Here is a 55,872-nt window from a genome sequence, read left to right as displayed (position 1 = left end):
CGAAGCCCTTGAACATCGCGCCGCCGACGATCAGTGCAACAACCACCTGACCGGCAAGCACTGCCCATTCACGGATCGAGTTACGCTCGCCTGCCTCTTCCGCTGCCGGTTCGGCTTCGACATCGGACTCCGCGACGGCACTGGACTTTTTTGCACCGTCATCGACTGCCGGCGCCTTGACCAGATCGACCACGGCGGTCGATTCGGCCTCGCCGGCATCCGCGTCTGCGATCTTGTCGATCAGTTCGGTGCTCTCTTCCGGCGCGGCCGGAGCAGGAGCAGTCGGTGCAGGTGCCTTCACGACGGGAGTGGGGACACGCGGCGGCAGGATCGGCGGACGCAACGACGGCGACTGGGTTGCGGCGCGCTCCTGACGCATCAAGTCGCCCGCCAGGGTCTGACCCGACAGCAGTGCTGGTTCCTGCGTTACCTGCGTCGGTGACGAGGAGTTGAGCGGTGCCCGGCTCACCCACTGTCCGGGCGAGGACTTCGAGGTCTGTCCCGGCGATGGCGTGGAAGTCGGCTTCGGAGTGGTGACCGGCGGTGTGGCAACCGGCTTCGATTCGGCCTTGGGTGCCTGCGGCTCGTCATCGTCATCGTCATCGTCATCGTCGTCGTCGAACGAGACGGCGAAGGCGGCGGTGCGGTCGGCGGGAACCTTCGGTGCCGGTTCGGCTGACTTGGCGGTTTCTGCGACAGCCTCGGCCGGCGCAGAAGGTGCAGCGTTTTCTGGCGCAGGGGCTTCAGGCTGAGAAGCTGCTGGTTCGGCCGACTCGGGCTCGGCGGCCGCGCGCGATCCCGACTGGCGAACGATCGGGATCTCACCCGTCAGTTCGGCGACGGAGATGCCACCGGCTACGCCGCGCCGACGTCGTCCACCTCGGGATTCGACGCTCTGACCGTTCCGCTTGAGCAGTTCCGCTACGGAAATCTGCTGACTGTCCTCGGTCATCAAGCACTCACCACCAATTCACCGCCCATTTCTGTGTCGAGCTTTCGCAGAATCAGACCCTCACGCAGTGCCCAGGGACAAATTTCCAGTTCGTCCACTCCGAGCGCCCGCATGGTTGCCTCTGCGATGAGCGCGCCGGCCACAATCTGCTGTGACCGATCCGAGCTCACTCCTTCCAATTCTGCACGGTCCGCTGCCGTCATCCTGGATATGAAGGCTATGAGTTGCCTGAGTCCGCTGGAAGTCAGGGTCCGTTTTGCCCGGGGGCCTGCGGCAGAAGGGGCCGCGCCGGTGAGCCGAGCCAACGATCGGAAGGTCTTCGAGGTCCCGACCGTGCGGTCCCAGTCGCCGGCGGCGCGCAGTTCCTTGGCTGGTCCGACCAACTCCGCGTCCAGCCAGTCGCGCAATACAGCGACCCGGCGCTTGCCCGGCGGATCGGCCTGTAGCCAGTCGCGCGTCAACCGTCCCGCACCGAGTTGCAGTGAGAAGGCGACGTCCGGATCCTCGTCACCGCCTGCGGTGAGTTCGAGCGAGCCGCCGCCGATGTCCAGGTTCAGGATGCGTCCGGCGCTCCAGCCGTACCAGCGGCGCACGGCAAGAAAGGTCAGGCGGGCTTCGTCGACCCCGGAGAGAACCTCGAGATTTACTCCGGTCTCGGCGCGGACGCGGGCGAGCACAGCTTCGGAATTATTGGCGTCACGGACGGCGGAAGTGGCAAAAGCCATCATTTCCTCGCATCCGGACGTCTTGGCGATACCGGCGAATTCGGAGACCGTCGACACCAACCGATCGGCCCCTGACGTGGTGATATCGCCGCGGTCGTCAGTGTTTTCTGCCAGCCTCAACGTGGACTTGGTCGAGCTCATGGGTGTTGGGTGGCCGCCCCGATGGGCGTCCACAACCAATAGATGGACGGTATTGCTTCCGACGTCGAGTACCCCTAGTCGCACATCGCCACGTTACTGGGTCTACCGTCGGCCCTTGTGACAGCAGGTAACCCAGACCGGTCCCACAAGATGACTCCGAGCCCCGAGGTCGATCTCGATTTCCCGCGCGAATGGGTCGAATTTGTCGATCCGGACAACTCCGAGCACCTCATTTCCGCTGATATGACGTGGTTGCTCTCGCATTGGACCTGCGTGTTCGGCACGCCGGCGTGTCAGGGCATCATCGGCGACCGCCCGGACGACGGCTGCTGCTCGCACGGCGCTTTCCTCTCCGATCAGGAGGATCAGGACAAGCTCGATGCGTCAGTGAAAATGCTCACAGCCGAAGACTGGCAGTTCATGGAAAAGGGTCTCGGCAAGAAGGGCTACGTCGAAGAAGACGACCTCGAGGACGAGCCCGCGCTGCGCACCCGCCGCTACAAAGGAGCGTGCATCTTCCTCAACCGGCCGGGTTTTGCCGGCGGCGAGGGCTGCGCCCTGCATTCCATGGCGCTCAAGAAGGGCATCGAGCCGCTCGAGGTGAAGCCGGACGTGTGCTGGCAGCTACCCATCCGCCGCACCCAGGACTGGGTCGACCGGCCGGACGGCGTTCAGATCCTCAAGACCACGATCACCGAGTACGACCGCCGAGGCTGGGGTGAGGGCGGCGACGACCTCGCCTGGTACTGCTCCGGCTCCCCCGACGCTCATGTCGGGGAGCGGCAGGTCTGGCAGTCCTACGGGCCGGAACTGACAGAGCTTCTCGGAAAGCGTGCGTACGACGAGCTGGCTCGCCTCTGCAGGCGTCGCGCCGGCCTCGGCCTCATAGCAGTCCATCCGGCGACCACGATCGCTCAGAACAAAGCTCAGGGCTGACTCCACGTAGACAAAAAGAATTCAGCCGCTCACACGATCGTGTGAGCGGCTGAATTCTTCTCGGCATTCGTCTCGATATTTCTTCTCGACGAGGTTCGATCACGCTTCGAGCTTGTAGCCCAATCCTCGGACCGTGACCAGGTGTTCGGGCTTGGCCGGATCCGATTCGATCTTCGAACGCAACCGCTTCACGTGTACGTCAAGGGTTTTGGTGTCGCCGACGTAGTCGGCGCCCCAGACGCGGTCGATCAACTGTCCGCGGGTCAGCACCCGGCCGGAGTTGCGGAGCAGGTACTCGAGGAGGTCGAACTCCTTGAGCGGCAATGTCACCGGGTTACCGGCGACCTGCACGACGTGACGCTCGACGTCCATCCGTACCGGTCCGGCCTCGAGCACCCCGTTGTCGGAGGCGAGATCCGCCTCGTTCTCCACCCCGCGACGCAGCACCGCACGGATGCGGGCAATCAGCTCGCGCGCCGAATACGGTTTGGTCACATAGTCGTCCGCGCCGAGTTCCAGGCCGACGACCTTGTCGATCTCACTGTCACGCGCCGTCACCATGATGACGGGAACGCCGGAGCGCGACCGCAGCGCCTTGCAGACGTCTGTGCCACTCATGCCGGGCAGCATGAGGTCGAGCAGGACGATGTCCGCTCCGGAGCGATCGAATTCCGCCAACGCCGACGGTCCGTCGTTGACGATGGTGGTCTCGAAGCCTTCCTTGCGGAGCAGGAACGCCAGCGGGTCCGCCAAGGACTCCTCGTCCTCCACGATCAGCACACTCGTCATCGTTTGGCCTCCATGCCGTTTTCTCTACTGCCTTGTTCTCGTCTGCCGATCCGCGTGGAACCGGCGGTTCCCGCGTCGTCAGAGTCGATGTCGTCGTCCGACTCCACGTGTGCCGGTATCTGCAACGTGAAGGTAGACCCTGTTCCCGGTTTGCTCCACAGTTCGATGGAGCCGTTGTGATTGGCCGCGACGTGTTTGACGATCGCCAGCCCCAGACCGGTTCCGCCGGTCTGCCGTGACCGCGCCTTGTCCACGCGGAAGAATCTCTCGAACACTCGCTCCTGGTCCGCTTTCGCGATGCCTTCTCCTCGGTCGGTGACTGCGATCGCGACATTGTCACCGCGTACCGACCGACTGACGGACACCGGAGAACCCTTGGGCGAGTATGCAATAGCGTTCTCGATGAGGTTGGACAATGCTGTGACGAGGAGAGTCTGATCCCCGAGCACTTCCAGCCCACTCGGATGGTCTGTGGTGACGGTGATCCCGGCGGCCTCGGCCGACAGATTCGACCTCGACAGCGCCTCGGACACCACGGTGTCGACGTCGACCACGTCGAGATCCGGCAGCTTCTCGGCACCTTGCAGACGCGAGAGTGCGATCAACTCGGTGACCATCTTGCCCAGACGAATCGACTCGCCCAGCACCCGTTCGCCGAAGTGCCGCACCGATTCCGGGTCGTCAGCAGATTCGAGCAGTGCCTCCGCGAGCAAACTCATCGCACCGACCGGCGTCTTCAGTTCGTGGCTGACGTTCGCGACGAAATCGCGTCGCGTCGCCTCCATGCGGACCTGCTCGGAATCGTCGTCGGCGAACAGGACCACGAAATTGCGATCGTCCTTGCTGAGCAACCGGGCCGTGCCACGTACCGCGATCTTGTCGCGGCCGCGCTGAGCGGTCTGCGCCGTCAGATCGACCTCGACGGCTTGGCCCGTCCGCAGAACCTCCTGAGCAGCCCGCCAAGCTCGCTCGTCGACCAGACGATTCTTGACGAGGCCGAGTTCCTCGGCGCGAGGGTTGAAGAGCACGACGTCGTGGAAACCGTCGACGACGGCGATACCGCTTTCCGAAGCCAACACGATGAGGTCGAGAACCTGAGACATCGTGAGCCCGGTCTGTTCGTCCGAGCGCTGACTCTGGCGCGACGACAGCCTGGGTACCAGCACCCCGCCGACGAGGTAGCCGACCAAGCCGGCGACCACGACCAGCAGCACTGCAATCACGACACTCACGGCGCAATCGTACGTTCGCGCGAAGTGTCGGTTACGGCGGGTTCGGACGTTCCCGCCCGCGTAATCCGCCAGGTAGACGGCGTTGGTTCGTCGTTCATCTGTTGTTGGCCGAGGCCCCCCGAAAACACTGTTCGGGGGGCCTCGACGCACATCATCGGGTTGCTACTTTCCGCCCTGATTCGCCACCGCGGCGGCGCCGGCAGCTGCGGCCTCCGGATCCAGGTAGGTGCCGCCGGGATTGAGCGGCTTCAGGTTCTCGTCGAGGTCGTAACGCAGCGGGATTCCGGTCGGGATGTTCAGGCCCGCGATGTCCTCGTCCGAGATGCCGTCGAGGTGCTTGACCAATGCACGCAGCGAGTTGCCGTGCGCGGTGACCAGCACGTTCCGGCCGGCGAGCAGCTCCTGGGAGATGGTGTCCTCCCAGTACGGGATCAGACGCTTGACGACGTCGAGCAGGCACTCGGTCAAGGGAACCTCGTCGAGGTTCGCGTACCGAGGATCGGTGTCCTGGCTGTACTCGCTGCCGGCTTCGATGGCGGGCGGCGGGGTGTCGTAGCTACGACGCCAGAGCATGAACTGCTCGTTTCCGTACTCTTCCTTGGTCTGCGCCTTGTTCTTGCCCTGCAGAGCGCCGTAGTGGCGCTCGTTGAGACGCCAGTCGCGCACTACCGGGATCCAGTGGCGATCGGCGGCGTCGAGTGCGAGGTTGGCCGTGCTGATCGCGCGGCGCAGCAGAGACGTGTAGAGAACGTCGGGCAACAGGTTGTGCTCGGCGAGCAGTTCGCCGGCGCGCTTGCCCTCGGCCATGCCCTTGTCTGTCAGGTGTACGTCCACCCAGCCGGTGAACAGATTGAGTGCATTCCATTCGCTCTCGCCGTGGCGGAGCAGGACCAGGGTTCCGATACTCATGGCGTTCATCCTGGCACGAGTACCGGAACCCTTCTTGATCAACCCTGTCCGGAAATCAGCTCGGGGCTACTTCCGCAGTTCGCAGATCCTTGCGGAGGATCTTTCCGGCCGCGGATTTCGGCACGGTACTGATGAACGAAACCTGGCGAACCTTCTTGTGCGGCGAGACGCGCTCGGCGACGAACGAGATCACGTCGGCTTCGGTCAACTCGGCGCCGCCCTGGAGCACGACGAATGCCTTCGGGACCTCTTCGCCCTCGGCGTCGAGCACGCCGATCACGGCGGCGTCGGCGATCTGCGGGTGGGTCAGCAGCAAGGCCTCGAGTTCCGCCGGGGGAACCTGGTAGCCCTTGTACTTGATCAGTTCCTTGAGGCGGTCGACGATCTTGACGACGCCGTCGCCGTCGACGGTCGCAATGTCACCGGTGTGCAGGTAACCGTCGTCGTCGAGGGTGTCCTTGGTGGCCTGGTCGTTGCCGAGGTAGCCGAGCATGATGTTCGGGCCCTTGCACCACAGTTCGCCGGGCTCGCTGACGCCGTCCGAGCCGAGAGCCGGGTACGCGACCTCTTCGCCCGTTCCGGGGTCGACGAGCTTGCATTCCATGTTGGCGATGGTCGGACCGCACGTGTCGAGGGCGATGTCGTCACGATCGAAGGGGATCGCGTGCGAGACCGGGCTCATCTCGGACATGCCGTAGCCCTGGCGGACGTGGCAGTTCAACCGGTCGGCGACGGCCTTGCCGAGCGCCGCGTCGAGCGGGGCCGCACCGGAGAAGATGGTGTGCACGCTCGAGAGGTCGTACTGATCGACAAGCGGGTGCTTTGCCAGCGCGACGGCAACGGGCGGTGCGACGAAGATGTACGTCGACTTCTGCTCGGCGACGATCCGCAGGAACTCGACGAGATCGAACTTCGGCATCGTGATGAGGCTCGCGCGGCGGTAGAGCGCAGCGTTGAGCAGGACAGTCATGCCGTAGATGTGGAAGAACGGCAGGACCGCGAGAATCTTGTCGTCGGTCTCGATGCCCATCCGCGGAATGATCTGGCAGACGTTGGCCACGAGGTTGCGATGAGTGAGCATGACCCCCTTGGGTCGGCCGGTGGTGCCAGACGAGTACGGCAGCACCGCGAGCTGGGTGGCCGGATCGAAGGAGACCTCGGGCGCCGCTGCGCCCTCGCCGAGCAGATCTCGCAGCGACAGATGGCCTTCGGCACCGTCGAGCACGAAGACGTTCTCAGCCGGGATACCGACCAGGTCAGCAGCTGCCTTTGCCTGAGGCAGGAGCGGCGAGACGGTGAAGAGGAACTTGGCCTTGGAATCGGTGAGCTGCTTGGCGATGTCCTCGGCGGTGTAGAGCGCGTTGATCGTGGTCGCGACGCCACCGGCACGAAGGATGCCGTGGAAGACGGAACCGAAGGCCGGGACGTTGGGCGAATGCAGCCCGACCACGTCGCCGACGGCGAGTCCGCGCGCTGCGAGAGCGCCTGCAACGCCGTTGATCTGTGCGATCAGCGAAGCGTATGTGGTGACTGCGCCCGAACTGCCCTCGACGAATGCCGTCTTGTCGAGGTCTGCGGGGTCGGTATTTCCGAACAGGAAGTCGTAGACGCTGAGGTTGGGGATTTCAACGTCGGGGAACGGACTCTTGAAGCTCACTGTGCTCCTCGAAAAGTTGCGCGGCGGGGTGGTGTGACCAACTTACTGTGACTCACGGGAACAGCATTATTCCGTGACGACAGTCACAAGTAAAGGCCACTTTACGTGACACATCCGCGATGTGTCTCACCCCGCTCGATCAGCTCTGCGCGGGCTCTTCCTCGATGAGGTGCTTGAACGGTTCGAGATTCGCCAGCGACTCGCCTCGCGACACCCGCCACGCCCACTCACGCTTGATGGACGAGGAGAAGCCGAGTTCGAGGATGACGTTGAAATCGCCGTCGGCGGCTTCGAGAACCTGACCGAGCACTCGGTCGAGTTCATCGCCGGTCACGGCATGCTCCGCGATCTTGCCGACCAGGTAGATGTCCCCGACCTTGTCGAGTGTGTACGCCACCCCGTACAGACGGCGGTTGCGCTTGAGCAGGAACTTGTAGACGCCTTCGAAGTTCTCGTCCACCTTGCGGCACACGAAGGCCTCGACCCGCACACCGTGATTGCCGACGGTGAGCAGAGTCGACGTCTTGAGTTTGTGTTCACCGGGAAGTTCGACGATGAAATGCGCGTCGTCTTTTCTGGTGAATTCGAGTTCGCGCTCGGTGAGAGCCTGCTCGATGGTGTCCGAAATGCTGCTCATGTACGCACTCCCCCGGCCCGGCGCAGACGCCACAGACCCCGCGCACGGCGGGGCGAGAAGTCGCTTGGACCGGTTCCGTTGTTGTAGTTGACTGCGGCTTTGCGATAGCTCTCGAGCAAACCGTCCGCGGTGTGTTCCCACGAGAAATTCTCGGCGTGACGCGGTGCCTGCGCGGCGAGTTCGGCCAAGCGCGTCGGCGCTGTCACCAAAGATTCGAGGGCGCCGGCCCAGTCTTCGGTGCGGTGTCCTTGAACCAGCAGGCCTGTCTCCCCGTTGCGTACGGCTACTCCCAGTCCGCCGACGTCGGCGGCGATCACGGGAGTTCCGCAGGCTTGAGCTTCGATGGCGACCAACCCGAAGGACTCCGAATAGCTCGGCACCGCAACCAGATCCGAGGCACGGTAGACATCGGCGAGACGCTCCGGTGCCTGCGGTGGCAAGAACGTCACCTGCGCGGTGATGCCGAGTAATCGTGCAAGTTCGATCAGCACGTCCGGCCGCGCGAGACCAGTTCCGGACGGGCCACCGACGACGAGGATGCGCAGCGGCAACCCGGGCCTGCGGCTGATCACTTCGGCTGCGGCGCGCAGCAGAACGTCCGGCGCTTTGAGCGGTTGGATGCGGCCGACGAAAGTCACGACGATCTCGCCCGGGTCCAACCCCAACGACGCGCGGGCTGAATCGCGATCGCCCGGTCGATAGCGGGTGAGATCGGCGCCGGGAGCCACGACGTCGATACGCGTGGGATCTGCGCCGTACAACTCGTGCAGCGCCTTGGCTTCGTCGGTGGTGTTGGCGACCAGGCGATCGGACTCGGCGACTACTTGCTGCTCACCGATCTGACGTGCTGCCGGCTCCGGGGTGTCTCCCTCGGCAAGCGAAAGATTCTTCACCGCCGCGAGGGTGTGGGCAGTGTGTACGAGGGGAACGCCCCAACGGTCGCGAGCCAGCCAGCCGACCTGCCCGGACAACCAGTAGTGCGAGTGGATCAGGCTGTAGTACCCGGGCTCGTGTCGCGCTTCCTCCCGTAGAACGCCCGCGACGAAGGCACACAGTTGAGTCGGCAGATCCGCCTTGTCCAGCCCTTCGAAGGGACCAGCTGCAATGTTCCGAACCCGCACTCCGGGAGCGGCGTCCACCACGGGTGCGTCGGCCGAGGACGTCGCGCGGGTGAATATCTCCACCTCGACGCCACGTTTGGCGAGCTGAATCGCGGATTGCAGAACGTAGACGTTCATCCCACCCGCGTCACCGGTGCCGGGTTGCGCCAATGGCGAGGTGTGGACCGAGAGAACGGCCACCCGGCGAGGGCGCGAAATGTGCATGGGCGTCACGACTCCATACTGCCCCCTCACCGGGCGCGAACTCTAACCGAGGCTCGAGATGAAGGTTCGCACTTCGGACACGAATCGTGTCGGATCCTCCACGAACGGGCCGTGATTGCAGCCTTCCCAGTACGACGCCTGGGACTTGGGAATCAGTTCCTCGGCGTGCTTACCTGCACTCACGTCGACGACGGAGTCCTCGGTTCCGTGCAGAACGAGAACGGGGATATCCAGGTTGCGAAGCAAGTCGTCGTGACCGACAGCACGGTTGAACAATGCTGCGCGCACCCGCGGACGAGTCGAGAGGCTGTACCCGAACAAGGCCTGCGACGCTGCACCCTTGCCCTCGGGTGGGCCGGTGAGAGCGTTACCGAAAGCGCCGAGTGCCCTGATCGCCTCGCGGGGATCTTCGGACATCGCGCCGGGAACCGCGCTACGCATCGCCGAGCCGACCTTGCCGCCCTTCTCACCGCGGCCGATGCTGGTGATCGCACCGACCAGAACCGCACCCGCGACCGCGCCGGTTCCGTGCGCTGCCAGATAATCGCAGATCACCAGACCGCCGTACGACCAGCCGAGCAGTATCGCGTTCTCGGTGACGCCTTCTGCCGCGAGAACAGCCGCGACGTCGCCGGCCCAGTTCGCGGAGTCGTCGTATCCGGTTTCGGGAGCATCGGAGTAACCGTGGCCGCGCAGATCGACAGCGATCAGGCGGTAGTCCGCAGCCAGGTCCTCGAGGACCTGCTCGCCCCAGCACTGCGACGACTGAGCCCAGCCGTGCAGCAGCACCAGCGGGGTCCCCGCCGAATTTCCGGTTACTCGATAGACGATGGACGTGCCGTCGACGCTGACGGCTTCACGAATAGACATGCCGTCACGATAGAGGCTGCGACTGCAGCGCCGACCGCGAGCATGTACGCCGACGGGACGCCGTACCGGTCGATCAGTTGCCCGGCCAGCGCAGACCCGAGCGCCACGCCGACGCCGAGGCCGGTGACCGTCAGGGTCATTCCCTCCGTGAGCTTTTCCGGGGGGACGATCTGTTCGACCAGGGCTGTCGCGATGATGAGCGTCGGTGCGACGGTCGCGCCTGCCAGCACGTACGCACCCGCGAGTGCGGCCACGTTTCCGACCAGGAGAAGTGGGACGCTGAGAACGGCGACGGCGGAGGACGCGATCATCAACTGCCCGCGCAGTGATCGCGCCGGGTGCATCGACCCGAAGATCAGTCCCGCGATTCCCGAACCGCCGGCGAACAGCGCGAGGACCAGCGTCGCCGATCCCGGCGAATTCTGTTCCTGGGTGAACGCGATGGCGCCGACGTCGATGACGCCGAAGATCGTTCCGAGCATCACCATGATCACGATGACGATCCACATCACGTGATTACCGAGAACCGACCGTCCGCGGCCGGGTCGACGCGGATGCACCTTCGGTTCGGTTCCGCGCTGTATGACCAGCAGCAGGGTTCCGGTGACCAGCAGAATCAGTCCCGCCAGCGGTCCGGCCTCGGGAAAGAGCCCGATACTCAGGCCGACCGAAATGACGGGGCCCGCCACGAAACAGAGTTCGTCCACCACGGATTCGAAGGCGAAGGCGGTGCGCAGCTGAGGTTTTCCGACATAGATCGCCACCCACCTGGCGCGGATCATCGCGCCGATCGTCGGGGTGGCGCCGCCGGGGACGACCAGAACGAAAAGCAGCCAATCGGGAGCTTCCATCCGCACTGCGAGCAGGAGCGCCCCGATCGCCGTGACGCTCACGGCTGCGGCAATCGGCAGGACCGCACGCTGGCCGAAGCGGTCGACCGCACGTGAGACCGCGGGCGCGATGATCGCCGACGAGAGCGCAAAAACCGCGGCGAGCGCGCCGGCGAGCGCGTAGTCACCACGAAGTTGCGAGATCATCGTCACGATTCCGATGCCGATCATGGCGATCGGCAACCTTGCGACAAATCCGGCGGCTGAGAAGGCGACCGATCCGGGGGCGGCAAAGATCTCGCGGTAGGCGCTCAGCAGGCCTTTGTTGGTGGATTCGCTCATGTCAGCTTCTCGTGCACTGAACAAGGTTCACAGAGCCGAGGCCGACTCGACAAATCGTTTTCACTGTGCGCTCGGGTTGACCTGTCGGTAACTTGCCTTACGATTGCGCGAATGAGTGTCCTGGTGTGTTTCCACGCCCATCCCGATGACGAAGTTTTCACTACGGGTGGCGTGATGAGAATGGCCGCCGACGCAGGTCACCGCGTCGTAGTCGTCACCGCTACCGACGGTGCTCTCGGTGAATTCCCCGACGGCCTGTTGGACGAATACGAGACGTTGGCTCAGCGCCGCAGCCGTGAACTCGAGGCGTCCACCGACGCGTTGGGCGCCAATCGCGTCGTGTCCCTGCATTACCCGGATTCGGGGATGGTGGGTACGCCCGAGAACGAGAATCCGGAAGCGTTCTGCAACGTCGACGTCGAGAAGGCCGCCGAGCGTCTTGCCGAGGTTCTTCGTGAAGAGAACGCCGATGTCCTGACCATCTACGACCCCAACGGCGGATACGGGCACCCGGATCACATCCAGGTCCACCACGTCGGCGTCCGGGCCGCAGAACTCGCAGGCACGCCGTTCGTCTACGAGGCGTCCACCAACCGCGATCACATGAAGATGCTGATGCAGGCAAACCCCGAGTGGACCGAAGAGGCGCAGCCGCCGGACATCGAATCGTTCGGGCTTCCCGCAGACCAACTCACCACCGCCGTCGATGTCAGTTCGGTGATCTCGTCCAAGCGCGCGGCCATGTACGCACACGCGACCCAGGTCGGCGATTTCGGCCCGTTCCTCGAAATGCCGACGGAGCAGCTCGCCGCGGCATTCGGCACCGAGTGGTTCCGTCGCCGCAACGCGCCGGAAGGTCTGTCCGAAACCGCCCTTCCCCTCTGAAGTCACCGCCCTCGATAAACCGAAGTCCCGACGGAGGTTTCGGCGGCTCGTTACCATCGGTAGGCATGGACCTCGAACAACTTGTCGCGAGCATGCCTTTTGCAGTTCACACCGGAATTCAGTTGGACAGCGCGGCACCCGAACAGGTTGTCGGCCATCTGGATTGGGACAGCCACCGCACCACCGCCGGCAACGGAATGCACGGCGGCGCCTTGATGACGCTGGCAGACAGCGTCGGCGCCGTCTGTGCATTCCTCAATCTTCCGCCCGGTGCAAGCACTTCCACCACCAGTTCGTCGACCGTGTTCACTCGCGGGGTGCGCAAGGGCACGGTCACCGCAACCGCCCGGCCACTGCATGCGGGGCGCAGCACCGTCGCGGTCGTGACCGAGATTCGCGACGACGAAGGCCGCCTCGTCGCTCAGGTCACCGCATCACAGGCAGTATTGGGACCGTGAAGCGTCCCGCGTACCGCGCCTCGGGTGCCACCCTGCCGTACGGCAATCTGCTTGCCTCCCATGACGTTGCGATGGAGGGTTACTTCTGGCGATTCACGATGCCAGGCAGCGGACGGGTGGTGATCGCGCTCGCCGGAATCAACAAGTCCGACGGCGGCAACTGGTCGACGCTCGGTCTCGCGGCACATCCAGGCGGATTCCTCCGTACCGCCGAACATCCGAGCGGATCGGCCGATCCACGTATCCTGGGGGCCTACGCCGACAACGCTTTCCGCGGCAATGCCGATCGACTGCAGGTCGATTTCGGCGACAGCCATCTCGACGTGCGGATCAGCAATCAGCGATTCTGGCCGCATCGCCGCTTCGGGGGATCGAGCTACTTCCAATCAGTTCCCGCACTCAATCAGTACTGGCATCCGTGGCTGCTCGGCGGCCGGGTCGAGGGAAGCGCCGTCATCGACGGGCAGAACTGGGATCTCACCGGTGCGCAGGTGTACGGCGAGAAGAACTGGGGAAAGGGAGGATTCCCGGAATCCTGGTGGTGGGGACAGGCACAGGGGTTCACCGATCCTCGAGCCTGCGTGGCGTTTGCCGGCGGCCAGGTCAGCGCCGGACCTCTGCGCACCGAAGTCACCGCCGTCGTTGCCGCGCTACCGGACGGAACGGTATTGCGGCTGGGTAATCCGCTGACGTCACAGGTGGAGACGACGGTGTCCGACGATCGCTGGACTCTTCGCGGCTACAGCCGGAAGTGGAGCGTCGACATCGACGGGACCGCGCCCATCGCCGACGCACATATTCTTCCTGTTCCGATACCTGCCGAGCGTCGAAACGTGCCAGGAGCGCTCGAGCATCTCGGTGGAACCATGTCGGTCATCGTCCGCCGGCGCGGCACCATAGTCTGGAAGGACAGGTCACGGTTGGCTGCTCTCGAGCACGGCGGATTGGATCGGGCGCAGGCCGAACTCACTCGGCGGGAACAGCTCTCGCAAGATCGATGAGAGCGGAGGCCGCCGGATTCTTGCCGCCCGACGAACGCCAGACCAATTCCAGCCGAGATCGTGCTTCCGGTTCGAGATCGATCCGATGCAACTCCCCCACTGTCGACTCCGGAAGCACGGCCATTCCCAGCCCCTGCGCTGCCAATGAAACGATGATGCCGAGGTTGCTTGCCTCGAGCGCAACCGTCGGCTTGGTGCCGGCGGCGGCGCACGCGAAGTCCAGACACGTTCTGATGCCGGTTCCCTCCGGCAGACAGATGACCGATTGCGTCGCGAGTTCGGCAAACGGCAGAGACGACACCTCGGCCAGCGGATGATCCGCCGCCACTCCGGCCACCAGTCGTTCGTCGGTGATCACCCTCGATTCGAGCCCTTCCGGCAGCTTGCCCGCCACCCCGATGACGGCTATGTCGAAGGTTCCGTCCAACACTCCGGCAAGCAAACTGCGCGAATCGTCCTCGGCCAGCGAAATGTCCAGTCCGGGGTGTTTGTTGTGCAACCGACTGAGCAGATCTGTGAGGTCGGCGGAAGCGCAGGCGGTAACCATCCCGACCGAAACGGAACCCCGAACCAGTCCGTTCAAGGCATCGACAGCGTCGCGGGTGCTCTGAACGGAAGCAAGTGCAGCGTAGGCGTGCGGGAGGACAGCTCGCCCGGCGTCGGTCAGACAAACGGTTCGACCACTACGATCGAGCAATTCCTGCCCCAACTCACGTTCCAGCCGTTTGACCTGCGCACTCACACCCGGTTGGGCTACGTGAAGCCGCTCGGCGGCGCGAGTGAAGTTGGCTTCCTCCACTACCTTGACAAAGTATTCGAGCTGCCGAAGTTCCATAACTGCTGATTATAGCTGCGAGACAAACTAGATCTTGGACTTATCGCCGGTGCGGTAGAACGATGGAAGCATGACAACAACAGATGACGTTCAGAAGGCCGGAACCCCGGAAGACATCGCAAAGCTTTTTGTGCAGTTCGCCAACGCTGGTGACGCAGACGCCGTCGCCGCACTCTACGAGGAGGATGCGGTGATGGCCTTCCCGCCCGGATCCCTCACCGTGGGTCGCCAAGCCATCCGCGAGGTGATCTCTCAGATGCTGGCAGCTGCACCGAGATTCACCGTCGAGGAATCTCTACCGACGGTGATCAGCGGCGACCTCGCCATGACCTCGACCAAACCTTCCGACGGAACCGGCGGGCGCACGCAGGTCGCGCGCCGCCAGTCCGACGGATCATGGTTGCGAGTCTTGGATCGACCGGAACTCTGACTACCCTCTTCGCAGTCAGACGGCCGACGCGCGACGCATGGCCGCAGCGGGATCAGCAAACAGTGAACTCAGTGACACGACCGTGGAAGCGTATTCCTGGACCCGATTACCGAAACCGGTAATTCGAATGTCCTTACGCTCCAACGAGGATGCCGTCGAGAAAGCCTCGGCGACGTGGGGCACTCCGGCGGGATAGTCGGTGAATGCCTGACCACCCAGAATCACACGATCCGGGTTGAACAGGTCACGCAGCATTGCCACCGTCCGGCCGAGGACGCGTGCTCGATCAACCAGAAGTTCGTGTGCCGGAATGGAACCCGACGACGCAGCCCGGTAGACGTCCGCGATCGTGACACGCTCACTGCCCTGGATCACGGCGCCCGAAGACAAAGCCTGCGCGACTACGGCGCGGTCACTGATCGTTGCTTCAAGGCAACCCACGGCGCCGCAGGTGCACCGTGCGGACGAACCCGTCGGAAGGTGCGCGATCGAACCGGGTCCGCTGGACGGCGTGTGTACTCGACCTTCGAAAGTGATTGCGATACCGGCAGTTTCACGGGCGTAGAAGTACAGCCCGGTAGTGCCCGGTGTCGGAGCCTCGGCACGGTCGGTGCTGAGCAGTAGTTCCGACGCAGCCATCGCCTCGACGTGGGCTGCGACTGATACAGGAAGGTCCAAGCCGGCTCCGATGATGGATCCGACTTTGGCGCCCTTCCACCCCAGGCGCGGGTGATCGACTACTCCGGTCGCCGAATCGACGCGACCGCCGATGGCCACGCCGACGGCGAGTGGACGACGCTTGTGCCACCGTGAGGCAAACGATTTGGCCGAGCGCGCAATGGTGGCAAGCGCGACAGCAGAATTGGTGGCGGGAGTCGGAATCTCGACGGCGCCGAGCACCTTGCCACGAATGTCGCTGGCGATGATGCTGGTGACGACGGCACCGATATGAATGCCCACGGTCAAGTACGGCTCGTGGTTGACCTCGAACGGAACCCGCGGACGCCCGATGGCGCCGGAGGCTGTCAAGTCTGCGCGTTCGCGCAGGATCCCGAGGTCCAGCAGGCTCGTGACCTGCCGGTTCACGGTGGCAATACTCAGTCCGGACGCTTTCGCCGCGGTATCGCGAGAGAGCGGCCCGCGGGATCGAGCAATGCGCAACACCGTCGCGGACGGTCCGTCGGCAATGCGCAGTTCGGGCACGACGATCTGGGTACGGGTCCGCGTTCCCGAGAGCGCGGTTCGCGATCGGATGTTCGGAATGGCGGAGATGGTGGGTGTCGACATGGCTGTCCCTTGCAGAAGGAGGAGAAGGCGCATATCTCTGTCGACCGCGAGATCAGCTTTTGCGCTGGTCAAGCGAAGAGAAAGACAGGAAAGGCGCAGAAATTAGCTGCAGAAAGAACGGCGGCGACAACACAGCTCTCGCGCCAAGGGCAGACGCGAACCAAGCGCAGCGGTCACGTAGGTGACCCGCAAAGCGGCAGGCTGGTCGGTCGACATGGCTCCAAAAGTAGCAGCTTCACCGAGATTCACAAATCAGGTGCGGTAACGATCACACTGACCACAACCCTGTCGAGGCGGATTCTCGCGTGTTTGGGTGGGTGCACTCCCCACGAAAGGTGCACCATGTCTACAGCTTTCGCCAAGCCGACCCTCACGGACGCGGCATCAACGAACGGGGCGGCTGCCGGCGCCGCTCGCGGCACTGTCACCCCCCTCGGCGCGCATATCGGCGCCCGAATCGACGGAATCACTCTCGGCGAGCACCTCGATCCGGCGACGATCTCACTCATCCGACAGGCGCTTCTCGAACACAAGGTGATCTTCTTCCGCGGACAGAACCACCTCGACAACGATTCGCAGTACGAGTTCGCCCAGCTGTTGGGCACCCCGACCACTGCCCACCCCACGGTGAAGTCGCACGGCGCAAAAGTTCTGCCCATCGATTCGGACCTGGGCAAGGCCAACAGTTGGCACACCGACGTCACCTTCGTCGATCGCATCCCCAAGGCTTCGATCCTGCGCGCGGTGCAGCTACCCGAATACGGCGGTTCCACGACGTGGGCGTCAGGGGTAGCCGCGTACAACGGACTGCCGGATCCACTCAAGGCGCTCGCGGAGAACCTCTGGGCTCGCCACACGAACGTCTACGATTACGCGGCCACCAGCGCCGAGCGTCTCACCGAAGATCGCACGGCCGCCTACCGCGAGGAGTTCCAGTCCACGTACTTCGAGACGGAGCACCCTGTGGTGCGTGTCCACCCCGAAACCGGAGAACGCACGCTCGTCCTCGGACATTTTGTCAAGAACTTCGTCGGGTTGAGCACCGAACAGTCGAACGGTGTGTTCAAGCTCTTGCAGGATCACGCCATCAAGCTCGAGTACACGACGCGCTGGAACTGGGAAGCGGGTGACGTCGCGATCTGGGACAACCGCGCCACCCAGCATTACGCGATCGCAGACTACGACGACCAGTACCGGCGTCTGGAGCGCATCACACTTGCCGGCGACATCCCGGTCAACATCCATGGGGAACGAAGCCGCAGTATCGCCGGCGACGCTTCCGAGTATTCGGTTATCGAAGGTGCAGTTGCGGCAGAAGGTGCCTCGAACAACTCATGACTCACGCAGATTCCGCCCTTCCGCCGCACGCGCGCGGTTACGAAGGCTTCGAGGGTCGAATCGGCCGCACCGCAGCCGATTCGACCCCGGCGTGGCCCACAGCCACGACCCCGCCTCTCGGATCACCCAACATCGTCGTGGTTCTGATCGACGACATGGGATACAGCGACATCGGACCGTTCGGCTCCGAGATCGAGACTCCCACCCTCGACCGCCTTGCCTCGCAGGGCATTCGAATGACCAACTATCACACGACGCCCCTCTGCTCGCCGTCGCGCGCCGCGCTTCTCACCGGCCTCAATCCGCACCGCGCCGGGTACGGATTTGTTGCCAACGCCGATCCGGGATACCCCGGACTGCGTCTGGAATTGGCCGACGACGTCCAGACACTCCCCGAAATCCTCCGCGGCGCAGGCTATGCGACCTATGCGGTGGGCAAGTGGCATCTCGTGCGCGACGCAAACCTCGCCCCAGGACGAAGTCGTGATTCCTGGCCGACACAGCGTGGATTCGATCGCTACTACGGCTCACTCGAAGGACTCAATTCCTTCTATTACCCCAATCAATTGATCTCCGACAATTCTGTGGTCGACGTCGACGAGTATCCCGAGGGCTACTACCTCACCGACGATCTGACCGACAAGGCCGTCGGGTACATCAAGGACCTTCGCGCCCACGATCAGGACAAGCCGTTCTTTCTCTACTTCGCACACGTCGCCATGCACGGACCCTTACAGGCCAAGCCCGCCGATCAGGCGAAATACCGCGGTCGCTACGACGAGGGCTGGGATCGAATCCGCGAGTCGCGGTTCGCCTCTCAGCTACTGCAGGGACTCTTTCCGGAGGGGACACGACAGGCACCGCGTAACTCCGAACCCGGATTCGACGTGCCCGAATGGGATTCGCTCACGCCGGAGGTGCAGTCTCGGTTCGCCCGCTACATGGAGGTGTACGCGGCGATGGTCGACTCGATCGATCAGAGCGTCGGACGCATCGTCGACACCCTGGACGAGCTGGGCGAACTCGACAACACGATCATCGTCTTCACCTCGGACAACGGCGGCACCGCCGAGGGCGGTTCGGACGGGACTCGAAGCTACTTCGCGCAGTTCGCGCACATTCAGGATCCGGACTGGGTGGGCGATGTCCCCCACGACGAATCCCTCATCGGCGGACCTGAGTTGGGCGTGCACTATCCACGTGGATGGGGGCAGACGTCCAACACCCCCTTCCGGTTCTACAAAGGGCAATCCTTTGCCGGTGGGATCCGTGTTCCCTTCCTCCTGTCCTGGCCCGCGGGATTGAAACCCGAAGCGGGCGACAACGGGATCCGCGACCAGTTCGCGTATGTCACCGACCTGACGCCGACGCTTCTCGAACTGGCCGGAATCGAAACCCCCACCGTGCGAAACGGGCTGCCTGTCAAGGAGTTCGACGGTGTGTCGAGCGCGCCGGTTCTGCGTTCACCGACCGCTCCGAGTACCCACACCGAGCAGTACACCGAGGTGACCGGAATCCGCGGCTACTACAAGGACGGATGGAAACTGCTGGCGCTCGCTCCAGCTGACATCGACAAACCGCACTGGCAATTGTTCGACGTCCGAGCCGACCCGACCGAGCTCGACGACCTCGCATCACGGTTTCCCGACAAGGTTCGCGAACTCGCCGAGGCCTGGGACCACTCGGCGTGGGCGAACACCGTGTTTCCTCTACTGGGCAATACCGTCGGCGCGGTTCGCCGTCCGGAGGAGGAGGCACTCTCACGCCCGGTGCGACTACTTGCGGGAACGCCCCCACTGGAGCGCTACCGCTCATCCAAACTGATCGGGTTCCGTGACTTCGACATCACGATCGAACTCGACGGTTACCGCGAAGGCGACGCCGGCGTCCTTGTCGCCCATGGGGATCCACAAGGTGGATATCTTCTCTACGTCGAGGACGGCAACCTGCATCTCGGATACAACGCCTTCGGTTCCTACTCCGTGGTCGATGCGGGGCCATTGCCGGTCGGCACCAAGCGAATCGACGTGTCCGTGGCGGTGTTACCGCGGTTGCGTTGGGATCTCCACGTCAGCGTCGACGGCATTCACGCGGGCCAACTGCTCGGGCAAGTACAACTGGTCGGGATGGCGCCGTGGACCGGCATCTCGGTCGGGGTCGACGCCAGAGGACCTGTGTCGTGGGAAGTACGACGACGCCACGGACCATTCCGGTACAGCGGCGCGCTGCGCGCCGTCACCTACACCCCTGGCCCGGTCAAGGTACCGCGTCGTCACATCGAATCCATCGAGCGGGAGGCAGAGTATGCCGCCGACTAGCCCTACGATTGCGTCATGACCATTTCTTCCGATGCCCGCATCGCCGTAGTCACCGGAGCCAGCTCCGGAATCGGTGAGGCCACCGCCCGCACCCTGGCAGCTCAGGGATTCCACGTCGTGATCGGTGCTCGCCGCGTCGATCGTCTCGAGAAGATCGCCGAGGAGATCGGTGGTACCGCTCTCGAACTCGACGTCACCGACGAGGATTCCGTCGACGCATTTGCCGCCGTTGTTCCCCGTGTCGACGTGTTGGTCAACAACGCGGGTGGCGCGAAGGGCCTGGCGACGGTCCTGGACGCCGATCTGGACGACTGGCGGTGGATGTGGGAGACCAATGTCCTGGGCACGTTGCGTGTGACGAAGGCACTGCTGCCCAAGCTGATCGATTCGGGTGACGGTCTGGTCGTGACCATCACCTCGGTAGCTGCGCTGGAGGCATACGACAACGGTTCGGGCTACACCACGGCCAAGCACGCTCAAGCCGTCCTTCATCGGACATTGCGCGGTGAACTGTTGGGTAAGCCCGTTCGACTGACCGAAATCGCGCCCGGAGCAGTCGAGACCGAGTTCTCACTCGTCCGGTTCGAGGGTGATCAGGACAAGGCCGACAAGGTGTACGAGGGAATCACACCGTTGGTGGCGCAGGACATCGCCGAGATCATCGGTTTTGTCGCGTCGCGGCCGTCACATGTGAACCTCGATCAGATCATCGTCAAGCCGCGGGATCAGGCAAGCCCCGGTCGGTTCCACCGCACCACCAGCTAGTTCGAATCGCACCGAGCAGCTAGAGCCTCGGACGAATCGACTGACGGAGGACGGAGTCGAGATTGCGTGCAATCTCGGCCTCAGTCATTTCCGCGGAAGCGCCGCGGGCACTCACGGTTTCACCCGCGGTGATGATGTACCGACCGTCGCCGGCATAGTCGTACCAGTGGAATGTTATTCCGTCGTCGGTCGGCCTGCTGTCGACGGCTCCTCCCGGGTATGCGGTGACTTCACCGATCGAGGTCCGCTCTCGGCCGAAGAATCTGCTCACTTCCTCGCTTCCGCGCGCACCGGCTGCGCTGCTCAGAAAGCTCTGCCTCCCGGCAGTTTTCGGCCTTTCGATGCTCACGCCCCGCTCCGATCCAGCGGGGCAGGTCGGCAGGTGATCGACGAGCATCCGCGGAATTGCCGATGGGCGTGCCACGGTGAAAACCACGTCGGAGCCACAGTCGACAGTCCTGCCGGGCAGTTGAGTCAGGAGCACACCCAGGTCGCCGGCAACAACACCGTGCAATCGCGTCACCGTACTCATCTTCTGCCCGTGGAAACCGGAAACCTCCACACGAGCATCAGGATTCGCAAGAGCACCGAGAACGTGATGCAGCCGATCGTCGAGCACGGCAGACAGGTGCGCTCCCGCTCGACGTCGCGCCGCTGTCAGCTCGTTCATGGTGTCGGCCGCCGGACGAAACCGCAGCGGGTACGGGAGTCGGTCACGTCCGACCGCTTCCCAGAGAATCTGGAATTCGAGGCCGGTGAACTGCCATTGCATGGTGGTCATTCGCCCAGTACCGCCGGGGAGACCATGGGTAGGTCGCCGATCAGGGCGTTACCGTTCTCGACGGTGACGAGGTAGCCGGGGGTGTCGTGAACGTTGTCTTCGTCTTGCCCTTGCCCTCGTCCCGGTGCCATGCCGCCGACGCCACCCATCGCGCCCCGACCGCTCTGCGCGCCCGTCGCCGAAGTACCGCCAGTTCCGTTGACTCCCCCACGTCCGCCACCGGCGAGGCCGCCGCCGCCGCCAGGGCCGCCAGGTCCGAGGGCTCCACCGGGCCCGAAGCCGCCGGTGCCGATTCCACCGGCAGAACCTCCACCCGAACCGCTACCCACCAGGCCTGACGGCACGCCGGAACCGAGCTGAGCACCATTCGGAGTTGCACGGGCAAGGCCATCCGGCGCTGCACCGGCGGACAGTGGACCGGCATGTGCCGCGGTGGTCCCGGCCGGGCCGGAATCGTTTGCGGACCGGGCGGCGTCGGCACCGGAATTCCCTTGGGTGTCAACACCACTACGGTTGTCACCATTTCCGGAATTGGGGCCTAAAGGGTTCTGACCGGAACCGTCTCCGGCCGGATTTGCACCGCCGGAGATTCCACCGTCCACTCCTCCACCCGACGCCGATGGCGCGCCGAGCCCGTTCCCCGTTCCCGAGGCCATACCTCCGCCGGAACCACCACCACCGAATGCGCCGCCACTTCCAGCCCCGCCACTTCCAGCCCCGCCACTGCCGGTGACCGGATTGAAAGCGGCCGGGAGGATCGGCACCTGGTCGTCCGCACGCTTCATGTACGGCAGATACACGTCCTTCATCACCTGGCGCGCTTGACGTTCGGCTTCTTCCGCTTCGTATTGGGCCTGCTTCCACGTAGCCCCGGGAACCAGGCTGAGAAACCTCTCGACCGTCGAGGCGCCGTCGGGTGCCGGAATCGAGCGTTTGGCCTCGTCGAGTGCGATCTTCGCCTCCTCGATCTTGTTCGAGATCAGATCGACCCGCACCTTCAGCTCACCCGCATCGGCCGAGTAGGCCAGCACTGCTTCCAACGCAGCCGAGCCTCCACGTCCCTGCCAGCCTTCGGTGATTGCACCGTTCACATCGCTCTGGAACTTCCCGATGCCAGATTCCACCCGGCCGGCAATGGCCTTCCAGGCCTCACCGATTGCACTCAGGGTTGCCGGATTCATCTCGCTGACGTGGTCGAAGATTTCGGAGTGCGACATCGCATCGAAAGGATCGTCGTCCACGATTGCATGTTCGCTGTACTCGAGCGATGACGTCTGGGCGGTGAGGGCATCGCGCTCACCCCACGCTCGTGCGCGCTCTGCATCGGCGTCGGCGGTCGCAACAGCCATCTCGTCGTCGAACGCGCCGCGGTCGTCGGTTACGGATTGCACCAGAGCAGATGTAGCGATTGCGCTCGCGATGGGAGCGCCGACAACTGGCAACGCCGCCACGCCGGACGGGACGGCCTGCGTCGCTTCGGAGATCCTGCCAAGCACATCTTCCAGAAATGGAATGCCCACCGCTGCCCCCTGACGTCGAAATCCCCGTCAGACTCCCCCGAGCCGACAGCGCTTACCTGTATTGACGCAAGCAACGCCCGGATGGTTCCGCTCGTCGACGGATTTCTCGGTTCACAGCAGTACAGACTTACCCCAGTGCAGACATCGACTTCCAGGTCGGCAAATCGATCGCCCAGTCGTAGATGTCGCCGTCCGCAGGCGACAGGTCGATCGACGTGCCGGTCACCTCGACGGGGTCACCGTAGAGGGCGGTTCCGAAGTATTCCTGCGCGTCGGATGTCGACAGGTTGATGCAACCGTTCGTGACGTTCGACGAGCCCTGCACCCCGGTGGTCTCAGGATTGGCGTGGATGAATTCGCCGTTGTTGGAGATGCGCACCGCCCAACGCTCACGCACGTTCTCGTAGAACGGCGGATTGGACATCATGAAGTCTTCGTACTTCTCCGTCACCATGTGAATGCCACTGCGCGTGACGTTTCGAGGTTCGTTTCCCTCGCCGTAGCTGACGGGAATGTCCATGATCGTCTGACCGTCTCGCACCACCTGCATGCGGTGGCTCGGCGCGTTCGCCTTCACGATCTGGCTACGACCGATCGTGAAGTCGAGCGTGAGATCCTGGTCGCCGTACGCGCCACCGCCGTAGTTCAAGCCGTAGAGCTTGGCGTCCAGATGGACAGTTGTGCCCGGCACCCAGTAATCGGCCGGACGCCAATGGGCCCGTGACCCGCCGTTGTCGTCGGCCAGCCATGCCCACGATCCGGCGGTGGGCGGCACGGTGGTCACGACAAGCGCCTTCTCGACGGCCGCCTTGTCGACGACGGAGTTGTCGAACTGCAACGTGATCGGTGCCGCGATACCAACTTCCTGGCCGTCGGCGATATTGAGGGTGGCGCCGGTGGTCGACTCCGGGGCGACCGTCGTAAAGCTCCCCTGCACTGGCACGGATTTGCCGTCGGTTCCGGTTGCCGAGCCCGACCACGAATACGTGGTGCCGTAGCCGAGTGCCTCACTGACGGTGAACGTCGTCTTGTCAGGCGAGAGTTGTCCGGCGACGGCCTTACCGGCCGCGTTGCTGAGATTGACGTCGGCCAGTGTTCCCTGGGTCACCGCAACCGAGACGGGCGCGACCGGGCTGACGTCTTTGGTACCGGGTGCCGGCGTCGACACCACGGTCGCAACAGGTGCTGGTTCGGCGGCCGCCGCACCGCCCTGTCCGTCCTTGCCACCGATCGTGCAGCCGACAGCGGCCACCATCACAGCGAGCATTACAGCTACCAACGCAACAAGACGCGAACGACTTCTCCGACCACCCAGCTCATGCACTTCAACAGGCTACCTGCGGGCTCCGTCAGGAATCAGATGGTGAAGCCCACAGTTACCGGTTCCGGTTCCAGGTGGACACCGAACGCGGCTTCGACGCCGTCGCGAACCGTCCGCGCGAGCGAGACCACATCCGCGCTCGTTGCCGACCCTCTGTTGGTCAACGCCAAGGTGTGTTTCGTCGACAGCCTGGCCGGTGCATCTTCACCGGGATACCCCTTGGAGAATCCGGCCCGTTCGATCAACCATCCGGCCGAGAGCTTGGTTCCACCACTGCCCGGGAACTGCGGCACGGTGACGTCTCCGAGCTGTTCGGTTATTGCTCCGAGCACAGCGGGCAGCTTGTCGTCCGGCACCACGGGGTTGGTGAAGAAGGAACCCGCGCTCCACGTGTCGTGGTCGTACGGATCGAGCACCATCGCCTTGCCGGTCCGCAATCCCAGAACCGCCTCGCGGACCTGCGACGCAGGCAACCGCTCGCCTTCCTCGGCCCCGAGTGCAGTGAACAGTTCGCGGTACGCGAGCGGGGCGCTCAATCCGTCGGTCGACGCATCGAATTCGACGGCGAGAACCACTGCTGCATCGGAATGCTTGAGAACGCTCGACCGGTAGCCCAACTCGAGTTTCGACGGTTCGACCCACGACACTTCGCCGCTGCGTCGGTCGAGCAATTGAACCTGCCGGAGCCGCGAGCCCACCTCGACGCCGTACGCGCCGACGTTCTGCACCGGCGTCGCACCGGTCGAGCCCGGAATCCCGGACAGGCATTCGAGGCCGCCCAGTTCCGCGGCGACGGATTGGCCGACTACTTCGTCCCACACTGCGCCCGCTTCGGCAATGACGCGGTCCGTGTCGAGGCTCACGGTGGTGTTGGCCACACGAACGACAACTCCGTCGAATCCCGCGTCCGAGATCACGAGATTCGATCCGCCGGCGAGAATCAGCGTCGGGATCTGCTCGCGATCGAGCAGCGTCACGACGTCGATCAACGACTGCGTCGTCGGGCATTCGGCGAGCAGCCGCGCCGGTCCCCCGATTCGGAGCGTCGTCAATCCCGACAAGTCAACGTTCTCGGACACGAAAGCGCCTGATTCCACGACGCGTCTGCCAATGGTTACGTCCCACACATCGATAAACGGTAGCCTCCACAATCGTGAGCCGTCGCATCGAGCATTCGTCGAAGTACACAGTCCCCGCCGAGAAGGTCCATGAGGCGGTGACCTCCGAGCAGTACTGGCGCGACCGAATCGTCGCTGTCGGTGGTCCCGGCGCGGCGATCGAAGAGCTGACCGTTCGCGACGAGACCGTCGCGGTCACGATGTCGCAGATCATCGCCGCCGAGCATCTCCCGAGCATGGTGTCGAAGGTCGTCAACGGCGACATCGTCATCAAGCGCAGTGAAACGATGGCTCCTTTCAAGGACGGCAAGGCCACTGGCACCTTCTCCGCCCACGTCGACGGTGTTCCCGCCCGTATCGAGGGCACGCAGGTCCTGACTGGCGACGAGAACTCCGCCACTCTCGAGATCGAGGGTGAGGTCGAGGTCAAGATCCCGTTCCTCGGCGGAAAGATCGAAAGCGCGATCGTCGACGAGGTTGTCCGGCTCATCCAGGCCGAACAGGACTTCACCCGGGAGTGGATCGCGAAGTAAAATCCTGCGGGCGGCGATAGTTGTGGATACGGCCAATTTGGCTTGTCACAGCGCGTAACAGGTATTCTTTCCGATCATGGCTCGCCGCATCGACTACTCCGCCCGCTATCAGCACTCCCCCGAGCAGGTCTACGCGGCACTGGCGGACCGCTCGTACTGGGAGGCCCGCGTCGAGGAGATGCGCAAGCATTCCGAGAACCATGTGGAACATTTCGAGGTCACCGATTCCGGAATCGATCTCGTACTGCACCACATTCTTCCGCGCACCGATTTGCCGGACATTGCTCAGACGGTGATGAAGAAGGATCTGGTGATCACGCGCAAGGAGTCGTACGGCGCCTTCGGTGACACCGTGACCGGAACGTACGAAGCGTCCATCCCGGCCGGGCCGGGGAATCTGTCCGGGACCATGGAATTGTTCGCGACCGATACCGGGTCCACGCTGCGAACCACGTCCGAGGCGAAGGTCTTCATACCGTTCATCGGCGCGAAGTTGGAACAGCTCATGCTCATCAACCTCGTCGATCTGTTCCGCACCGAAGCCCAGGTCACGGCGACCTGGCTCGCCGCACGCTGAAGCCGGCGTGAAGAAGGCTCCACCCCCGAAGATCGAGGGGGTCATCACCCGTGGCACGACGGGGATCAACAGACTGCGACGAAGTGACCGGTGGATCGTCCACAACCGCACTATCGCGCACGCCCTGAACAACGCGGCCGATCCGTTGATCGTCGACCTCGGGTACGGGGCGAGGCCGGACACCACCTTCGAGATGGCAAGCCGCCTCACCGCTGTCCGGCGGGATCGACGCGTCATCGGGCTCGAGATCGACCCCGCCCGCGTGGTCGAGAGTCGTGACGGTGTCAGCTTCGCCCGTGGCGGATTCGAACTGGCCGGTCTCACACCCGTTTTCGTACGCGCCTTCAACGTCCTCCGGCAGTATCCGGAGGACGCCGTGGACTCTGCGTGGGCGCACATTCAGTCCGGCCTCGCCCCCGGCGGACTGCTACTCGACGGAACCTGCGACGAGCTCGGAAGGCGTTGCGCCTGGGTGCTTCTCGACGCCGATCGTCCATTGACCCTGACACTGGCCTGGGACCCCTTCGACATCGAGCGTCCTTCCGACATCGCGGAACGTCTCCCGAAGGCTCTCATTCACCGCAACGTTCCAGGTGAGCCGATCCACGCGCTGCTCAGCGCGGCCGATCGAGCCTGGGCCACCGCTGCGCCACACGCCTCGTTCGGACCTCGGCATCGCTGGGCTGCCGCATTGGAAATTCTTCGGGCGCAAGGAATTCCCGTGCAACCCGCGCGACGACGTCTTCGCGACTGCATCCTGACGGTGCCATGGCATGTCGTAGCGCCGAACCCCTGAACTCGCAGACGGGAAACGCCTCGCCGCAGAGGTTGTCTCCGCGGCGAGGCGTCCGTGTGCAGGCGTCGGGCTAGGACCCGAAGATGTTTTCCAGGCTTCCCAGCGAACCTGTCGAACTGCCGCCGTTGCCGGGATCGCCGCCGTCGGGCTCTGCCGTGACCTTGACGGTAACTGCGGCCTGGGTCTCGGAACCGAGGTAGCCGTCAGTTCCGCTGAACACCGCGGTGATTCGGCGATCTCCGAGTTCGGTGAAGGTGTGCGAGAGCGTGGCCTTACCGTTCACTACCGCAACCGGTCCACCGATCGGGGTGGTTCCGTCCATGAACTGAACGGTTCCTGCGCTGAGCGTAGGTGCCACTGCCGCAACGAGATCAACCTTCGCGCCCTTGACCGCTGACGCCGCAGCGCTCACGGTGATGGACGTTTCCTGATCCTCCGCGGCCGGAGCCGTGACCGAAACCGACTGAGCGGCCGAGGTAGAAGTGAGGAATCCCGTTGCACCCGAGTAGACGGCCGTGATGTCGTGCGTACCGACGCTCGCGAACTCGTGCATGATCGACGCCTTGCCCTCGACGACCGGCACCGGCGAGCCGAGATTGCCCGAGCCGTCCTTGAACTGCACTGTGCCGCCAACCGGCGTCGGCGTGACGGTTACGGACAGACCAACTGCCGTACCGGTTTTCGCATCCGCCGGAACGGTCAAGACCGTCTGGGTCTGCTGGTCGGTGGGAGCCGGCGCCTTGACGTTCACAGTCTGGGTGTTGGACGTCGAACCCAGGTAGTTGCCCGAACCCGAGAATACTGCGGTGATGCTGTACTCGCCCGCCACGTTGAAGGTCGGCATGGTTGTCGCCTTACCCGTGGCGTCCACTGGAACCGAGGGGCCCAGATCCCTGCCACCTTCCTTGAACTGCACGGTGCCACCTGCAGCACCGGTCGAGACCGAGGCAGTGAACGACAATGCCTCACCGGTCGACGCCGTCGACGGGCCGACGAGTGTGGTCGTTGTGTTCTCCTCGACCACCACCGGAGCGACTGTCAACGCATGCGGCGCCGACGTCGAGGCCTGGTAGACACCGGAACCGGAGTACACCGCCACGATCGAATGCGCGCCTTCTGCATAGGAATTCGTCAGCGAGGCCTTGCCGTTGGCATCGACGGTAACAACGCCGCCGAGGTCGGTTGCACCGTCTTTGAACTGCACCGTGCCACCCGCCGGAGTAGGCGACACCGTAGCCTCGACGGTCACGGACTCACCTGCAACTGCACTTGCGGGACCGGTGATCGCGGTTGCAGTGCTCTTGTCCGCTTCGGACACGACGACGTCGACAGCTGACGACGTGGAGGTCGCCACCTTTGCATTTCCGAGGTACTTGGCCGTCACGCTGTGGGTTCGGACGTCAGCCGGTGTCCAGGCAAGTGTTGCAACACCATTGGCGAGCGCGCCCGCACCGATCTTGGTGGCACCGTCGAAGAACTCCACCGAATCACCGTCGGCACCACCGGTCACCGTCGCACTCAGCGGAACAGGTTGTCCCAACTTCACGCCACTGGCCGGTGACAACGTCGTCGCCGAAATGTTCTTCGACACCGTCACCGCCGGGCCCTTGTTCTGGAAATCGGAACTCGTCACTGACGCGTTGTAATGCACCGAAGTATCCAACGGCACCTCACGCGCACAATCCGCGCCCACCGTGTACTTGAACTCGAAAGTCTTCGAGTCGTTGTTGTACAGCGGCCACTCTGTCAGTGACCCCTTCACACGAACAAAATCAGCACCCTTGGACTCGACACTCCGCGTCGAACCATTCACCTTCGCCGAACCCTCGACGTACGTCAGACATGTCGGATGAACATCCTTGATCGCATACAGGTAATCCACGACGATGTTCTTCCGCTTGAACACAGTCTTCACGGTGATCGTCTCGCCCTCGGACGCAGTCACATTGCTGATCGTCCGCGTGTATTCGTAGTTGTTCGCATTCCACGTCAACGAACCCGGTGTCTCCGGCGCAGCTCCCGCAACCCCGAGACCCGTAACCGCCGCGAAACCCGCAGCAACAGCAAACACACTCAAACCTGCAACTGCACGACGTGCAGAACCTACAGACATAGATTTTCCTTCTCGAGAAGTGAGGGATATGGGTGATGCCCCACCACCTGAAGCGGGCTGGGCATCACCGGGTATTGATTGCTAGGAGCCGAAGATGTTGCCGAGGCTGCCGAGCGAACCGGTGCCGTTGCCTGGTTCTTCACCGTCGACCGGTGCGGCGATCTGGACGGAGACCTGATCGGAGGATGCCGTCACCGTGCCGGCGCCCGAGTACTCGGCCGAGACAATTCGCTGTCCCTGAGTTGCGGGCTTCCACGAAAGGCTGGCCTTTCCGGATGAATCGACTGTAGCCGTGCCGATGACGGTCTCGCCGTCCTTGAAGGTGACTGTGCCACCGGCATTTGTAGGACTGATCTGAGCGGAGATCGTCTGTGCAACGCCGACCTGGCCCGCTACTACGCTGAGATCTGTTGTGGAGCTGGTTGTTCCGGCGGGCTGTTCGGCGACTGTCACATTCGCGGTGGTACTCGACCCGGTGACGCCGGACCTGCCGGCGAACACAGCCTCGACGGTCTGCGCACCGGCAACCGTCGGAACCCAGGCGTAGGTCGCTTCACCGTTGCCTGCCACCTGCACCGAAGCGAGCACCGTTCCGCCGACCTTGAACGTGACCGTTCCACCGGTGCCCGACGCGGATACAGTCGCTTTGAGAGTGGTCGACTTGCCGACCTGCGCGCCCGAGATCGGCGCCAGCGTCGTACTGGACTGAGCATCGGCCTGCGAAACGTTCACGATCAGCGCTGCCGAAGCGGAACCGACGGCACGCGCCGTGTCGGCGAACTTCGCTGTGATCGAGTGATCTCCACGGGTGGTCGGTGTCCAGGCAAGTGTTGCAACACCATTGGCGAGCGCGCCCGCACCGATCTTGGAACCTGCGTCGAAGAACTCCACCGAATCACCGTCGGCACCACCGGTCACCGTCGCACTCAACGTCACCGGCTGCCCCACCTGAGCGCCACTGACCGGTGACACGGCCGTCGTCGAGACGTTCTTCTGAACCTTGACCGACGGACCACGACCATTTGTCGTGTCATTCACCCAAGCCGAACCGTCGAAATGCACGGTACTCACCAAATCAGTACCGCGCTCACACCCCGCACCGACCCGATATTGAAACTCGAACGACTTCGTATTGTTCTGATACAACGGCCAATCGGTGATGCTCGCGCTCACACGCACAGAATCAGCGCTCACCGGCGTCTCCGGCGAATAGGTGTTTCCGTTCACCTTCGCCGAACCCTCGACATACGTCATGCACGGCGAATGAAAATCCCGAACCGCGTATAGGTAATTGACCAGAAAATCGGTCCGCTTGAACACCGTCGTCGAGGTGATCACGTCACCTTCCGACGGCGTCGCGTTACTGATCGTTCGCGTGATCTTGTAACCACTCGAATTGAACTCAGCCGTCACCGGAGCCGCACCAGCAACCCCGACACCCGCAACCACCGCGAAACCCGCAGCAACAGCAAACGCACTCAAACCACCGACAACACGACGAACACCACTCACGGACATCCACATCCCTCTCGCACACGGGAGCAGACAGCCGTCCAGGACAAGCGTCCGTCTGCTTTTGATGCCGTGACGTTATCCCATTGACTGTAAAGTAACTACGCTTTTCACCGAATTAGTTCATCGCCGACATCACCAAGCTGCAGCGATCATGGGTCGAAAGTCCCGAAGTACTGGTCCAGATATCGCTCCACCTGCACTGAAGAGAGAATATTCGCCCCGAAGTAGCGCATTTCAAATCTCTGATATTGGTGTCATATTCGATTTCGAACGTGATGCCAGAAGGTCGCAGAAGCATAGAAATCAATCTCGATTACAGGCTTGCGGCGAGCGCCAACTCCACTCGGACGGCAACGTCGATGCTCGCGTTTTCACACGAGAGATACAACTCGTGCGCGTCGAGTCGACCTATCGCTACCGCATCGGCGACTACTTCGTTGAGCAGAACTTGAGAAATTCCACCGGATGCGAGGTCGTGCACGGTGCGCAAAGGCGTGGTGATGCGGATGGGTCCAATCTGTTCGCACTCGTCGTCCGCGAGCGGCAGTCGGTGCAGGGCGACTTGGCGGGTCGGCGCCGCGAGTGGGTGCGCTGTCGAGAGATGAATGAAGCGAGGTTGCAGGTGCCCGAGGCCATGTAGATCTGCGGCGCTGTAATGCGAGACGGTGGCGCTACCGGCGAACCACGTGCACCACTTCGCAAATTCGTCCAAGGCAGTATGTCTGACGCGTTCGAGGCGAAAGAGTCCCCGGCACTCACACGTCCATGTTCCGGATTCCGTCATCTCCTCCATCGACGCCAGACCGAAACCCAGTTCGGACGCTTGGAGAGCCGTGACAAATCCACACTGTCGCAGCGCAAGCATCTCGAGTGATTCGTAGTCCGAAGCCATGACCACCTCCGGTGACCGTCGAAAACGCCGTTTCGAACAGACTACGGGCGACTGTGTCGCGCATCACAGGAATGAGGAAGTGCGTATTCACAGAGTTCGTTCAGACTCGTCGGGAAGAATCTGGCGAATGACTGTCGCAGCGAACAACCCTCGTCCGCGCAACCGAGTGCTCGTCATCCTTCTCGTGGTGATCGCCGTGCTCGTGGCGGCACTCGTCGGTGGAGAACTGTACGTACGCAACCAGGTGAAGACCTGCATGGCCGATCAGTTCCAGAGCGAACTGGGATCCCAGGTCGACGTCGGGTTGAGCTGGAAGCCCGTACTCCTGCAGGCAGTCGACAAGAAGGTGCCGTACATCAGCATCGACAGTGACGACTCTTCGTTCGGCCCCGCAACGGGCATGCAGGTTCACGCGAAGGTGAACGACATCAACTTGCAGCCCTCGGCGGGTAACAGCGGCACCATCGGCAGCTCCAGCGCCGACGTCACCTGGTCTACCGCAGGCATTCTCGCCACCTTGCAGAAGCAGACCTTCGGTGGCCTCGTCTCCGGCGTCACCGCCGACTCGAGCGCCGGAACACTCGCGTTCGACGTCGGACCGGTCGGGCTCGCGAAGCTCACGGTCAAGCCCACCGTCACCAACGGCGTGGTCGACGTTCAGACCGTCGGCGCCGAGATTCTCGGATTGGGTCTGCCGACAGACCTGGTCGACGGCATCGTCCAGACACTCACCGACAGCCTGCAGACGTACCCGCTGGACATGAAGCCCACCAAGCTGACCGTCACCGACGACGCAATCCAGATCTCACTGGAGGGCGGCGCTTACGCCATGCCCGTCGCCGACGCGAACAACCAGAACGCCTCGGCGGTGCCGGACAGCTGCGGCCTGCTGACCTAGTCGGTCAGACCGTCCAATACTGCTCGGGTTCCGGACAATCCGAGACGGGTGGCGCCGGCCGCAATCATGTCGAGTGCGGCCTGCGTCGTACGTATTCCGCCACTGGCCTTGACTCCCACGCCTGGGCCGACCGTCCGTGCCATCAGTTCGACGGCCTCGACCGTCGCCCCACCCGCGGGGTGGAAGCCGGTGGAGGTCTTGACGAAGTTCGCCCCGGCACGCACGGCTGCGCGGCAGCATTCGACGATGGCCTCGTCGGACAGGGCAGCGGTTTCGAGAATCACTTTGAGGATCGCACTCTCCCCCATCGCCTCACGGACGGTGAGGATGTCTGCGAGCACAGCGCTGTAGTCGCCGGCGACCGCCGCTCCTACGTCGATGACCATGTCGATCTCGGTAGCGCCCTGATCGACGGCCAGTCGCGCTTCGGCACCCTTGACCAGTGAATGATGCTTCCCCGACGGGAATCCGACGACGGCCGCCGTCACCAGTCCGTCGGCGCGAATCGGCAACATCGACGGCGAGACGCAGACGGCCAGCACACCGAGGCTGCGTGCCTCGTCGATCAGGGCGGTCACATCGGCCGCGGTGGCTTCGGGTTTGAGGAGAGTGTGGTCCACCATCGCGGCAACCTGGGAACGAGTGAGTGCAGCTTCAGACATGATGGAAAGCTTGGCACACCACCACGCGACCGTCGCCGCAGCCGCACCTGAGAGACTAGGCCGCATGACCGCTGCACCTTCGATCGACGATCGTCGCTATGTTCTGTCCCTCGGCTGCCCCGACACCACGGGCATCGTCGCACGCATCTCGACCTTTCTCACCGACGTCGGTGGATGGATCGTGGAGGCCGCATACCACGCCGATGCCGACACCGGATGGTTCTTCACGCGTCAGGCGGTCCGTGCGTCGTCTGTGAACATGAGCATCGACGAGCTTCGTGAACGGTTCAAAGCTGTTGCGGCCGAGATCGGTCCGGAAACCGAGTGGACTCTTCACGACTCCGGCGCACCCAAGAAGATCGTGCTGCTCGTGAGCAAGGAAGGTCACTGCTTGCATGATCTCCTGGGCCGCGCCGCGGGCGGAGAACTTCCGGCAGAGATCAGCGCCGTCATCGGAAATCACGAGGACCTGCGCAGTGTCACCGAGCGCCACGGGATCGACTTCCACCACGTTCCGTTCGCCAAGGACCCGGCCGAACGGGGACCGTCCTTCGAGAAGGTCCGCGCCCTGGTCGACGCCCACAACCCCGACGCCGTGGTTCTTGCACGCTTCATGCAGGTGCTTCCCGAATCACTGTGCGAGCACTGGGCCGGCCGCGCGATCAACATCCACCACAGCTTCTTGCCGTCGTTCATCGGTGCCCGCCCCTATCACCAGGCGTTCGCCCGCGGCGTGAAGTTGATCGGCGCCACCTGCCACTACGTGACCGCCGAACTCGATGCCGGTCCGATCATCGAGCAGGACGTGATCCGCGTTGACCACGCCGACGATGTCGCCGACATGGTCCGCCAGGGTCGAGACATCGAAAAGCTCGTGCTCTCACGCGGACTGCGCTGGCACCTCGAGGATCGGGTGCTGGTCCACGGGCGCAAGACGGTCGTCTTCAGCTAGAGCTGCGTTGCGCTAGAGATTGCGCAGTCGCACGATTTCCTTGTCGAACTCGTCGATGTTCTCGATCGACGACATGTGACCGACGCCCGGCAACACGATCAACCGTTCGAGGTTGCCGGCGTCGTCGAGGACCTGCGCAAGCTTGCGCGCATGGACCGGCGGAGTGAGCCGATCGAGCGAACCGACGAGCACGGTGGTCGGCACTTCGAGATTGTCGAGTCCCTCGTGAATGTCGAGGGTGCTCAGCGCTGCTCCCCAACCGCCACGAATACGCGGCTTGCACTCACGAACGATGTTCTCGCAGAACTGAATCTCGGCCTTGGTCGCGTTCGGTGACATCGAGACGTACTGGATCGCCTTCGTCATGGCGCCCGAGGAGACAAACGGAACGGGCGAACTGAGGATGGCGCGGCCCACGGGGACCGGCACCCGAGGAAAGCGATTGGGCAGTGGGATGACCGTGGTCTCGGCGATCAACCTTTCACTCGCGGTGCTCGCGAGCATGACCGCCGACGCGTACTTCTTGACCTCGTCGGGGTGACGACCAGCCCAGGCGATGATGCTCATCCCGCCCATGCTGTGACCGACGATGACCGCCTTCTTGTCCTCGCGAACCGTGGCTGCCAGCACGGCAGAAAGGTCGTCGGCGAGGACGTCCGGGCCGAGCGGAAGATTACCGACGGTGCTGCGTCCGTGACCGCGCTGATCGTAGGTGATGACGCGATATTCACCGGCAAGCGCATTGACCTGCGGGTACCAGAATTCGGTTGAGCACGTCCAGCCGTGACTGAGAACGATCGGATCGCCGTCGACGGGACCGTAAGCCCGGACATTGATGATCGCACCGTCGTCGGTGGTCAGTTCGCTGATATCAGCTTTGAGCGTCGGAGTCTTCAGGAGTGCGTTGGGCTCGACGTCGCTCGAAAGAGTCAACCCGCGCGTGGATCGCCGATGACGGATCCCAGCGACTGCCGCGACGAGTGCTCCCACTCCGACGGCGCCTGCCAGTACTCGAAGCTCTGTGGTTCGCGAACGACTGGACATGCATTTACCCCTGACTGCTGCTGACGACAGACGGATGCAATCTATGTGTGACTGCCGTTAACCGACACTATCACTCGAACAACGCGCGTTGTCAGCGTTGGAGCGAAGAGTGGGGCAACACACGGTGACCTGGAACCGCGTCACCGGATGAGCAGAAACCGCGGCCCACTACCAGCGGGAACCGCCATGCTGGATGTCGTCCACGCGCGGTCGAACGTCGACGAGATATACACACACTGCAACAACCGCGATGATGCCCAGGAGACCGACAGGGGATGTCGCCAGCAGGATCAACGCCGCAACGATCAGAATTCCGAGCCAGATCGGCTTGGTCAATTTGTTCACCGCGGTAAAGGCGTCCGGACGCTGCCTGACGGCATGAACGATCGCGTAGACAGCACCCACCAACGCGAGCACTTTCAGTGCGAGAAAGATCAGACCGACTAGCCCATCGACTTGAGTCACAACTACATCCTAAGTTCTCATCCGGTTCCCGACGAACACGAAGGCTCCCACACTCGGCTGAGCGCGGGAGCCTTCGTCAGGTGGAGCTGGGCAAAATCAGGCCTTCTTGGCCGGAGCAGCCTTCTTGGCCGGAGCCGGCGCGGTGGCCTTGGCCGGAGCAGCCTTTGCCGGAGCAGCCTTGGCCGGAGCAGCCTTCTTGGCGGCGGTGGTCGCGCGCTCCTGGACGTCGGAAGCGGCAGCGGTCACGCGAGCGGCAGCTTCCTTGGAAGCCTCGTCTGCCTGGTCACCGAGGTCGAGGACCTTCAGTGCTGCCTCGTCGCCTGCGTCGGCGATCTTCTCGCCGGCGTCAGCGATCTTCTCGCCGACCTCTTCTGCGGTGTCGGAGATGCGTCCGGCAGCGCGGCCGGCCAGCTTGGCAGCCTGCTCGCCCACGGCGCGCGTCTGACGAGCAACGGTTCCGAGTGCATCTTCGGTCAGCTCGACGGCGTCGCCGAGTGCCGACTCTGCAGCAGCGATGCCCTCTTCGACTGCGGGCTGCTTGCGGATGCGCTCGACTGCGTCTTCGCCACGCTCTGCGAGGGAGTTGTACAGATCGCCGGCAACCTTGAGGTATGCCTCGGCGACCTTGCGGAGTTCCTCGGGTGCGAACTTCTCTCGCAGCTCGGCGAGCTCTTCGGGCAGCTCGGACGGCAGGCCGGCGAGACGCTCGCGCAGTGCCTCGACGCTCTCGGCAACGTCACCCTGAACGGAAGCAAGCTTCTCGCGGGCACCGTCGACACGGCCGTTGACGTCACCCTGGGTGTTCTCGGCGCGCTCACGAACCTGAGCGACTACATCGGCCACGGCCTGGACAACCAGGTCGCCTGCGCCGACAGCGGCGTAGAGCGAGGTCTTGACGCTGTCGATGGCGTTCTTGTCAGTCATCTTGTTCTCCTAGTGAAGTCTCGGTGTCTGGAATTGCGGCCGATTCAGCGAAATCGGGCGCTGCGGCTGGTCTGGACGACTCGTTCTCGCGACAGAACGAGTCATAGATTTCGAGCAGTACTTGCTTCTGCCGTTCGTTGATGGCCGTCTCGGCCAACACCGCGTCCCTGATGGGACTGTGCGGGCGTTGTTCGAGATATCCCGCTTGGACGTACAGGACTTCTGATGAGACCCGAAGACCCTTGGCAATTTGCGCCAGTACGTCTGCCGACGGTTTACGCAATCCGCGTTCGATCTGACTCAGATACGGATTGCTGACGCCGGCGAGTTGAGCAAGTTGGCGCATCGAAACTTGGGCGGCTTCCCGCTGTGCACGAATGAACCCCCCGATGTCGTGTGCCGCAGAGCTGACGACGCGAGCTGCCAAGTCGCTTGCTCCGGCTGCGGCACCGGATAATTCACGATCTCCGTCATCGGAGTTCGTCGACTTCGCTGGCATTGCGTCCTCCCTTTCCAGTGGACATTTCCCAGGATAGGAGAGGGTGCTAACTATTGCAAGCACTACTGCTAGCACTCGTGGTGGACGTCACATACCGGACAGCTCAGCCGAAGATGAGCGTCGAAATCGTGTAGATCAGCAGCCCGGCGATCGAGCCGACAACGGTGCCGTTGATACGGATGAACTGAAGATCTCGACCGACCTGCAGCTCGATCTTCTGGCTCGCTTCGTCGGCATCCCACCGCTCGACCGTGTCGCTGATGACTCCGGTGATCTCGTCGGTGTAGTTCTCCGCGATGTACTTGGTGCCCTGCACCAGCCAGCCGTCGACCTTCTCACGCATGGATTCGTCGTCTCGCAGCCTGATTCCGAAGCCGGCCACGTTCTCGGCGACCTTGGTCCGCAGGGTGCTGTTCGGATCGTCGACCGACTCCATGATGAGGCGCTTGGCGACCTGCCACGTCGAGGACGCCAGACCCGTCACTTCCTCGCGGCCCATGATCTCCGCCTTGATCCCTTCGGCCTTCTTGATGGTCTCCGGGTCGTTCTGCAGATCATCGGCGAAATCGATCAGGAAGCGGTTGGCGGCGAGACGTACCTCGTGTTCCGGGTTGGAACGGACCTTCCAGGTGAACTCGACGAGTTCCTTGTAGATCTTCTCCCCCAGCATCGCGTCGACGAATTTCGGCGACCACGCCGGCGAATCGCGAACGATCACACGGTCGATCGTCTCCTGGCTGCCGAGTGCCCACTGATGCGCGCGCTCGGCAAGCAATTCGATGATCGGCAGTTGCTTGTTGTCCTTGAGCAACTCCCCGAGCACTCGGCCGATCGGCGGTCCCCACATGGGCTCGGCCAGCCGCTTCACGATCGTGTTGTCGATGATCTGGGCAATGTCCTCGTCGCGAAGAACCTCGACCATCCCGCGCAATACCGTCGACGTCTCGGCGGCGACGCGAGCGGCATTGGCAGGTTCAGCCATCCACGTACCGAGGCGGAGCGGAATCTGCGCCTGCTGCACCTTGGCCGACACAACCTCGGGAGCCAGGAAGTTCTGACCGACGAACGAGCTCAAACTGGCTCCGAGCTGGTCTTTCTTACGCTTGATGATGGCAGTGTGCGGGATGGGAAGCCCCATCGGATGACGGAAGAGCGCGGTGACGGCAAACCAGTCGACAAGCGCGCCGACCATGCCCGCCTCGGACGCGGCCCGGACGTACCCGACCCACTCTCCGGCGCCGCGGGATTCCTGCCACCGGCAGAAGATGTAGACCACCGTCGCGAAGCCGAGGAGGCCAGTGGCGAAGACTTTCATCTTGCGAAGGTCCCGACGCTTGGCGGCGTCGTCGAAGGCGGAGAGGCTCAGTTGCTGCACCCTCGCCATTGTGCCGAAAGGTGTGACGCGGCGTAGCGCGAGCGACACGATGTCCGATTCGCTAGGACTTAATCCCCCGAACCGCGGATGTGAGTGCCCGAGATAAAGGCACGGACATTAAGCTGGACCAGAAAGTAGACCGATCGGACGTGGCTCGCACCACAGATATGAGATGACTCGTGGCCAAGAATGCCGTGCAGGACAACGAGCAGGTAGACGGCCCAGTCGTTGCTGATGCGAAGCCCGAGAAATCCGACGGTCGCAAGCGTCGGTGGCGCGAACACAAGATCGCTCGCCGCGAGGAACTCGTCGACGGCACCATCGCTGCTATCCGGGCCCGCGGCCGTGAGATCGGCATGGACGAGATCGCGTCCGAGATCGGTGTGTCCAAGACCGTGCTCTACCGGTACTTCGCCGACAAGAGCGACCTCACCACCGCCACGATGATGCGGTACGTCGAGACCATCCTGTCGCCGCGTATCTACGAAGCGATCAGCGGTGATCTCGACGATTTCGAACTCACCCAGGCCAGCATCACCGCGTACGTCGAGACGGTGGCATCCGACCCCGACATCTACCTCTACGTCATGGCCAACGGCGCCGGCGCCAACCGCGACGTCGTTGCCGATTCCGAGCGCATGATCGCCGAATTGCTCTCCACGGTGTTGGGCAATCGTCTTCGCGAGATGGAGATGGATTCCGGCGGTTCCCTGCCGTGGGCGTTCGGGATCGTCGGCGGAATTCAGCTCGCGACGCACTGGTGGATCTCCAACAAGTCGATGTCCGCAGAATCGCTGATCGACTACCTCACCATGATGACGTGGGGCGGCATCACCGGCATTGCTGCGGTCAACGGATCACCGGCCAAGTTCAAGTCGGTTCCGCATCCCCTCGTCAAGCCTGCCGAGGACTGACTCGCCCGAGACCGAACTTTCGAGCCACAGGGGTCGATCCTGTGGCACTCTTTCGGCATGGCACAAGACTCGCTGTGGGAAACACCGGCCGCCAAGACACTGCGGGCGGAGCCCGGGTTCGAACTCGATCAACTCGATCGCAACAGCACTCCGGGATTCACCGGAAACAAAGCTGACGGCGAACGTCTACTCGAGGAGCGCGGCGCGGTCCTGTCCGACCTGCAGGAGTTGCTCTACGCCAACGGCAGGTCCGGGGACAGCCGTTCCATCCTGCTGGTCCTGCAAGGAATGGACACCGCAGGCAAGGGTGGCATGGTCCGACACGTGATCGGTCACGTGGATCCTTCGGGAGTTCAGCACGCGGCCTTCGGCGTCCCGACCGAAGAGGAAAAGCAACATCACTACCTCTGGCGGATCAAGAAGGAACTCCCCCGCGGCGGCTATCTCGGTGTGTTCGATCGCTCCCACTACGAGGATGTCCTGGTCGTGCGTGTCCACGATCTTGTCCCTGAGGATGTCTGGAGCGCGCGCTACGACGAGATCAACCAGTTCGAGAAGGAACTCGTCGACGCCGGAACCACCATCGTGAAGGTGGCGATGTTCGTCTCGCTCGACGAGCAGAAGAAGCGGCTCGAAGAGCGGCTCGACCGCCCGGACAAGTACTGGAAGTACAACCCGGGTGATGTGACCGAACGCGGTTTGTGGCCTGCATATCAACAGGCGTATCAGGCAATGCTCGACAAGACGTCGACCGAGCACGCGCCGTGGTACGTCGTGCCGTGTGATCGGAAGTGGTACAGCCGAATTGCGGTCACGGAGCTACTGATCGACGCTCTGGAAAAGCTCGATCTCGACTGGCCGCCTGCCAACTTCGACATCGAGGCGGAGAAAGCGCGACTGGCACAGTCCTGATCAGAAGCAGTCCTGATCAGAACAGGTGTGGGGATTCGCGGTGCACTTTGTGGTCGTGATGAACGGTGCTGGTGTACAGGGCAACCGCCAGTCCGATGGACGCGACGCCGGCGAGCCCGGCAATCAACGCCCAACCACCGTGCCCTGAACCGGCGGCCACGAGAAAGCTGCCGAGACAGACAACTGTGGCCAGCACCAGGAAATACGACGCCCACGCTGCAAAGAGATTGAGCTTCATCGTTCGCTCCTCCGGTCGGATCTCTTTCGTTTCGACCGTACGCCGGAGCATGACGGTCGACAAGACACTCCTGTCGTGAGGTTTCCCGACGTCTACGCCGGGTAGCCGAATTGCATGGACATCGGAACTCTTTACCGCGGAATCGAATCGGCGCGCGGACTGGACGGTCCGTCCACTGGCATCAGACGCCGAATCCTCCAGATCACCGAGCGATCCGACAGATCGCGTACTGTCGCCGCACTTCTGCGCGGCGCCCTCGTCGGGCATCCCATCCATCCCGCCCTCGTGACCATTCCCGCGGGCGCGTGGACGGCTTCGCTGATCTTCGACGTGTCAGGCGATCCGCAGACTGCACGACGGTTGATCGGGCTCGGACTGGTCTCGACGCCGCCGGCTTTGCTGACAGGCTGGCTGGACTGGTCCGAACGTGGCGACGTCGCACGCCGTGTGGGGCTGGTACACGCCGCATCGAATGCTGTGGGGATCTGGTCTTTTGCCGCGTCGTACAGGCTACGCGGCAAGGATTCACTCGCGCTGGCGCGAGTTCTGTCGGTGCTGGGGCTCACCGCGGTCGGTGTCGGTGGCGCGCTCGGCGGTCACATCGTTTTCAAACTCATGGACGATCCTGCCGTCGAGGCTGCAGCGACTCCGGTTCTCGATCCCATCCTGGACGTGGTCAACTGAGCTGATCGGACCTCAATACTATTCAGGCGTAAGCACTTCCGGAGTAGCTCCGTAGTTCTCGCGCGGTCTCGTCCGAATCCGCCAGTGGCCTGTTCATGACCCAGTGCGGGCTGCGCGTGCCCAGTGTCGCGGCAAAGTCGGCGACGGCGTCCGGGGTCGGCACTGCGTGTGCGCCCAGATATCCGAGAACGATGAGGTCCTCCCCTGAACGAGTCTCCACGGCCAGGGCCCAACCGCACGTCTCCTCCCACAGCAACGCCACCTCACGCCCAGGGAAACGCGGCACAGTTCGATCCAACGCGATGTAGGCCTCCAGAGGATGCTCGCGCCTGCAACACCATTGCTCTATGCCGGCCCCCACGCCGACCGCCACCCGTTGTACGTACCGCTCGAACCCGAGTCCGACGGTTGCGTCGACCAGCATTTGTTCTGTCATCGAACCTCACTCCTCGCCATCGTGTTTGGAATGTGCCCAGCGCTGACCGCGCCGAAACCCGGTTCAGATCACGGACTCCGGGTATCCCCAGACGAACCGATCAAGTGGAGAGGGGACCCGATGAAGTACTCGCCCGCTATGGCTCCCGGACGAATGCTGAAGATCTCCATGGTGTCGGTGAACGCCGATCCACTCGCACCGGTGGGCTGCTCGGCAGCCGGTGCACAGAACCTGCACGTCGACGAACTGTCCGCGGCCCTGGTTCGCGCCGGACACGATGTCACCGTCTTCACCAGGCGGGCACACGTCGGTGGACCGGACCGCGTTCGCGCCCGCGCCGGGTACTCCGTCGACTATCTCGAAGCCGGACCGACACACGCTCTCCCGGACGCCGAAATACTCCCCCACCTGGGCACCTTTGCCAGCATTCTGCGCGCTCAGTGGAGTACCGACCGACCCGATGTGGTGCACTCGCACTTCTGGATGTCTGGTGTGGCAACGGAACTCGCGACCCGCTCACTCGGCATCCCCGTACTTCAGACATTCCATTCCCTGGGATCTGCGGCGCACCGACACCTCGGAGCAGCCGACGACAGTCCATCGGAGCGGACTCACCTGGAACCATTGATCGCCAGGGGCGCAACCCATGTGATCGCGACAAGTTCGGACGAGATCTTCGATCTGGTTCGGCAGGGGTCACCACGATCACGGACCACGATGGTGCCCTCGGGCGTCGATACCGAAGCGTTCACCCCGGAGGGACCCGCCGCGAAGAAGACCGCGCCGCATCGATTGATCTGCGTCGGAAGGCTGGTGGAGCAGAAGGGCTTCGATGTTGCCGTCGCCGCGCTGGCTTCGCTGCCGGACACGGAGTTGGTGGTGATCGGCGGGCCACCCGTCGCGCAACTGAGCACCGACGAGGTTGCGATCCGCTTGGTCAAGCTCGCCGAGCGGCTCGGCGTCGCAGATCGAGTCCAATTGTTGGGACGGGTTCCGCACCGCCAACTACCGAAACTGATGCGGTCGGCCGACGCCCTCGTATGCACCCCCAGATACGAACCTTTCGGAATCGCGGCGCTGGAAGCGATGGCGTGCGGAGTTCCTGTAGTCGCGACTCCTGTTGGCGGACTGCGGGATACGGTGATCGACGGACTCACGGGGCGTCGGGTGCCGGTGAACAGCCCCGTGGAAACCGCGCGCGCGGTCCGGCATCTTCTCGACGACGAAGACGAGGGCGCGGCGTTTGCACGGCAGAGTCGGGCCCGAGCGTGCGAATCGTATTCATGGGATCACGTCGCCACCGAGGTGGTCCGAACCTACGGCCGCTGCGTCACAGCACCGCCGAGAGCCCGCCAACACAAGGGCACTCACCGAAGTGAAGTGCACTGACGCTGACGGGCTCTACGAAGCTGATTTCTCGAAACTGTAGGTGACTCGAAACTGTAGGTGACTCGAAACTATCGGCGAAAGGGCGATATCAAGCCGGGAAACGTCGGGTCTCTTCGAGTCCGATTGCATGATCCAGCGACTCGTAGCAGGCAAACATCGACTCCTGACCAGCTGCTTTGAGTAGCCTCTGAACCGGGCGGGCGCAGACGAGCGCGAGTGTGCCGCCCACGTCGCGTGATCGCGTCGACAGGACCGACAGCACGGACAAGCCGCACGTCCCCATGAATTCGAGTTCGGAGAGATCGACAACCAGCGTCCGGTCCGCGGCAACGTGGTACGTCAAGAAGTCACGAAAAGCATTGGCGCTCATCAGGTCGATCTCGCCACGAACGTGGATCACAGCGGTATGTGCACTGATGCGGTGCGCGTGAAACGATGAAGTCGCTGTCCCGGTCGCGGGAGGTCCGTAATCTACCGATCCCTTCGCCGCGTTCGTAAAGCCTGAAATAGATGATCCTGGAACAACAGTCATGGTTCTCCCATCCCGCAACGGTTTACACTCTGCAAAAGAGAAGGGACCTCCGAAGGAGCCGCACGATGAACGGGTCTCCAGAATTACGGATAAATCCCTCATCGGCTGTGTGCTCAACCTCGGTTTGAAACAGTACGCCAGCATGACCGGCGTCACAAGTGCGTTGCGACCATTCGTTTCGGTGTTCCGAACAAAAATGTGGTTTGGTCTGCGGTTCCGCGAGGTAATCCGATGTTGCGATCGCCAACGGTCGTGAGCAGAATCGTGTCGTTTACCCCGGCACCACCATCGACCAAATTTCGTGTTCGGGGGTCACTGTGAAGGTCGAGATGGGTATCGTTCTCGGCACCAGACTTCACCGCGACCCCTGGTACGACGATCCGGAGAACTTATGGCACACCTCAGCGCACTCGAGCCCGATCAGGATCAGACTCAGCCAGTTGTGGAGTTGAGGATTCAAGCGACTCTCGATCAGCTGTCGATTTTGCGTGCACTGGCCGCCACTGTTGCCATTCAGGAAAACTTCGACCTCGACGCCATCGCCGACATCAAATTGGCCATGGACGAAATCTGTACGCATCTGATTGTTCGTGCTGCGCCTGATTCGGTTCTGGTGTGTCGGTTCGTGTTCACTCCCCCGCAACTGCACGTATCCGTATCGACGACAACCACGGAGTACGAGGACAGCACTCAGCGATCGTTCGGGTGGCACATCCTCACCGAACTCACCGATTCGATTTCGCTCGACCAGGAAGAGAACCTGGGCGGCGTCGGCTACATCACGACCATGAAGTTCACCAAGGCCCTCAGCGGGCGCCTGTGACCGCTTCCGCAGACGGCCCGTCACGCCCGCGCCGGCGGTCCACCGACGAATATCGGGACGTCATACCCGTTTTCGAGGAAATGCGGACCCTCGAGCCCCACAGTCCGGAGTACGAACGAGTGCGCACCGCACTGATCACCAGGTGCCTACCGTTGGCCGAACACATCGCCAGACGATTCGACGGACGCGGCGAGGCACACGACGATCTGGTTCAGGTGGCGCGCCTCGGTCTGGTCAACGCCGTCGACCGTTTCGATTCCACGCGCGGATCCGATTTCGTCTCGTTCGCGGTTCCCACCGTGATGGGCGAAGTTCGACGACACTTCCGCGACACCGGTTGGGCATTGCGGGTTCCACGCCGGATGAAGGAGTTGCACTTCCAACTCGGGCAAGCCATCAGCGAGCTGTCACAACAACTCGGGCACGCGCCGACCGTCGACGAGTTGGCCGAGACGTTGGGGATCGAACGTGAAGAAGTTGCCCAGGCGTTGATCGCCGGCAACGCGTACCAGACCGTCTCGGTCGACGGTGCCGCGTCCAATCACACCGACGATCTTCCGCTCGTGGAAACACTCGGTGACTACGACGCCGCACTCGAGAACGTCGAGAATCACGAGGCACTACGTCCACTTCTCGACAAGCTGCCCGAACGAGAGCGGACGGTGTTGATGCTCAGATTCTTCGGAAACCTGACGCAGACACAGATCGCCGAGAAAGTCGGTGTGTCCCAGATGCACGTGTCGAGATTGCTCGCGAAGACATTGAGTAATCTTCGCGAGCAACTCGACTGAACGTGACTGAGGTGGTCAGATTGTTGCGGTGTCGATCACGAATCGGTATCGGACGTCGCTCTTGATCACGCGCTCGTAAGCGTCGTTGATGTCGCTCGCCGGGATCAGTTCGATTTCTGCGCCGATGCCGTGCTCGGCGCAGAAGTCGAGCATCTCCTGTGTCTGCGGGATACCGCCGACCATGGAGCCGGCGAGGCTACGACGGTTTGCGGCGAGCGAGAATGCTCGAACTTCGATCGGCTTCTCGGGCAGGCCGAGTTCGACGAGAGTGCCGTTGATGGCGAGCAAGGACATGTAGGCGTCGATGTCGAGGTTGACCGAGACCGTGTTGAGGATCAGGTCGAACTCGCCACGAAGAGCCTTGAACGTCTCACGGTCGTTGGTCGCGTAGTAGTGATCGGCACCGAGACGAAGGCCGTCTTCCTTCTTGCCGAGCGTCTGGCTCAGGACGGTGACTTCCGCGCCGAGCGCCTTGGCGATCTTCACACCGACGTGACCGAGGCCGCCGAACCCGATGATGGCGACCTTCTTGCCGGGGCCGGCATTCCAGTGCCGCAGCGGTGAGTACAAGGTGATGCCGGCGCACAGCAGCGGCGCGGCAACGTCGAGTTCGATGCCCTCGGGGATCGAGAGAACAAAATGCTCGGTGACGACGATGTGCGTCGAGTAGCCACCCTGAGTGCGCTCGCCGTCGCGTCCGGTGGCGTTGTACGTACCGGTCACACCCTTGCGGCAGTACTGCTCTTCGCCGGCCAGGCAGGCGTCGCACTCTCCGCAGGAGTCGACGAAGCAGCCGACGCCCACGCGGTCGCCGACTTTGTGCTTGGTGACGTCCGAACCCACGGCGGCGACGACACCGGCGATTTCGTGTCCGGGGACGATCGGGTACTTGGCTCCGCCCCACTCGTTGCGAGCGGTGTGGATGTCGGAGTGGCAGATGCCGGCAAATTTGATGTCGATGAGAATGTCCAGTGGACCGAGCTCGCGGCGTTCGACGGTGGTCTTCTCGAGCGGACCGTCAGCGGACGTCGCGGCGTAAGCAGCAGCAGTAACCATGCACACATGCCTACCCGTGCATGGAGGGACCTGCAAATCGCAGGCCCCTCCATGACGTGTTCTTGACGTGACTTACCCGGCGTCGCGCTCCGCTTGTTCGGCGCGACGACGCAGGCGCCTCGCGGCCGCAACCATGTTGCGCAGCGAAGGCTCGAGCTGCCATGGATGGCGGGTCTTGAGGCCACCGTCCGGGTTGGCCCACAAACGATCGAGAGAGATCGATTCGCTTGCCTCGGTGAGCAATTCGTCGAGCTCGTCGATGTCGGGAATCCGAGCCGAACGAGATTCGTACACACCGGGGCCGACGCCGTGCGTGAGCGCGCCTTCCTTGAGTGCTTCGAGAACCCACGTGATGGAGCGGGTCGCGACGATAGCCGTCACATCGGCGTCCAACCGTTCGATGGCGTCGACCACCGACGACCGAGCGGAGTACGTCAGATGTGTGTGGATCTGTGTTTCCGGCTTCGCTCCACCTGTTGCCAGACGGAACGCGTCGACGGCCCACTCCAGGTAGGCCTCCCGGCCGTCCTCACGCAGTGGCAGCAGTTCACGAATTGCCGGCTCGTCCACCTGGATGATGGCGATTCCGGCAGCTTCGAGATCCGCGATTTCGTCTCGAATGACAAGTGCCAGTTGCTCTGCCGTTTCGTAGAGCGGCTGATCCTGACGAACGAACGAACGGGCGATCATGGTGACCGGACCCGTCAGCATGCCCTTGACCGGCTTGTCGGTCAGCGACTGCGCGTACGCAATCCACTCGACCGTCATCGGCTTCGGACGTGCAATGTCGCCGTAGAGAATCGGCGGACGCGTGCAACGAGATCCGTAGGCCTGAACCCAACCGTTGTGCGTGAAGGCATAGCCCTCGAGCAGTTCGGCGAAGTACTGGACCATGTCGTTGCGCTCGTGCTCGCCGTGCACGAAGACATCGAGACCGATGTCCTCTTGCAGACGGATTGTGCGCTCGATCTCTTCCTGGATGCGCTTGTAGTAGTCGTCCCACTCCAAACGCCCCTGGCCGAGTTCGTAACGAGCCTGGCGAATCGCGTCGGTCTGCGGGAACGAACCCAATGTCTGGGCCGGAACCAAGGGCAGGTTCAACCGTTCCTGCTGGGCTTTACGACGCTCCTCGTACGGTGCACGCACACGATCTTCGGGCTTGATCGCGTTGACCCGAGCACGGACAGCGTGCTTGAGCTTGAAGTGCACCTTCGTCGGACGCTTACGCCACTTGTCCGAAGGACCTTCGGTGAGTGCCTTCGCCAGGGAGACGACCTCGCCGACCTTCTGCTTCGCAAAAGCCAGACGGTCTGCGACGTCTCCCGGAATGTCGTACTCGGAGAGCACGTCGTACGGCACGTGCAGCAGCGACGACGACGTGGAGACGACGAGGTCGGGCACAACGTCCTTGAGTTCGTTCAGGTACGTCAAGGTGTTGAACCGGTCGACGCGCCAGACGTTGCGACCGTCGACGACGCCCGCGTAGATGCGCTTGCGCTTGATGTTCGGCACTGCGGCCAGTTCCTCGGCCGTGATCTTGCCGTGCACCAAGTCCAGACCGAAGGCTTCGATCTTGGTGGGCGCCAAGATGTTGAGGGCTTCGCCGAACTTGCCGTACGGACCCGTCACCAACAGGCGTGGGCGGAGCGGAGCCGTCGACAGCTTCTCGTACGCACGTCCAAGAGCGGCTAGCTCCTCGGGGGTGCGGTCCTCGGTCACCGAAGGCTCGTCCAACTGAACACAGGTGGCACCGGCCTTGGCGAGCTGCTCGAAGAGCTTCTCGTACTCGGGCAGGAGCGCGTCCAACAAGTCGAGCGGGGTGAAGTTGGGATCGGACTTCTCGGTGGCAGGTCCGACCTTCGAGAGCAGAAGCAGCGAGACGGGCCCCATGATGACGGGGCGCAATTCTATGCCGCGCGCCTTAGCGCGTTCGAACTCGTCGAGAAGTGCCTCCGAGTTGAGCGAGAACACCGTGTTCGCGTCGATCTCGGGCTGACGGTAGTAATAGTTCGTGCCGAAGAAGCGCACCAGCTCGAGAGGCGGGAAGTCCGGGCGACCGCGGGCCATCGTGAAGTAGAAATCGAGCGGATCGAGGGCGCCCTCGAGCGGCTTGAACCGCTCCGGCACTGCGCCGAAGAGCAGCGCATTGTCGAGCACGTGATCGTAGAAGGAGAAGGTGTTGCCCGGAACCTGGCTCAGTCCCGTCGCAGCCAATTCGCTCCAGGTCGATTCCTGGAGTTCCTTGGCGACCGCGAGAAGTGCGTCCTTGTCCGAAGTGCCGTGCCAGTAGGACTCGAGGGCGCGCTTGAGCTCACGGCGCGGCCCGATGCGCGGATACCCCAGGACGCTGGAGCCGAATGCTGCAGTGCTGCTGGACATGCGGTCGACCTTTCTAACCGAGGGGCGCGAGCGCCCTGTGCGCCTTTGTGGTAGCCGGAACTACCAGAAAGGCGCACAGGGGCTTTGGGCCTTAGCTTGCCTGCTTGGTGGAGCGACCGTTGTCGGCGTATTCGTAGAAGCCCGCGCCGGACTTCTTGCCGGTCAATCCGGCTTCGACCATACGCAGGAGCAGCGGCGGAGCGGAGTACAGCGGCTCCTTGAACTCTTCGTACATGGAGTCGGCGATGGACTTGACGGTGTCGAGTCCGACCAGGTCCGTCAGAGCCAGCGGACCCATGGGGTGCGCGAGGCCGAGAACCGTTGCCTTGTCGATGTCTTCCTTGGTCGCGAAGCCAGACTCGACCATGCGGATCGCCGAGAGCAGGTACGGCACCAGGAGTGCGTTGACGACGAAGCCGGAGCGGTCGGCACTGCGGACGACCTGCTTGCCGAGGATGTCGCTGGCAAAAGCCTCGGCGCGCTGCGAGACGGAGGCACTGGTCTTGAGCGTCGTCACCAATTCGACGAGCGGCAGGACCGGAACCGGGTTGAAGAAGTGCATACCGATGACTCGCTCGGGACGCTTGGTCGAGATGCCGAGCTTCATGATCGGGATCGACGACGTGTTGGATGCGAGAACCGCATCCGGGTCCGTCACGACCGCGTCGAGCTCGGCGAAGATTTCGCTCTTGATCTTCTCGTCTTCGACGACGGCCTCCACGACGAGCTGGCGGTCCGCGAAATCTCCCAGATCGGAGGTGAAACGCAGACGCCATGCGGCCTGCTCACGCTCACGTTCTGTGATCTTTCCGCTGCTCACGCCGCGGTCGAGCGAACGCAGGATGCGTGAACGCCCGGCTGCTGCAAGCTCGCGAGTCTGCTCGAAGACCAGAACATCGACATGTGCGCGGGCGCACACCTCGGCGATTCCGGCACCCATGATTCCGGCGCCGATAACGCCGACGCGCTGAATTTTTTCGCTGGTCACGTCAGCTCCTTGTTTGTCTCGTGGAGTTTGTCTGGTGAAGGTGTTGTAAAAGAAGCACTTCGAACTGCGTCGACGCTGGTGGCCGACGCAATCGGAACTGCCTTGAAGACGAGAGAAAGTAGTGCGGTGATACAAGCAGGGGAGAGACCCGAAGCCGAGCCTCTCCCCCACCCGAAGTCAGTTCTTAGTGGAACTGGCCCTCTTCGGTGGAACCCTTGAGAGCTGCCGTCGAGGTGTTGGGGTCAACGGTGGTGGCGATGGTGTCGAAGTAGCCGGCGCCAACCTCACGCTGGTGCTTGATGGCGGTGAAGCCACGCTCTTCGGCAGCCTTGAACTCGCGCTCCTGCAGGTCGACGAATGCCGTCATGCCTTCGCGGGCGTAGCCGTAGGCCAGGTCGAACATGCCGTAGTTGAGCGAGTGGAAGCCGGCCAGCGTGATGAACTGGAACTTGAAGCCCATCGCGCCGAGCTCCTTCTGGAACTTCGCGATGGTCGCGTCGTCCAGGTGCGCCTTCCAGTTGAAGGAAGGGGAGCAGTTGTAGGCCAGGAGCTGGTCCGGGAATTCGCTGCGAACGGACTCGGCGAACTTCTTTGCAACCTCGAGATCCGGCACGCCGGTCTCCATCCAGATGAGGTCTGCGTACGGTGCGTAAGCCTTGGCGCGAGCGATGCAGGGCTCGATGCCGTTCTTGACGCCGTAGAAGCCTTCAGCCGTGCGGGTTCCGTCGAGGAACGGGCGGTCACGCTCGTCCACGTCGGAGGTGATGAGGGTTGCAGCCTCAGCGTCGGTGCGGGCGATGATGACGGACGGAACGTCCGCAACGTCGGAAGCCAGACGAGCCGAGGTCAGGGTGCGGATGTGCTGCTGCGTGGGGATGAGCACCTTGCCACCGAGGTGGCCGCACTTCTTCTCCGAAGCGAGCTGATCCTCCCAGTGGACACCGGCAGCGCCGGCGCCGATCATGGCCTTCTGCAGCTCGTAAGCGTTGAGAGCGCCACCGAAGCCGGCTTCGGCGTCGGCAACGATCGGAGCGAGCCAGTTGCTGACGGAGGTGTCACCCTCGGTCTTGGCGATCTCGTCGGCGCGCAGAAGTGCGTTGTTGATGCGACGAACGACGGTCGGAACCGAGTTGGCCGGGTAGAGGCTCTGGTCCGGGTACGTGTGGCCCGAGAGGTTAGCGTCGCCGGCAACCTGCCAACCGGAGAGGTAGATGGCCTTCAGGCCGGCGCGAACCTGCTGCACAGCCATGTTGCCGGTAAGTGCACCGAGGGAGTTGATGTAGTCCTCGTTGTTCACGAGATCCCACAGGATCTCGGATCCGCGACGAGCGAGGGTCTGCTCCTCGACGACGGTGCCCTGGAGCTTGACGACCTGATCGGCCGTGTAGTTACGAGTAACGCCCTTCCAGCGAGGGTTGGTGTCCCAATCCTGCTGGAGCTCAGCTGCGGTCTTCGGGGTGCCGGTGGTCGACATCAAGACTCCATCTCTTTGATCTGCTGGTCCGGCCTGTTGTGAGCAGTACGTGCGTACTACTTCACATACTTGCCAGGCCCTTCTTGTGTACTTACCGAGAATGGCACATCGAAAAAGTGCCGTCTACCTGTTGCTAATGCCAATCTTCGCTACCTTTTCAACACACTTTGCTAAGTCTGTGAAGATTCCTACACGGCTGGTACTACCCAATCGGACAGGTTCCGTACTGGCGAGTAGCAAAGAAACCGCAGGCTGTGAACGAAATGCACTCAACTCCGCCACTTGCAAATTCCGGCAGTTCGCGCGGCACTCGGAACAGGCCCATCCGCTACTTCGGAGCCAACTTCACGACTCGCAAGTGACCGCAATCACTTCGTGGCAACAGGCTTCGCTCGGGCAATTCCAGGGATCCACCCGTCGGAAAGCCACAGACAACCCATTCGCCGGCCATATGCTGTCGAACCATGACTTGTCGTTCGACGCCCCCGACCGGGCGATAAAGCGGTGCCGGACAACTATCAGCGGCCACCGAACAACCAGGCATGGTCGCAATCCGGTCCACAGCCGCCGCAGTTGGGCTACCGGGCCGCGCCGCAGTCGTATCCCCCGCCCCAGGGATTCCCGCCTGCACCGCCACGTGGAAATCCGCCGCCGCGTCGGCCCGGCTGGGTGATTCCGGTATCCGTAATCGGAGTCATCACTGTGTTGGCTCTCTTCGGCGGGCTTGCCTGGGTCCTCTGGCCGAAGGACGTCCCCAACTCGGCCGCCGGTGGCGCGGCCCAGACCACCATCACCGCCGCGAACACACCCGGCACCACGACAACCGCTCCCAGCACGACATCCCCGACGACCACACGCGCCGCGAACTTCCCGGCCGGTGCGTCCGCCTGCCCCGGCGGGCAGCCGGCCGGAAGTTACAAGGAGTCCGCGACAAGTGGGGGCAAAACTTCGTGCGAGTTTGCCGAGGCAGTTCGGATCGCCTACGGAAACTCCGGTGCCACCGGTGCCTCCAGCACCGTGTCCGCACGTAGTCCGGTGACCGGCAAGGAGTACACGATGGCATGCAAGGTGACCTCCGGCATCGTCACCTGTACCGGCGGCGACAACGCGGTTGTGTACTTGCGCTGACGGGCGCAATTGCGGCATCGGCAACCCGGTGCGTGTCGTTCCAGTGTCGCACTTACGGATCCTCCGATAGCGTGACCGCATGCCTCTGTACGAGTTTCGCTGTACCGGCTGCGGCCCGCTCGAGCGGTCGTTCGCGATGGCCGAAGTGCCCCAGTCGATCAGCTGTCCCCAGTGCAGTCTCGAATCGAAGCGTGTTGTCTCGTCTCCCCGTTTGACTCACAGCTCGTCAACCGCGATGGGTCTACTGGACAGCACTGCCCGATCAGCTCACGAGCCTGCCGTGGTCAGTGGGTCACTTCCGGGCCGTGGCAGACAATCTGCCCCGACGACGTCCAATCCGTTGCACCGCAAGCTACCTCGCCCCTGACCGTCCTCACCGCGCGTCTTCGCCGTGAGTCCCGATCCGACACGAAAGTCCTGCCGCCACGAGTTTTCCGTTTCTTCGAGAATGAGGAGTGCATATGCCTGAACTGCTGTTTCCACTCGATTCCGCCAAGAAATTCACCGACCAGGCGATCGTCGGCCACAATCGGTGGCACCCGGACATCCCGGCGGCGGTGACTGTGAAACCCGGTGATGCGTTTCGCGTCCATTGCCGCGAATGGTTCGACGGCGCAATACACAACGACGACTCAGCCGACGACATTCTCAATGCACCACTGACCACGGTCCACACGCTGTCCGGCCCCTTTTCCGTCGAAGGCGCGAAGCCCGGCGACCTCTTGATCGTCGACATCTTGGATATCGGGCCTATCCCCCAAGAAGATTCGGGTCCGTTGGCCGGCCAAGGCTGGGGGTACACGGGCATCTTCCCTCGGAACAACGGCGGCGGCTTCCTCACCGAACAGTTCCCCGACGCGTACAAGGCCGTCTGGGATTTCTCCGGCCAAACGGCGACGTCGCGTCACATTCCGCACGTCTCGTTCACGGGCATCGTCCACCCGGGACTCATGGGCACGGCTCCGTCGGCAGCCTTGCTCGCCAAGTGGAATGCCCGCGAGGGCGCCCTCATTGCCACCGATCCCAATCGGGTTCCCCCGCTTGCACTTCCGCCCGAGCCCCGCGATGCAGTACTGGGAACCTTGACCGGTGACGAGTACACCCGCGTGGCCGGCGAGGCGGCGCGCACCGCTCCCCCGCGTGAGAACGGCGGAAACCAGGACATCAAGAACCTCACCAAGGGCAGCCGAATCTTCTATCCGGTGTTCGTGGACGGTGCGAATCTGTCGGTCGGCGATCTTCACTTCTCCCAGGGCGACGGTGAGATCACTTTCTGCGGTGCCATCGAGATGGGCGGCTTCATCGATCTTCGTGTGGACATCATCAAGGGCGGAATGGATACCTACGGCGTTTCCGAGAACGCCATCTTCATGCCGGGCAACACGGATCCGCAGTATTCCGAGTGGCTTGCGTTCTCGGGCACTTCCGTCACGTTGGACGGCGAACAGAAGTACCTGGATTCACATCTGTCCTACCAGCGTGCGTGCCTGCATGCGATCGAGTACCTGACCAAGTTCGGGTACGCGCCGGAGCAGGCGTACCTGCTGCTGGGTGCGGCACCGATCGAGGGCCGCCTGTCTGGCGTCGTGGATATCCCCAACTCGTGTTCGACGGTGTATCTCCCGACTGCGATCTTCGACTTCCCCCTCGCACCCTCGTCGAGCGGACCGTTCCAGATCGATCCCGGAATCGGCGCTCCGCGTTCGGAGAACAGGGTCTAGGCCTCCGGCCCCGTGAGTGGTTGAGGAGTGTGAGGACTCCTCAACCACTCACAGGGGGTGCCGGTGCGAATTCTGCAAACCCACCTTTGCGAAGCCGGACTGTCACTCGTATCCTGGGAAAATGTCGAAAACCTTTGTCGGTGTCCGGCTCCGCCAACTGCGGACCGAGCGCGGGTTGAGTCAGGCTTCGCTGGCCAAGACGCTGGAGATCTCGGCAAGCTATCTCAATCAGATCGAGCACGACGTCCGGCCACTCACCGTGCCGGTCCTCCTGCGAATCAGTGAAGTCTTCGGTGTCGACACCACCTTCTTCTCCCCACAGGACGACACGCGCCTGATCGCGGAAATGCGTGAAGTTGCCCTCGATCAGGAGATGGGCATCGACGCCGACGCCCACGAAATCGCGGAGATGGTCTCCACGCACCCGGGCCTGGCAAAGGCGATGGTCAACATGCATCGCCGCTTCCGCAACACGACGGCGCAGCTCGCCGCAGCGACGGAAGACCGCTTCTCGGACGGCAGCGGCAGCGGTTCGATCACCATGCCGCACGAGGAAGTGCGCGACTACTTCTATCAGCGGCAGAACTACATTCACGATCTCGACACCGCGGCCGAAGAACTGACTGCCCGGATGCGCTTTCATCGCGGCGACGTCGCCGGCGAGATCGCCAGACGCCTCGAAACCGTCCACGGCGTGCAGATCGTTCGACGAGTCGACCTGGGCGAGAACATACTTCATCGTTACGACCCGGATACCAGGGTCCTGGAAATCTCCGCACGGCTCTCCGGCGGGCAACAGGTCTTCAAGTTCGCGACAGAACTCGCGTACCTCGAGCACGGCGATCTGCTCGACTCGTTGGTGGCCGAAGGCAACTTCACCAGCGAAGCGTCGGTCTCTTTGGCGCGACTTGGATTGGCCAACTACTTCGCGGCGGCCACCGTGCTCCCCTACAGCCAGTTCCACGACGTCGCCGAGGACTTCCGGTACGACATCGAGCGCATGTCCGCCTTCTATTCCGCGAGCTACGAGACGATCTGCCACCGCCTCTCGACTCTGCAGCGCCCCAAACTTCGCGGGGTTCCGTTCATGTTCGTCCGTGTCGACCGTGCCGGAAACATGTCGAAGCGTCAGTCCGCCACCGGATTCCACTTCTCCACCAGCGGCGGTACGTGCCCGCTGTGGAACGTCTACGAGACGTTCTCGTATCCGGGCAAGATCATGCCCCAGATCGCACAGATGCCCGACGGCCGCCGATACCTCTGGGTTGCTCGCACGGTCGAACGTCGAGCGGCTCGATACGGACAGCCCGCAAAGATCTTCGCCATCGGATTGGGATGCGAGATTCGACACGCCCACCGACTCGTCTACAGCGACGGTCTGGATCTGGACGAGTCGAATCCGGGAACGCCGATCGGCTCGGGCTGCCGCGTCTGCGAACGCCTCAACTGTCCGCAGCGTGCCTTCCCGCCCTTGGGTAAAGACCTCGACATCAGCGAGCACCGGAGTTCGATTTCGCCTTACGTGATTCGCTGACCGCGCTAACGCACGTAGTTGCGTAGGAACGCGACTGTGCGATCGAATGCGATCATCCCGTCCACGGTATCGAGGTCGAACTGATATTCGTGGTCCAGCGCAGGCTCGTGATCGTCGGGGTAGAACAGTGCGTCTACTTCGACGCCCAGATCGGCGAGCCGTTCTGCCATGGGTTTCGACTGGCTGGCGGTCAGTGGGTCGACATTTCCGCCGGTGATGAACGTCG

General features: G+C 63.0%; 56 protein-coding genes (2 of these 56 only partly in view). 23 read left to right on the top strand and 33 right to left on the bottom strand.

Annotated elements, in window-relative coordinates; genetic code table 11:
* Window positions 1-952 carry the 5' portion of a hypothetical protein gene (locus ACKAMS_RS01325; protein WP_070796610.1) on the bottom strand. 182 nt of this gene lie to the left of the window's left edge, so 952 of the gene's 1,134 nt are visible here — the first part of the coding sequence; its start codon is at window positions 950-952; the stop codon falls past the left edge of the window.
* The gene (locus ACKAMS_RS01320; protein ID WP_003941975.1) at window positions 952-1,902 is read right to left on the bottom strand and encodes a Ppx/GppA phosphatase family protein; all 951 of its coding nucleotides are present in this window, start codon (window positions 1,900-1,902) and stop codon (window positions 952-954) included. Before ACKAMS_RS01320 ends, ACKAMS_RS01325 begins: the two co-directional genes overlap by 1 nt.
* Window positions 1,903-1,968: 66 nt before the next feature.
* Here ACKAMS_RS01320 and ACKAMS_RS01315 point away from each other — a divergent pair, with 66 nt between their 5' ends.
* Complete coding sequence (locus ACKAMS_RS01315) at window positions 1,969-2,754, top strand: hypothetical protein (RefSeq protein WP_003941928.1); 786 nt, start codon at window positions 1,969-1,971, stop codon at window positions 2,752-2,754.
* Window positions 2,755-2,853: 99 nt separating this feature from the next.
* Here ACKAMS_RS01315 and ACKAMS_RS01310 read toward each other — a convergent pair whose 3' ends face one another.
* The 8 genes from ACKAMS_RS01310 to ACKAMS_RS01275 all read right to left on the bottom strand — a co-directional run bounded on the left by ACKAMS_RS01310 (window position 2,854) and on the right by ACKAMS_RS01275 (window position 11,345).
* A complete protein-coding gene (locus tag ACKAMS_RS01310) occupies window positions 2,854-3,543 on the bottom strand; it encodes a response regulator transcription factor (RefSeq protein ID WP_003942020.1) in 690 nt (229 codons plus the stop codon).
* Window positions 3,540-4,775 (bottom strand): cell wall metabolism sensor histidine kinase WalK, encoded by a 1,236-nt coding sequence (locus tag ACKAMS_RS01305; RefSeq protein WP_019744391.1) that lies wholly within the window; start codon window positions 4,773-4,775, stop codon window positions 3,540-3,542. The genes ACKAMS_RS01310 and ACKAMS_RS01305 overlap by 4 nt, the downstream gene beginning before the upstream one ends.
* A gap of 162 nt (window positions 4,776-4,937) precedes the next feature.
* Entirely contained in the window at window positions 4,938-5,693 is a 756-nt protein-coding gene (locus ACKAMS_RS01300; protein ID WP_003941992.1) for a phosphoglyceromutase, read from the bottom strand.
* Window positions 5,694-5,739: 46 nt separating this feature from the next.
* The gene (locus tag ACKAMS_RS01295) at window positions 5,740-7,341 is read right to left on the bottom strand and encodes an AMP-binding protein (RefSeq protein WP_019744393.1); all 1,602 of its coding nucleotides are present in this window, start codon (window positions 7,339-7,341) and stop codon (window positions 5,740-5,742) included.
* A gap of 139 nt (window positions 7,342-7,480) precedes the next feature.
* Window positions 7,481-7,978, bottom strand: a complete 498-nt coding sequence (locus tag ACKAMS_RS01290) for a YbjN domain-containing protein (RefSeq protein ID WP_003941943.1) — start codon at window positions 7,976-7,978, stop codon at window positions 7,481-7,483.
* Complete coding sequence (mshA, locus tag ACKAMS_RS01285) at window positions 7,975-9,303, bottom strand: D-inositol-3-phosphate glycosyltransferase (RefSeq protein WP_408988542.1); 1,329 nt, start codon at window positions 9,301-9,303, stop codon at window positions 7,975-7,977. Before mshA ends, ACKAMS_RS01290 begins: the two co-directional genes overlap by 4 nt.
* Window positions 9,304-9,345: 42 nt before the next feature.
* Complete coding sequence (locus ACKAMS_RS01280; RefSeq protein ID WP_408988507.1) at window positions 9,346-10,173, bottom strand: alpha/beta fold hydrolase; 828 nt, start codon at window positions 10,171-10,173, stop codon at window positions 9,346-9,348.
* On the bottom strand, window positions 10,119-11,345 hold the full coding sequence (locus tag ACKAMS_RS01275) for an MFS transporter (protein WP_020968925.1): 1,227 nt from the start codon (window positions 11,343-11,345) through the stop codon (window positions 10,119-10,121). The genes ACKAMS_RS01280 and ACKAMS_RS01275 overlap by 55 nt, the downstream gene beginning before the upstream one ends.
* Window positions 11,346-11,456: 111 nt before the next feature.
* Here ACKAMS_RS01275 and ACKAMS_RS01270 point away from each other — a divergent pair, with 111 nt between their 5' ends.
* From ACKAMS_RS01270 to ACKAMS_RS01260, 3 genes are all read left to right on the top strand, one after another.
* Window positions 11,457-12,230: a PIG-L family deacetylase gene (locus ACKAMS_RS01270; RefSeq protein WP_019744397.1), complete on the top strand. Its 774-nt coding sequence runs from the start codon at window positions 11,457-11,459 to the stop codon at window positions 12,228-12,230.
* A gap of 65 nt (window positions 12,231-12,295) precedes the next feature.
* Window positions 12,296-12,688: a PaaI family thioesterase gene (locus ACKAMS_RS01265; RefSeq protein ID WP_003942017.1), complete on the top strand. Its 393-nt coding sequence runs from the start codon at window positions 12,296-12,298 to the stop codon at window positions 12,686-12,688.
* Complete coding sequence (locus ACKAMS_RS01260; protein ID WP_019744398.1) at window positions 12,685-13,689, top strand: tocopherol cyclase family protein; 1,005 nt, start codon at window positions 12,685-12,687, stop codon at window positions 13,687-13,689. The genes ACKAMS_RS01265 and ACKAMS_RS01260 overlap by 4 nt, the downstream gene beginning before the upstream one ends.
* On the opposite strand, the gene ACKAMS_RS01255 is transcribed toward ACKAMS_RS01260, so the two are convergent.
* Window positions 13,655-14,524, bottom strand: a complete 870-nt coding sequence (locus ACKAMS_RS01255) for a LysR family transcriptional regulator (protein WP_243617452.1) — start codon at window positions 14,522-14,524, stop codon at window positions 13,655-13,657. The genes ACKAMS_RS01260 and ACKAMS_RS01255 overlap by 35 nt on opposite strands.
* Window positions 14,525-14,594: 70 nt before the next feature.
* On the opposite strand from ACKAMS_RS01255, the gene ACKAMS_RS01250 reads away from it, so the two are divergent.
* Entirely contained in the window at window positions 14,595-14,954 is a 360-nt protein-coding gene (locus ACKAMS_RS01250) for a nuclear transport factor 2 family protein (RefSeq protein WP_019744400.1), read from the top strand.
* 15 nt (window positions 14,955-14,969) lie between these two features.
* Here ACKAMS_RS01250 and ACKAMS_RS01245 read toward each other — a convergent pair whose 3' ends face one another.
* The gene (locus tag ACKAMS_RS01245) at window positions 14,970-16,241 is read right to left on the bottom strand and encodes an ROK family transcriptional regulator (protein WP_020906761.1); all 1,272 of its coding nucleotides are present in this window, start codon (window positions 16,239-16,241) and stop codon (window positions 14,970-14,972) included.
* A gap of 342 nt (window positions 16,242-16,583) precedes the next feature.
* On the opposite strand from ACKAMS_RS01245, the gene ACKAMS_RS01240 reads away from it, so the two are divergent.
* Genes ACKAMS_RS01240 through ACKAMS_RS01230 form a run of 3 tightly spaced genes read left to right on the top strand, consistent with a single transcriptional unit; the run spans window position 16,584 to window position 20,662 of the window.
* Window positions 16,584-17,579: a TauD/TfdA family dioxygenase gene (locus ACKAMS_RS01240; protein ID WP_020968920.1), complete on the top strand. Its 996-nt coding sequence runs from the start codon at window positions 16,584-16,586 to the stop codon at window positions 17,577-17,579.
* Entirely contained in the window at window positions 17,576-19,897 is a 2,322-nt protein-coding gene (locus ACKAMS_RS01235; protein WP_070384588.1) for an arylsulfatase, read from the top strand. Before ACKAMS_RS01240 ends, ACKAMS_RS01235 begins: the two co-directional genes overlap by 4 nt.
* A 15-nt stretch (window positions 19,898-19,912) precedes the next feature.
* On the top strand, window positions 19,913-20,662 hold the full coding sequence (locus ACKAMS_RS01230; RefSeq protein WP_003942076.1) for an SDR family NAD(P)-dependent oxidoreductase: 750 nt from the start codon (window positions 19,913-19,915) through the stop codon (window positions 20,660-20,662).
* Window positions 20,663-20,681: 19 nt separating this feature from the next.
* On the opposite strand, the gene ACKAMS_RS01225 is transcribed toward ACKAMS_RS01230, so the two are convergent.
* The 4 genes from ACKAMS_RS01225 to ACKAMS_RS01210 form a co-directional block, all read right to left on the bottom strand.
* Window positions 20,682-21,443 (bottom strand): ESX secretion-associated protein EspG, encoded by a 762-nt coding sequence (locus ACKAMS_RS01225; RefSeq protein ID WP_205907637.1) that lies wholly within the window; start codon window positions 21,441-21,443, stop codon window positions 20,682-20,684.
* Window positions 21,440-22,963: a hypothetical protein gene (locus ACKAMS_RS01220; protein WP_408988506.1), complete on the bottom strand. Its 1,524-nt coding sequence runs from the start codon at window positions 22,961-22,963 to the stop codon at window positions 21,440-21,442. Before ACKAMS_RS01220 ends, ACKAMS_RS01225 begins: the two co-directional genes overlap by 4 nt.
* Before the next feature lie 127 nt (window positions 22,964-23,090).
* Complete coding sequence (locus ACKAMS_RS01215) at window positions 23,091-24,287, bottom strand: Ig-like domain-containing protein (RefSeq protein ID WP_408988505.1); 1,197 nt, start codon at window positions 24,285-24,287, stop codon at window positions 23,091-23,093.
* Window positions 24,288-24,319: 32 nt separating this feature from the next.
* Window positions 24,320-25,363, bottom strand: coding sequence for a UDP-N-acetylmuramate dehydrogenase (locus ACKAMS_RS01210; RefSeq protein WP_020906754.1), 1,044 nt, complete (start codon window positions 25,361-25,363; stop codon window positions 24,320-24,322).
* A 74-nt stretch (window positions 25,364-25,437) separates the two neighbouring features.
* On the opposite strand from ACKAMS_RS01210, the gene ACKAMS_RS01205 reads away from it, so the two are divergent.
* The 3 genes from ACKAMS_RS01205 (at window position 25,438) to ACKAMS_RS01195 (ending at window position 27,308) form a co-directional block, all read left to right on the top strand.
* Window positions 25,438-25,935: a DUF2505 domain-containing protein gene (locus ACKAMS_RS01205; RefSeq protein ID WP_019744408.1), complete on the top strand. Its 498-nt coding sequence runs from the start codon at window positions 25,438-25,440 to the stop codon at window positions 25,933-25,935.
* Window positions 25,936-26,011: 76 nt separating this feature from the next.
* Complete coding sequence (locus ACKAMS_RS01200; protein WP_019744409.1) at window positions 26,012-26,512, top strand: DUF2505 domain-containing protein; 501 nt, start codon at window positions 26,012-26,014, stop codon at window positions 26,510-26,512.
* A gap of 7 nt (window positions 26,513-26,519) precedes the next feature.
* On the top strand, window positions 26,520-27,308 hold the full coding sequence (locus ACKAMS_RS01195) for a hypothetical protein (RefSeq protein ID WP_020968914.1): 789 nt from the start codon (window positions 26,520-26,522) through the stop codon (window positions 27,306-27,308).
* A gap of 70 nt (window positions 27,309-27,378) precedes the next feature.
* Here the strand turns inward: ACKAMS_RS01195 and ACKAMS_RS01190 are convergent, their stop codons facing one another.
* The 3 genes from ACKAMS_RS01190 to ACKAMS_RS01180 form a co-directional block, all read right to left on the bottom strand.
* The gene (locus ACKAMS_RS01190) at window positions 27,379-29,421 is read right to left on the bottom strand and encodes an Ig-like domain-containing protein (RefSeq protein WP_408988504.1); all 2,043 of its coding nucleotides are present in this window, start codon (window positions 29,419-29,421) and stop codon (window positions 27,379-27,381) included.
* Window positions 29,422-29,502: 81 nt separating this feature from the next.
* The gene (locus ACKAMS_RS01185) at window positions 29,503-30,939 is read right to left on the bottom strand and encodes an Ig-like domain-containing protein (RefSeq protein WP_047889816.1); all 1,437 of its coding nucleotides are present in this window, start codon (window positions 30,937-30,939) and stop codon (window positions 29,503-29,505) included.
* Between the two features lie 310 nt (window positions 30,940-31,249).
* Complete coding sequence (locus ACKAMS_RS01180; RefSeq protein WP_047889777.1) at window positions 31,250-31,828, bottom strand: hypothetical protein; 579 nt, start codon at window positions 31,826-31,828, stop codon at window positions 31,250-31,252.
* Window positions 31,829-31,955: 127 nt separating this feature from the next.
* Here ACKAMS_RS01180 and ACKAMS_RS01175 point away from each other — a divergent pair, with 127 nt between their 5' ends.
* The gene (locus ACKAMS_RS01175) at window positions 31,956-32,726 is read left to right on the top strand and encodes a DUF2993 domain-containing protein (protein WP_047889817.1); all 771 of its coding nucleotides are present in this window, start codon (window positions 31,956-31,958) and stop codon (window positions 32,724-32,726) included.
* On the opposite strand, the gene deoC is transcribed toward ACKAMS_RS01175, so the two are convergent.
* The gene (gene deoC, locus ACKAMS_RS01170) at window positions 32,723-33,388 is read right to left on the bottom strand and encodes a deoxyribose-phosphate aldolase (protein WP_020906748.1); all 666 of its coding nucleotides are present in this window, start codon (window positions 33,386-33,388) and stop codon (window positions 32,723-32,725) included. The two genes, ACKAMS_RS01175 and deoC, sit on opposite strands and share 4 nt — an antisense overlap.
* A 64-nt stretch (window positions 33,389-33,452) precedes the next feature.
* On the opposite strand from deoC, the gene purU reads away from it, so the two are divergent.
* Window positions 33,453-34,340: a formyltetrahydrofolate deformylase gene (purU, locus tag ACKAMS_RS01165; RefSeq protein ID WP_047889778.1), complete on the top strand. Its 888-nt coding sequence runs from the start codon at window positions 33,453-33,455 to the stop codon at window positions 34,338-34,340.
* Between the two features lie 12 nt (window positions 34,341-34,352).
* Here purU and ACKAMS_RS01160 read toward each other — a convergent pair whose 3' ends face one another.
* The 5 genes from ACKAMS_RS01160 to ACKAMS_RS01140 all read right to left on the bottom strand — a co-directional run bounded on the left by ACKAMS_RS01160 (window position 34,353) and on the right by ACKAMS_RS01140 (window position 38,656).
* Window positions 34,353-35,384 (bottom strand): alpha/beta fold hydrolase, encoded by a 1,032-nt coding sequence (locus ACKAMS_RS01160; protein WP_021333908.1) that lies wholly within the window; start codon window positions 35,382-35,384, stop codon window positions 34,353-34,355.
* 168 nt (window positions 35,385-35,552) lie between these two features.
* Complete coding sequence (locus ACKAMS_RS01155; protein WP_003941505.1) at window positions 35,553-35,849, bottom strand: DUF2516 family protein; 297 nt, start codon at window positions 35,847-35,849, stop codon at window positions 35,553-35,555.
* A gap of 96 nt (window positions 35,850-35,945) precedes the next feature.
* Window positions 35,946-36,773 carry a heparin-binding hemagglutinin gene (locus ACKAMS_RS01150; protein WP_019744417.1) on the bottom strand — a complete coding sequence of 276 codons (828 nt, stop codon included), beginning with the start codon at window positions 36,771-36,773 and terminating at the stop codon, window positions 35,946-35,948.
* Window positions 36,766-37,272 (bottom strand): helix-turn-helix domain-containing protein, encoded by a 507-nt coding sequence (locus tag ACKAMS_RS01145; RefSeq protein WP_019744418.1) that lies wholly within the window; start codon window positions 37,270-37,272, stop codon window positions 36,766-36,768. The genes ACKAMS_RS01150 and ACKAMS_RS01145 overlap by 8 nt, the downstream gene beginning before the upstream one ends.
* A gap of 103 nt (window positions 37,273-37,375) precedes the next feature.
* Window positions 37,376-38,656, bottom strand: coding sequence for a DUF445 domain-containing protein (locus ACKAMS_RS01140; protein ID WP_408988503.1), 1,281 nt, complete (start codon window positions 38,654-38,656; stop codon window positions 37,376-37,378).
* Between the two features lie 170 nt (window positions 38,657-38,826).
* Between ACKAMS_RS01140 and ACKAMS_RS01135 the strand changes: the two genes are divergently transcribed.
* Both ACKAMS_RS01135 and ACKAMS_RS01130 read left to right on the top strand, forming a co-directional pair.
* Complete coding sequence (locus tag ACKAMS_RS01135; RefSeq protein ID WP_003941527.1) at window positions 38,827-39,561, top strand: TetR/AcrR family transcriptional regulator; 735 nt, start codon at window positions 38,827-38,829, stop codon at window positions 39,559-39,561.
* A gap of 57 nt (window positions 39,562-39,618) precedes the next feature.
* Window positions 39,619-40,473 carry a polyphosphate kinase 2 family protein gene (locus ACKAMS_RS01130; protein WP_019744420.1) on the top strand — a complete coding sequence of 285 codons (855 nt, stop codon included), beginning with the start codon at window positions 39,619-39,621 and terminating at the stop codon, window positions 40,471-40,473.
* Window positions 40,474-40,489: 16 nt separating this feature from the next.
* Here the strand turns inward: ACKAMS_RS01130 and ACKAMS_RS01125 are convergent, their stop codons facing one another.
* A complete protein-coding gene (locus ACKAMS_RS01125) occupies window positions 40,490-40,711 on the bottom strand; it encodes a hypothetical protein (RefSeq protein WP_020968904.1) in 222 nt (73 codons plus the stop codon).
* Window positions 40,712-40,825: 114 nt separating this feature from the next.
* Here ACKAMS_RS01125 and ACKAMS_RS01120 point away from each other — a divergent pair, with 114 nt between their 5' ends.
* Window positions 40,826-41,395 carry a DUF2231 domain-containing protein gene (locus ACKAMS_RS01120; protein WP_020906743.1) on the top strand — a complete coding sequence of 190 codons (570 nt, stop codon included), beginning with the start codon at window positions 40,826-40,828 and terminating at the stop codon, window positions 41,393-41,395.
* Between the two features lie 22 nt (window positions 41,396-41,417).
* On the opposite strand, the gene ACKAMS_RS01115 is transcribed toward ACKAMS_RS01120, so the two are convergent.
* The gene (locus tag ACKAMS_RS01115; protein ID WP_047889780.1) at window positions 41,418-41,831 is read right to left on the bottom strand and encodes a DUF6292 family protein; all 414 of its coding nucleotides are present in this window, start codon (window positions 41,829-41,831) and stop codon (window positions 41,418-41,420) included.
* Between the two features lie 120 nt (window positions 41,832-41,951).
* Between ACKAMS_RS01115 and ACKAMS_RS01110 the strand changes: the two genes are divergently transcribed.
* Window positions 41,952-43,220, top strand: a complete 1,269-nt coding sequence (locus tag ACKAMS_RS01110) for a glycosyltransferase (RefSeq protein WP_020906742.1) — start codon at window positions 41,952-41,954, stop codon at window positions 43,218-43,220.
* Between the two features lie 88 nt (window positions 43,221-43,308).
* Here ACKAMS_RS01110 and ACKAMS_RS01105 read toward each other — a convergent pair whose 3' ends face one another.
* Complete coding sequence (locus ACKAMS_RS01105; RefSeq protein WP_269670425.1) at window positions 43,309-43,752, bottom strand: STAS domain-containing protein; 444 nt, start codon at window positions 43,750-43,752, stop codon at window positions 43,309-43,311.
* A 391-nt stretch (window positions 43,753-44,143) separates the two neighbouring features.
* On the opposite strand from ACKAMS_RS01105, the gene ACKAMS_RS01100 reads away from it, so the two are divergent.
* Entirely contained in the window at window positions 44,144-44,575 is a 432-nt protein-coding gene (locus ACKAMS_RS01100; protein ID WP_020968899.1) for an anti-sigma factor, read from the top strand.
* Window positions 44,572-45,366, top strand: coding sequence for an RNA polymerase sigma factor SigF (locus ACKAMS_RS01095; RefSeq protein ID WP_020906739.1), 795 nt, complete (start codon window positions 44,572-44,574; stop codon window positions 45,364-45,366). Before ACKAMS_RS01100 ends, ACKAMS_RS01095 begins: the two co-directional genes overlap by 4 nt.
* 15 nt (window positions 45,367-45,381) lie before the next feature.
* On the opposite strand, the gene ACKAMS_RS01090 is transcribed toward ACKAMS_RS01095, so the two are convergent.
* The 4 genes from ACKAMS_RS01090 to aceA form a co-directional block, all read right to left on the bottom strand.
* Window positions 45,382-46,422, bottom strand: a complete 1,041-nt coding sequence (locus ACKAMS_RS01090) for an NAD(P)-dependent alcohol dehydrogenase (protein ID WP_019744429.1) — start codon at window positions 46,420-46,422, stop codon at window positions 45,382-45,384.
* 72 nt (window positions 46,423-46,494) lie between these two features.
* Complete coding sequence (metE, locus tag ACKAMS_RS01085; RefSeq protein ID WP_019744430.1) at window positions 46,495-48,801, bottom strand: 5-methyltetrahydropteroyltriglutamate--homocysteine S-methyltransferase; 2,307 nt, start codon at window positions 48,799-48,801, stop codon at window positions 46,495-46,497.
* Between the two features lie 91 nt (window positions 48,802-48,892).
* Window positions 48,893-49,789 (bottom strand): 3-hydroxybutyryl-CoA dehydrogenase, encoded by an 897-nt coding sequence (locus tag ACKAMS_RS01080; RefSeq protein ID WP_003941541.1) that lies wholly within the window; start codon window positions 49,787-49,789, stop codon window positions 48,893-48,895.
* A 184-nt stretch (window positions 49,790-49,973) separates the two neighbouring features.
* Window positions 49,974-51,263 carry an isocitrate lyase gene (gene aceA / locus ACKAMS_RS01075; RefSeq protein ID WP_003941533.1) on the bottom strand — a complete coding sequence of 430 codons (1,290 nt, stop codon included), beginning with the start codon at window positions 51,261-51,263 and terminating at the stop codon, window positions 49,974-49,976.
* 504 nt (window positions 51,264-51,767) lie between these two features.
* Between aceA and ACKAMS_RS01070 the strand changes: the two genes are divergently transcribed.
* The 4 genes from ACKAMS_RS01070 (at window position 51,768) to ramB (ending at window position 55,646) form a co-directional block, all read left to right on the top strand.
* On the top strand, window positions 51,768-52,391 hold the full coding sequence (locus ACKAMS_RS01070) for a hypothetical protein (protein WP_020906738.1): 624 nt from the start codon (window positions 51,768-51,770) through the stop codon (window positions 52,389-52,391).
* Between the two features lie 79 nt (window positions 52,392-52,470).
* On the top strand, window positions 52,471-52,758 hold the full coding sequence (locus ACKAMS_RS01065) for an FmdB family zinc ribbon protein (protein WP_030535525.1): 288 nt from the start codon (window positions 52,471-52,473) through the stop codon (window positions 52,756-52,758).
* Between the two features lie 94 nt (window positions 52,759-52,852).
* Entirely contained in the window at window positions 52,853-54,112 is a 1,260-nt protein-coding gene (gene fmdA, locus ACKAMS_RS01060; protein ID WP_019744435.1) for a formamidase, read from the top strand.
* Window positions 54,113-54,233: 121 nt separating this feature from the next.
* Complete coding sequence (gene ramB / locus ACKAMS_RS01055; RefSeq protein WP_019744436.1) at window positions 54,234-55,646, top strand: acetate metabolism transcriptional regulator RamB; 1,413 nt, start codon at window positions 54,234-54,236, stop codon at window positions 55,644-55,646.
* A gap of 5 nt (window positions 55,647-55,651) precedes the next feature.
* On the opposite strand, the gene ACKAMS_RS01050 is transcribed toward ramB, so the two are convergent.
* Window positions 55,652-55,872 carry the final stretch of an alpha/beta hydrolase gene (locus ACKAMS_RS01050; protein ID WP_283569191.1) on the bottom strand. The gene runs 802 nt beyond the window's last position, so the window shows 221 of its 1,023 coding nt (coding positions 803-1,023); its start codon lies beyond the right edge, outside the window — the gene reads right to left on this strand; it ends in the stop codon at window positions 55,652-55,654.

The sequence above is a fragment of the Rhodococcus sp. 5A-K4 genome (genome assembly GCF_046097995.1).
Classification (GTDB): Bacteria; Actinomycetota; Actinomycetes; order Mycobacteriales; family Mycobacteriaceae; genus Rhodococcus_F; species Rhodococcus_F erythropolis.
This window is presented reverse-complemented; position numbering and strand designations above follow the sequence as displayed.

Excerpts from the sequence above, each read along its gene's own strand:
- ACKAMS_RS01315 (WP_003941928.1), top strand. The coding sequence starts at position 1,969 with ATGACTCCGAGCCCCGAGGTCGATCTCGATTTCCCGCGCGAATGGGTC.
- ACKAMS_RS01310 (WP_003942020.1), bottom strand. The coding sequence starts at position 3,543 with ATGACGAGTGTGCTGATCGTGGAGGACGAGGAGTCCTTGGCGGACCCG.
- ACKAMS_RS01300 (WP_003941992.1), bottom strand. The coding sequence starts at position 5,693 with ATGAACGCCATGAGTATCGGAACCCTGGTCCTGCTCCGCCACGGCGAG.
- ACKAMS_RS01290 (WP_003941943.1), bottom strand. The coding sequence starts at position 7,978 with ATGAGCAGCATTTCGGACACCATCGAGCAGGCTCTCACCGAGCGCGAA.
- mshA (WP_408988542.1), bottom strand. The coding sequence starts at position 9,303 with ATGCACATTTCGCGCCCTCGCCGGGTGGCCGTTCTCTCGGTCCACACC.
- ACKAMS_RS01280 (WP_408988507.1), bottom strand. The coding sequence starts at position 10,173 with ATGTCTATTCGTGAAGCCGTCAGCGTCGACGGCACGTCCATCGTCTAT.
- ACKAMS_RS01275 (WP_020968925.1), bottom strand. The coding sequence starts at position 11,345 with ATGAGCGAATCCACCAACAAAGGCCTGCTGAGCGCCTACCGCGAGATC.
- ACKAMS_RS01270 (WP_019744397.1), top strand. The coding sequence starts at position 11,457 with ATGAGTGTCCTGGTGTGTTTCCACGCCCATCCCGATGACGAAGTTTTC.
- ACKAMS_RS01265 (WP_003942017.1), top strand. The coding sequence starts at position 12,296 with ATGGACCTCGAACAACTTGTCGCGAGCATGCCTTTTGCAGTTCACACC.
- ACKAMS_RS01255 (WP_243617452.1), bottom strand. The coding sequence starts at position 14,524 with ATGGAACTTCGGCAGCTCGAATACTTTGTCAAGGTAGTGGAGGAAGCC.
- ACKAMS_RS01250 (WP_019744400.1), top strand. The coding sequence starts at position 14,595 with ATGACAACAACAGATGACGTTCAGAAGGCCGGAACCCCGGAAGACATC.
- ACKAMS_RS01245 (WP_020906761.1), bottom strand. The coding sequence starts at position 16,241 with ATGTCGACACCCACCATCTCCGCCATTCCGAACATCCGATCGCGAACC.
- ACKAMS_RS01240 (WP_020968920.1), top strand. The coding sequence starts at position 16,584 with ATGTCTACAGCTTTCGCCAAGCCGACCCTCACGGACGCGGCATCAACG.
- ACKAMS_RS01235 (WP_070384588.1), top strand. The coding sequence starts at position 17,576 with ATGACTCACGCAGATTCCGCCCTTCCGCCGCACGCGCGCGGTTACGAA.
- ACKAMS_RS01230 (WP_003942076.1), top strand. The coding sequence starts at position 19,913 with ATGACCATTTCTTCCGATGCCCGCATCGCCGTAGTCACCGGAGCCAGC.
- ACKAMS_RS01225 (WP_205907637.1), bottom strand. The coding sequence starts at position 21,443 with ATGACCACCATGCAATGGCAGTTCACCGGCCTCGAATTCCAGATTCTC.
- ACKAMS_RS01200 (WP_019744409.1), top strand. The coding sequence starts at position 26,012 with ATGGCTCGCCGCATCGACTACTCCGCCCGCTATCAGCACTCCCCCGAG.
- ACKAMS_RS01190 (WP_408988504.1), bottom strand. The coding sequence starts at position 29,421 with ATGTCTGTAGGTTCTGCACGTCGTGCAGTTGCAGGTTTGAGTGTGTTT.
- ACKAMS_RS01185 (WP_047889816.1), bottom strand. The coding sequence starts at position 30,939 with ATGTCCGTGAGTGGTGTTCGTCGTGTTGTCGGTGGTTTGAGTGCGTTT.
- ACKAMS_RS01180 (WP_047889777.1), bottom strand. The coding sequence starts at position 31,828 with ATGGCTTCGGACTACGAATCACTCGAGATGCTTGCGCTGCGACAGTGT.
- ACKAMS_RS01175 (WP_047889817.1), top strand. The coding sequence starts at position 31,956 with ATGACTGTCGCAGCGAACAACCCTCGTCCGCGCAACCGAGTGCTCGTC.
- deoC (WP_020906748.1), bottom strand. The coding sequence starts at position 33,388 with ATGTCTGAAGCTGCACTCACTCGTTCCCAGGTTGCCGCGATGGTGGAC.
- purU (WP_047889778.1), top strand. The coding sequence starts at position 33,453 with ATGACCGCTGCACCTTCGATCGACGATCGTCGCTATGTTCTGTCCCTC.
- ACKAMS_RS01160 (WP_021333908.1), bottom strand. The coding sequence starts at position 35,384 with ATGTCCAGTCGTTCGCGAACCACAGAGCTTCGAGTACTGGCAGGCGCC.
- ACKAMS_RS01150 (WP_019744417.1), bottom strand. The coding sequence starts at position 36,773 with ATGACTGACAAGAACGCCATCGACAGCGTCAAGACCTCGCTCTACGCC.
- ACKAMS_RS01145 (WP_019744418.1), bottom strand. The coding sequence starts at position 37,272 with ATGCCAGCGAAGTCGACGAACTCCGATGACGGAGATCGTGAATTATCC.
- ACKAMS_RS01140 (WP_408988503.1), bottom strand. The coding sequence starts at position 38,656 with ATGGCGAGGGTGCAGCAACTGAGCCTCTCCGCCTTCGACGACGCCGCC.
- ACKAMS_RS01130 (WP_019744420.1), top strand. The coding sequence starts at position 39,619 with ATGGCACAAGACTCGCTGTGGGAAACACCGGCCGCCAAGACACTGCGG.
- ACKAMS_RS01125 (WP_020968904.1), bottom strand. The coding sequence starts at position 40,711 with ATGAAGCTCAATCTCTTTGCAGCGTGGGCGTCGTATTTCCTGGTGCTG.
- ACKAMS_RS01120 (WP_020906743.1), top strand. The coding sequence starts at position 40,826 with ATGGACATCGGAACTCTTTACCGCGGAATCGAATCGGCGCGCGGACTG.
- ACKAMS_RS01115 (WP_047889780.1), bottom strand. The coding sequence starts at position 41,831 with ATGACAGAACAAATGCTGGTCGACGCAACCGTCGGACTCGGGTTCGAG.
- ACKAMS_RS01110 (WP_020906742.1), top strand. The coding sequence starts at position 41,952 with ATGAAGTACTCGCCCGCTATGGCTCCCGGACGAATGCTGAAGATCTCC.
- ACKAMS_RS01105 (WP_269670425.1), bottom strand. The coding sequence starts at position 43,752 with ATGACTGTTGTTCCAGGATCATCTATTTCAGGCTTTACGAACGCGGCG.
- ACKAMS_RS01100 (WP_020968899.1), top strand. The coding sequence starts at position 44,144 with ATGGCACACCTCAGCGCACTCGAGCCCGATCAGGATCAGACTCAGCCA.
- ACKAMS_RS01090 (WP_019744429.1), bottom strand. The coding sequence starts at position 46,422 with ATGGTTACTGCTGCTGCTTACGCCGCGACGTCCGCTGACGGTCCGCTC.
- metE (WP_019744430.1), bottom strand. The coding sequence starts at position 48,801 with ATGTCCAGCAGCACTGCAGCATTCGGCTCCAGCGTCCTGGGGTATCCG.
- aceA (WP_003941533.1), bottom strand. The coding sequence starts at position 51,263 with ATGTCGACCACCGGCACCCCGAAGACCGCAGCTGAGCTCCAGCAGGAT.
- ACKAMS_RS01065 (WP_030535525.1), top strand. The coding sequence starts at position 52,471 with ATGCCTCTGTACGAGTTTCGCTGTACCGGCTGCGGCCCGCTCGAGCGG.
- fmdA (WP_019744435.1), top strand. The coding sequence starts at position 52,853 with ATGCCTGAACTGCTGTTTCCACTCGATTCCGCCAAGAAATTCACCGAC.
- ramB (WP_019744436.1), top strand. The coding sequence starts at position 54,234 with ATGTCGAAAACCTTTGTCGGTGTCCGGCTCCGCCAACTGCGGACCGAG.